Here is a 56,740-nt window from a genome sequence, read left to right as displayed (position 1 = left end):
TCATCGTGCCGCCGCAGCGACTGCGCGAAGCCGTGATGGCCTCGGTACGTTCGGGCGGGTGGACTGCATCGGGATTTGCGTTTGCGGCTGCGCAGCGGATGATGGGCGACGGCACCATTGCGGAGCTGACAAGACTGAAGCGTCTCGATGCGCGGGCGCGTCAGAAACTAGCGGTTGATCGCCTTTCGGGCTTCGAAATCCAGACTAACGGAAAATGCTATCATCTGTGGTTGACGTTGCCGGCGCACTGGCGCTCGCAGACCTTCGTCACTGCCGCAGCGAGGCGCGACATCGCGTTGACGCCCTCGACGACTTTCGCCGTCACGCCCGGCCACGCGCCGAACGCCGTGAGGCTGGCGCTGGCGGCTCCGACCATGGACCAACTCGATAGCGGACTGCGCACATTGGCCGCAATGCTGAACGCTAGGGAAGAGGATTTCGATGCGACCGAATGAGCGTCGCTGTCGCAATGCTGCTCCATATCCAGGGCTGGTGAGCATAGCCGGCTGACCGATGCAAGGTCCTGCTTTCTGGCGGATCTTATCGCGACGAACGCCCCCGCTGTTTCAGCTTGGCGGAAACCTCGGCCTGGGCTTTCCACAATTTGGAAGGGCTCCTTCCGCCATGCGCGCCTGTTGACGCATGGTCCTCGCCCCATCTTCTGGTCGAGACGCCGCCTGAGCGCGGCACATTACACCAGGAGGCGAAGATGGGTGAAGTTATCCGGTTCATTTCGAAGGCCGAGCGCGACCGGCTCCGCCTGATCCGAGAAGCTCGTGCGAGCTACGACGGCGTTTTCCCGCCGTCTGAATCGATCAGTGAGGAGGGAGGCAAGGCGCCAATAATTCGTGGTGCTAACGGCCCCAATACTCAGCACCCCAACAACATTCTGTCGTGATTACCAGCGCCGCCATGCTCGGCGACCGCTACACGTTTGTCGCAACCAAAGGAGAGCGCCATGTCAATCCGCAACATGCTTATCGCAACCGCATTCGCTTTTGCTTCTCTGACCACCGCGCATGCTGATGGCCTGCGTCCGATTGAGGCCAAGAGTATCGACCTTGGAGATGTATCGGGCGTCGCTTACTACACAGCCGAGCGTGATGGGTTTCATGTCGTCACAACCCTCGCGCAAGGTGAGGCCGGAACGTCGATCCGCGTCGTGTCGGTTCTTGCACCGGGCCAGCGTGTGGTTCTCTCAACGGCCAACCAGGCGAGCAGGCTGGAAATCAGCCGGCAAGGTGACAGCGTCCTCGTCCGAATGGCCAAAGCGGCCTTGGACTGAACCTTGGTCAATCAGTGCAGCTACGGAATAAGGAAGCCACGCATGTCGAAGATCCGCCTCCATCGAACGACCACTTTGACGCCCCAGCAGTACATTGCCGGACTCATCGACTTCAGGCCTGGACGCTCGAAGCTCTTCGGTAATAGCGCCGACGAGTATCTCGAGATGCATCACAGCGGCGCGTCGCACGCCGACGTCACCGAAGGTTCATCCGGTACTTGGGAACGTTTACACTACGATTGGTCCGATCCCAACCACGTTGTACTCACGACGACCGACTCTAATGTATGGGGAGGCGCATCAGGTCACACGTACACTTTCACGCGCCGTCCCGACGGCACTACCGACATTGACGTCGTCGTGGTGCGCGATGGCAAGAATTTCAAGGGTCGGTTACTCGGCTTGGTACTAGGCACCGTCGGCCGGCGCGTGTTGGAGAGCGCGTTTGAAAAATCGATAAAAGCAATCGAGGCCCGAAACAGTTCTACGGTCAAGCGCGTTCAGCCAGGCGACCAGGCGTCTTTAGTTCCGCGAGAACCCGCTTTAGCCGTGGCGCCGCGAAATCGAGAAAGGCGCGCACCTTGATCGGCAAAAACCGATCGGCTGTGTACACCAGATTGACCGGCAGTGTGGGCGGTTGGAACTCATCCAGCAGAGTTATCAATGACCCGCACCTCAGTGCCGCGTGGAAGTGGTGCGAGAGGGCGATTGTAATTCCGATGCCCGCACACGCCGCGTCACAGGCGGCCTCGGCGTTACTAACAACGAGCCGAGGATGCACGGGCACAGCGACGGGCGTCTTGCCGACCACCAATGTCCAAACATCGGGCGATGCAAGAGCCGGATAGCTGATGCAGTCGTGGCCGGCCAGATCATCTGGCGTGCGTGGTGTTCCGCGAGCCGCGAGGTAAGCGGGACTGGCGCAGACCACAGGCCGTGTCGTTCCCACCCTCACCGCTATCAGGCTGCTGTCCGGCAGCGTGCCGATGCGTAAGCCAACATCAACCTGCTCTTGAAATAGGCTCAGCACAACATCAGTCAGGATCAAATTGGTTTTGATATCAGGGTAGATTTTGAAAAAGTCCGCCAGGATGGGGATGAGGTGAGTCCGCCCAAGGCTAACCGGTGCCGTCACCGTCAGCTCGCCGGTTGGCGCGGTATACTCGCCGGACGCCATACGCTCGGCCTCGGTTACGTCCGCGAGGATGCGTTTGCAGGCTGACAGATAAGAGCTACCTGCATCCGTGAGGGCCAGCTGGCGGCTCGACCGGTTGAACAGCTTGATCCGCAGATGCGACTCAAGCTCTGAAACCTTGCGGCTGACTGTTGTGAGCGGCGTCCTCATTTGACGCGCCGCAGCCGACAGGCTGCCGGCCTCCACTACAGCCAAGAAGGTCGACATCGCTTCCAGCCGATCCATCGATCCCTCTTCCAAATCCGGAAGGAAAGAGCGGGACATTGCCACGTCGCTGCAAATTTTGGAAGATGTCCGCTTCAGAGAATTCCTACATACGCCGTTGAATTTGGGCGGCGAACGGCCTGATGGACGTCACGGGCGACGGGAATGCGCCCCGGGAGGCTGGATGAGATTGGCGATCTCTCGATCCCGTGGATTTTTACTTGCTGCAAGCGCGGCTATCACGCCGACACGGTCACCCTCAGGACGGTTTTGACCCATCTTGCGCTTGCCTCAAAACCGCGCGACCGGGATCTGCACCCAGACGATACTTCGCAGTTGCGCGGCGATGAAATCGGCCGGGGTGTCAGCAACGACGGTTGCGAACGACGTTTTGTGCGCGGCGGCGTGCTGGCCGTCAGTCTCAGTAACCGCCGGCATCATCGACATCGCTTCGAAACGATCCATGTCTGTTTCCGTTTTTTGGAAGGATACATCTCGGGTTTGTCAGATACCGAACAGCTGAGGAGAGCCTATCTCCAGGACCGACAAGGTAGTCGATCAACGCACAGGAGACGGACATGGATACGACTGAGACCAAGGGCATTGCGCTCATTACCGGTGCATCGAGTGGTATCGGGGCGGTCTACGCCGACCGGCTGGCGAAGCGCGGCCATGACCTCATTTTGGTCGCCCGCAATATGGATAGGCTTGCATCACTGGCGCGTGATCTCACGAGAGATACCGGCCGGAATGTGCAGACAGTCCAAGCTGATCTCACCTCTTCGGCGGACCTGCGGCGCGTAGAGGACATTCTGCGGACCAATGCCGGGATTTCCATGTTGGTCAATAACGCCGGCCTCGGTGCCGTTAAGCCGCTGCTTGCCTCCGATGTAGACAAGATGGAAAAAATGATCCGCCTGAATGTCACTGCGCCGACTCGCCTGACCTATGCGGCGGTCCCGGGATTTGCGAGCCGCGGCGGCGGTACGATCATCAATATCTCCTCGATCGTCGCGATCGCACCGGAGCGATTGAACGGCATCTACGGGGGCACCAAGGCATTCGTGCTGGCGCTTACTCATTCTCTCGTTCACGAACTCGCTGACAAGGGCATTCGCGCTCAAGCGGTCCTTCCCGGCGCTACGGCGACTGAATTTTGGGATATTTCCGGCAAACCGATTCACCAGCTGCCCGCGGAGATCGTGATGTCAGCTGACGACATGGTTGACGCCGCCCTGGCGGGCTTCGATCTCGGCGAGACCGTGACTATTCCCTCACTTCCCAACCAAGCGGAATGGGATCGCTACGAGGCGGCGCGCCGTGCCATGTCGCCCAAGCTCTCCAGCGCTGTTCCAGCTCCCCGCTACCTGCACCAACATAAGCAGCTCAGTGCTTAGCCGGCGCATCCAAGATCTCCGTCAATAGTGGAACTAAAATCAAGGTGAGCATCATGAATACTACCATTACCGAAGTGATCGACCAGGATCGTCGCGGGCTTTTGGGGATAGCTGCGATGGGTATCGTAGTCGCCGGTGCCGCAAGTTTGCTGCCTTCGCCCTTGGCCGCCGCGCCCACCAGTGACGCAATCCGTCCGTTCCGCGTCGATATACCAGAAGAGCAGCTTGCCGATCTGCGACGACGCGTGTTGTCGACGCGATGGCCGGATCGGGAGACAGTCAGCGACGCCTCACAAGGCGTTCAGCTTGCGACTACAGAAAAGCTCGCGCGCTATTGGGCAACCGAATATGACTGGCGCAAGGTCGAGGCGCGGATCAACGCCCTGCCACAGTTTGTCACCGAGATCGACGGCCTTGATATTCATTTCATTCACGTTCGCTCGAAGCATCACGACGCGCTGCCGCTTGTCATCTCGCATGGCTGGCCGGGCTCGATCATCGAGCAGTTGAAGATCATCGAACCGCTGACTAATCCCACCGCTCATGGCGGTAGCGCCTCCGACGCCTTCCACGTCGTGATTCCGTCGTTGCCCGGCCATGGCTTCTCGGGCAAGCCGAAGGTGCCGGGCTGGACTCCCGTCACCATCGCCCGTGCTTGGGCGACGCTGATGCAGCGCCTCGGTTACGCGAAGTATGTCGCACAGGGCGGCGACTGGGGGAACGCTGTGTCGGAGGTGATGGCCCTGCAACGGCCAGCAGGACTGCTTGGCATCCACACCAATATGGCAGCCACGGTTCCGGCTGATGTCTCAAAGGCGCTTGCGTATCACGAGGCGCCGCCCACCGATCTCACCACGGAGGAACGCAAAGCGTGGGATCAACTGGCCGATTTCTACGGAAAAGGGCTTGCATACGCCCTGGAGATGTCAAACCGCCCGCAAACCCTGTACGGCATCGCGGATTCGCCGGTTGGGCTCGCCGCGTGGATGATCGATCACGATATCCGCAGCTACAAGCTCATCGCGCGTGTCTTCGACGGAGAAACCGAGGGGCTCACGCGTGATGACATCCTCGACAACGTCACGCTCTACTGGCTGACGAACACCGCGGTGTCATCGGCGCGCCTTTATTGGGACACAACGCAGATCTCGACCGGTGGAGGCTTCTTCGATGTCCGGGGCGTCAAGATCCCTGTCGCGGTAAGCGCTTTTCCCGACGAGATTTATCAAGCTCCGTGGAGCTGGGCAGAGCGCGCCTATCCGAACCTGATCCACTACAACAAGCTCGAAAAAGGCGGCCACTTTGCGGCGTGGGAACAGCCGGGCCTCTTTGTCGCAGAAATGCGGGCGGCCTTCCGCACGCTTCGAAACGCCTCTTAGAGTTTATGGCCGTGCACGAAATGCGCGCACCTCCACTTTTTTTCGGCTACGCCATGAAACAGATACCATCATTCTTGTCTCGACACACCGCTTCAATCTTTGCGCTGAGGACGTTTGCAGCAGCCATGCTGGCGTTCTCAATTGCGCTCTGGCTAGATATGCCGCGTCCCTACTGGGCGATGGCGTCGGTCTACATCACCTCCAATCCGTTGACCGGGGCAACACGATCGAAGGCGCTCTATCGCGTGTCGGGAACGCTGATCGGCGCAACGGGAACGATTGTGTTAGTCCCCAATCTCGTCGATGCCCCCGAATTGTTGAGCCTCGCCATCGCGCTGTGGGTCGGCGTTTGTCTATATTTTTCGCTTATTGATGGCACCCCGCGTAGCTACGTGTTCTTATTATCCGGCTACACCGTGGCCCTGCTCGGTTTTCCCATCCTTTCGGCACCCGAATTGACGTTCGACATCGTCTCCTCGCGCGTGCAGGAAATACTGCTTGGTATCGTCGTTGCGAGCGTCGCCTCGACACTGGTGATGCCACGGAGCGTCGCGTCCGCAATTGCAGCCAAAGCGGACGCCTGGCTTGCCGAAGCCCGCCGACTTGGGTTGGATGTCGTGACCGGCAGCGGCAGCGGACAAGAGCGTGACAACGAACGCATGCGGCTTGCCGCGGCGGCCACCGAGATCGACCAGCTCAGCCGGCATCTCGACTATGAGGCCGCTACTTCCGCTAACATGGTGCGAGGGCTGCGGCGGTTGCGGCAGCACATGCTGGCGCTGCTCCCATTGCTGGGATCGATCGAGGACCTCAGAATCGCGCTCGACTCGGACGAAGAGGGCTCGGCACGCATTGCCGTAATCTGCGCAAGGATCGCGCGATGGCTCGAAGCGGGCGGTCGTGATGGTGAGGAGGCCGACGCGTTGCTCGCGGCGCTGGACGAAATCCGACCGACGCTGGATGCCGATGCCGGCTGGGTCGACCTCACGGTCGCCGGCCTCGCACTCCGGCTTCGCGATCTTGTGGATGTCGTGCAGGATTGCTGGCTGCTGCGCGAGGCAATCGCCGATGGCCGCAGCCCGGACCAGCTCAAACTCGCGTTCAAATCCGGCACGCTGACGGTCGCCGTCCCGCACCGCGATCATGGGCTTGCGGTTTGGGCCGGCGTGGCGACGGCGCTTTCGGTCATTGCCTGCTGTGCATTTTGGATCTTGACTGGCTGGGCCGATGGCGCATCCGCCGCACTGTTCGCCGCTCTGGCCGGATCGTTTCTCTCCAGCCTGGACGATCCCCGCCCGGCATTCCGCACCTTCTGCGTGGTGATTCTCGCCGTTGTCGCGATCACCGGAATCTACACTTTCGGTGTGTTGCCGCGGCTCACGACGATCGAGATGTTGATCGCCGCGCTCGCGCCGGCCTTCGTGTTGTTCGGCTGGATGGCGGCGCGGCCCGCGACCGCCCTTCTTGGTAGCTGGTTTAGCATCTTCACGTCCGTACAACTGGCGCTGCAATCGTCCTACGAGGGCAGCTTTGCTTCTTTCGCCAATGCCAGTGTTGCTCTGGTGGTCGGCGTTGCGCTCACGGCCGTCACCTGCGGCATCGTTCGTTTCCTCGGAAGCGCCTGGATCGCGAACCGATTGCTGCGAAGCAATTGGCGGACGCTCGCCGCGGTCGCCGACCGCCAGGCGCCCGGAGATCGCGCCGCGATCGCCAGTCTCATGCAGCATCGGCTGGCCCTGCTTGCCGCGCGCATTGCCGTGGTTCCCGCCGAGACGAGGCGCGACGCTGCGAATCTGCGCCAGCTTCGAACCGCGCTGAATATCATTGATCTCCGGCAGGCTGGCCTTGTCTTGTCACGCGCGTCAAACGACCCGGTCGGGACCCTTCTCGGGCATCTTGCCGCGATCGGCCGGTCTCATGTGGTTGGCCCGCTGCCGGACGAACTGCTCGGTCAGCTCGACAACACGATTGCCGCTGCCTTGCAGGAGCCGGTAGGCGCGGCACGGAATGATGCCCTTTTCGGGCTTGTCGGCATTCGCGCCGGGCTGTTTCCGCAAGAGGCGCCATATCAGCCGCACCAGGACGAGCAAAGAAGGGTGGCCGCATGAAATACCAACTCGATCTGTTTGGTGTGATCGTTCCGAGCTTTTTGCTTTGGGCCGTTGTTGCCTACGCGCTCGCGAGATCCGTGAGCAAGGCCATCACGTGGGCCGGCCTTTATCGCCATGTCTGGCATCCTGCACTGCTCGATTTCGCGATTTATGTCTGCCTGCTCACCAGCCTCGTCTTCGCTTCCAAGGAGTTTTTCTCATGAACGCCTCTGTTTCGCTTCCGAAAGCCTTATGGCGCGGATTCACGATGAAGTGCCCGAACTGCGATCAGGGCCGTCTGTTCGGCCGCTTTCTGAAAGTGGTCGACAGCTGCGAGGTTTGTGGCGAGGATTACACGCCACAACGCGCAGACGACCTTCCAGCCTATCTTGTGATCGCCGTCGTTGGTCACCTTGTCGTGCCGGCGCTGCTTGCCGTCGAGATGGCCTATTCACCCCCCGTTTGGCTTCAATTGTTGATCTGGGTACCCGTTACCGCGCTTGCCGCACTCTTTTTACTGCAGCCCGTGAAGGGAACAATTGTCGGCCTGCAATGGCAGACCGGCATGCACGACTTCGAAGCCGCCGAGCGCCGCCGGGATCAAGAAGCCCGCGACGGTGTCGCGCCCCTGCCGAACCTTGCTTCCAAGGAGTTGCTGTCATGAAAGCCTTTCTGAATTCGTTGGGTCGGCTCTCGCTGACCGGCCTCGTGGTTCTGGTCGCGCTATGGGCTGGCTACAAGCTCTGGGATTATTACATGAACGAGCCATGGACGCGCGACGGCCACGTCAGGGCCGACGTGGTTCCGGTAGCGCCCGACGTCTCCGGCTTCGTCACCGACGTGCTCGTCACGGATAACCAAAAAGTCAATCGCGGAGATGTGCTATTTCGGATCGATCGGTCGCGCTATGAGATTGCGCTCAAGCAGGCCGAGGCGTTGCTGCTTGGCAAACGCGCCATGCTCGAGGAGGCCAATGCCGACCTGAAGCGCTACAGCGCGCTGACGCCGGGCATCGTCGTCTCGACGCAGAGGATGGACCAGGTCACTGCCACCCAGGGCTCGGCTCAGGCCGCGTATGACCAGGCGGTCGCCGACCTCGGGCTCGCGAAACTCAACCTCGAACGCAGCGAAGTGCGCGCCGCCGTCAACGGTGTCGTCACCAACATGGAGCTGCGTCCGGGGACCTACCTCACGACCGGCAAGGGCGTGATGGCGCTGCTCGACTCGGACACGTTGCGTGTCGAGGGCTATTTCGAGGAGACCAAGCTGCCACGTATACATCTCGGCGAAGCTGTCAGCGTGCGGCTGCTGGGCAGTGACCACACGTTGCAAGGACGAGTGGAAAGCGTCGCGTCCGGTATCGAAGATCGTGATCGCAGCGCTGGTGCAACCCTACTTGCCAACGTCAATCCGACCTTCAATTGGGTGCGGTTGGCCCAGCGAGTTCCGGTCCGGATAGCGCTTGATCACAGTGAGCGCAGCGAACTCGTCGCCGGAGCAACGGCGACTGTCGAAGTGCTCGACTCGACGCCGCATGTCGGCGCTCAACGTCGGCCAGGCGCCCCGGAGCGGCTGGCACGCCGGGCGGTGCAGGTCGAATCCTCCCGATCAAGCGACTAAGACCGCGGTCGATAGCGCCGTTGGGAGGCGGCAATCGATTACACGTACCGAGTACGATGTTTTTATTGTACCGAACTATGGAGTGGGCCCCTCGGGGCGGACAGGTTGGCTTTCAGTAATTGACCGGACGGCCGGGCTTTCAGAGGATGAAGGCCATGGCAAAGCACCGAACCCACAGCGTCGAGTTCAAACGGCAGGTGTCGCAGGAGTATCTGGGCGGCGAGACGCTGCACGGGCTCGCGAAGCGGCACAATGTCTCCCGTAACCTGATCCGCATCTGGGTCGAAAAGTATCAGGCAGGCGCGCTCGATGAGGACGTCGCTTCAGCCGGTCTGCTTGAGACCTACGAAGCGCGCATTGCCGCACTCGAGCGCCTGGTTGGCAAGCAGGCTCTCGAACTGGAGTTTCTAAAGGGGGCTCTTCGGCCACGACCTCGGCCGAGAAGCGAAACCACATCCGCTATTGTAGGCCCCGCGGCATCAGCGTTGCCGAGGGATGCAGCCTGATGGGAATGGCCCGCTCCACTTTCTACGACGAACCGATCCGTGCGGCCGACGATACAGCCATCGTCGCGGCGATGGCTGGGATCTGCGACGAGTTCGAGCACTATGGCTGGCGCCGGGTCCAAGCCGCCCTCAGGCAGCAAGGCGTGGTCGTCAATCACAAGAAGGTCCGCCGTCTCATGCGCGAGCATGACCTCCAACCCAGAATGCGACGCCGCTTCACGACAACGACGGATAGCGACCACGACCAACCGATCTTTCCCAACCTTGCCAAAACCGTGGCGCTTGACGGACCCGACCAGCTTTGGGTCGCCGATATCACCTACGTCACCATCGTCGGTGGCTTCGTTTATGTCGCCGTCATTCTGGATGCCTGGTCCCGGCGCGTCGTTGGTTATGCCATCAGCCGCTCCATCGACGCGCGATTGGCACTCGCTGCCCTGTCCGTCGCGATCGAGAAGCGACAGCCGCCGCCTGGCTGCGTCCATCATTCCGATCGCGGATCCCAATACGCTGCCAAGATCTACCGCGACTACCTTGCCGAGCACTGCATCAAAGGATCCATGGGTCGGCGAGGAAATCCGTACGACAACGCCAAGGCCGAAAGCTTCATGAAGACGCTGAAGATTGAGGGCGTTTATCCAATGGCATTCGAGACCCTCGCCGATGTTGCCGAGAATCTTCCCAAATTCATTTGACTACGTCTACAACACCCGAAGGCTACACTCAGCTCTCGGCTATATCAGCCCCGCACAATTTGAGAAGCAACACGCCCGGCAGACGGTCAATCCAGCGGCCTGAACCTGTCCGCCCCGGGGGGCCCACTCCACACCCGACACCAAATGAATGTGAAACAGGCTCCTACGCGGGGGCAGTAAACTCGTGGCTTTGAATAATGAACCAAAATCGAGACGACTGCCTGCAAAACCCCGCCCTAGCCGGCGGGTTTTTCATTTAGGGCACATGATGCCTCGACCGGCTCGCCTGCTGACCAAGCGGCCGAGCAAATCGCAGAACTTGTCGAGAAATGCGGTAATGGCTCATCTGAGCAGTTCCCCGCGTCATACTCAGTTTGCCTGAGAAGAAACTTCATAGTTCGAGCGATCGGCGGAACAGGATTTCAAATTTTCCGATCCGTCGCATCAACGTTTCTTCGCGCGGCCCTGACAGACCAGAATGATGCAGCGCCGTGAGTCGCCGTGTGTGTCGCGTGAAATCTCACTGGGTCAGAAGAATCCCGGAGTCCGGTCTGCACCAGGAGTAGAAGTCAGTTCAACTCAACACGCCTGCGGATCGGACACGTTCCGCGAACACTCCGCATGAACCGTCTCCAGAAACAAACGAGGTCGCCTCCTGGAGGGAAAGGCGACCTCGCGGAAAGCGCGAATGCCCTCGCGGCGATCCATGTGCTCTGGGGAAGAGCCCCATATTTGATCACGCCGGGCGCCCCGGCGTATGACGACGACATGACACAGCATGTGACAGGTGATCGCATCGGCAGAGCATCTGCTTGGTCGCCCGACCAGATTCCTTCACCATCGACACGTTATTCTCTTTGATCGCAATGCATCGTCCGGATCGTGAACCTCCCCGCTAGGCATGACGTGCGTATTGCTCGGTGCTTGCGCAGATTATCAAGCGACCTGACACTCCCCTGTTCAGATCTTCCACGTCGACTGCACGGCGCGCCAAAACGGCGCGTTGGTTGACATAGCCCTTGTCGGTAATCTCGCCGCTATCGACAGATAACGGCTCTGCCAGCAAAAGCGCGCAAGTTGCATAGGTGGAAGACCCTCCACCTGCCGCCGTCAGTTTGCCGAGCCCTTTCTCGATGGACGAACGTACATTTTCACAGCCAAGCACAGCATCGATGCTCGCTGACTCCGGCAAGCCGGACACCGTGCGGCAGGCAGCCAGGTTGGGAACGAGCAGGAAGCGCACATCCTCGCCGCCGTGGCCGGCCACGACAATATCCTGAACCAGCGGCGCCAATGCGGAAATTCCTGCCACGCGCAGCGTTCCGACATTGACCCATGTGCCCGATGTCAGCTTGAAGTCCTCGGCGATGCGCCCGTCGAACAGCAGGCCCTGCTCGGGATGAGCCGGGTCCGCAAATGCAACGGCATCGCCGATCAGATAGAAACCGTCCGCGTCAAAAGCCTTCGCGGTGAGGTCCGGCGCCTTCCAGTAGCCCGGCGTTACATTGGGCCCCCGCACCCGCACCTCCAACTTGCCGTCCGAGGGCACGAGCTTGAGCTCCGTCCCGGGAATCGGCACGCCGATATTGCCTGATCTCGGCGCCTGAAAATGACAATCGGTCGCGAGTGGCGATGTTTCCGTCGATCCCCAGGCGGAGACCATCGGCAACGGGTGCCCGATTGTCTCGATGGAAAGCGTCTCCAGCGCCAACCATGTGCTCTGCGGCAGAGCCGCACCGGCATAGAAGACGAACATCACCTCGTTGAAGAATCGCTCTCGCAACTCGTCGTCCTTCCGCAGGGCGGCGACAAGCATATCGAAGCCGCGCGGCACGTTGAAATAGACCGTCGGCATGATGCTGCGCAGATTGGCAATGGACGTCGCGAACAATCCGGGCGCGGGCTTGCCGCTGTCGATGTACAGCGTTCCGCCATTGCGCAGCACCATATTGAAATTGTGGTTTCCGCCGAAGGTATGACTCCAGGGCAGCCAGTCGAGAAGAACGAGCTCGTTCTGCGGAGCTTCGAGAAACGGCCAAGTCTGTGCCTTGGCCTGCTGGCTCGAGGTCAGCATGCGCTGGGTATTGATGACCGCCTTCGGCGCACCGGTCGATCCCGACGTGAACAGAAACTTGGCGATCGTATCGGCATCAATCGCTGCAAAGGCCCGATAGATGGCTGCGCTTACCGGTGTCGTGACCACATCAGCATATGACCACTCCTCTCCGCCGATCGCGTCACCGCCGATGATGGCGGCAGAGTGAAACGGGGCGATCGCAGCGAGGGCCGGACCGAACTGATGCAGGTTCGAGACGTAGATGGCACCCGGATCGAGAAGCTGGATCGCGCCACGCAGCTTTTCGAAATCTTTCGACATCAGCGAATAGGCCGGGGAAATCGCAGCGACGGGCACACCGGCGTGCATCGCCGCCAGGGCCAAAACCGCATGCTCGATGCCGTTGTCGGACAGCACAGCGAGGGGCCGCTGCGCACTCATCTCCTGCGCGAGAATCCAGCTGCCCGCGCCGCGTACCCGCCGAAGCGTCTCGGCATAGCTCAGCGTCACCCAGGGCAAATCCGGACTGGAGCGCTCCGCCAGAAAGATCCGCTCCGGTGCCTCCTGTGCCCAATGTTCGAGCCAGTCCCCGACACAACGCGCATAGGGACGCAGCGCCGTGCCGGATCGAAGCACGATCGTTCCGTCGGCATGCGGTTCAGCGGTTACGGAGGGTGTCAGGAAGAATACGCTGTGCGTGTCAGGTCCATCGCTGCCGTTCAAGGCCATCATTTGTCTCCCCCGTAACGCGCCCGCTCTTGTTTTTATTAGGGCTATTCAATCGATCCCGCCATTTCCGGCTCGGATCGGACACAACGTCGATCAGTAAGTCTCGACGTGATATCTTCCGCCGCCACGCATCGTCACTTTCAGATCCGACCAGTCCATCGACGCCGCACGGCAAATATCGGCGAAGGCCTCTTCAACGCCGCTTTCCATTCCTTTCAACCCACAGATATAGACGTGGGTCTGCGCGTCGCGTAGCAGCGAGGTGATTGCAGCAGCTTCGCTGCGGATACGATCCTGCACATAGATCCGCGGCTCGCCCGGCACGCGCGAATAGCAGAAGTGCTTGCCCAGCAACTCCTCCGGAACCTTTTGCAGCGGGCCGAAGTAGGGCAGCTCCTCGGGGCGGCGGGCACCGAAGAAGAGAAGCAATCGCCCGGGCGCGCCGGGCATCGCGCGCCGGCGGCGCTCCGTGAAGCCGCGGAATGGCGCAGAGCCTGTGCCGGTACAGACCATCAGAACATTCGCCGACGGATCGTTCGGCAGCAGGAAGGTGGCGCCGAACGGCCCGGTGACTTCGACCTTTGCGCCACGCGGCAGATCGCACAGGTAATTCGAGCACAGCCCACCGGGCTCACGTTTCACGGTCAGCGCGAGATTGTTGGCATTCGGCTTCTCGCCATCGCGCGAACTAGCGATCGAATAGAGTCGCACCTGATGCGGCTTGCCGTCCGCGCCCGAGCCCGGCACGACAATGCCGATGCTCTGACCTTCGAGGATAGGAAACGGCTGCTCGCCGAAATCCAGGATGATATGGCGCACGTCCGAGTCGGCCGTCGCGTGGGTAAGCCGGAAATTACCAGTCACCGTAGCCAGCGCAGGCTTGCCGCGGTTGTAAAGGTTGACCGACGCCTTGCTCGATGAGGGCGGCGCCACCGGCTTGCCGCCCATCCCCTTGCGCGCTTCTTCGAGCAACGCACCGATTTCATCTTCCAGCGCCTCGATGGCGCCCGCGCCGACGCTATTATCCGCGAGTTCCTCCTGCGCCGGCAGGTCGCTCCAGGAGAACTGCTCCTCGAGCGAATACGGCGCCGCGACCACGCGCCAGTTATCGATCGCGCCGGTCGGACACGGTGAAATGCAGTCCATGCAGTAGTTGCAGATATCCGCGTTGACGACATAGTTATTGTCGTCATGCGTCACCGCATCGACCGGGCAGCTCTCCTCACAGGTGTTACACCTGATGCAGATTTCCGGATCGATCAAATGCTGTTTGAAAGGAGCGTTCATGGCAAATCCCGCGCGTGCCATCGAGGACTGACAGCGGCGGAAGGAAGCTGGAAGTCCCTCCGCCGTGTGCGCTCGTTTCAGGCCGCAATCTTCACATATTCGAAATCGCCGGGCTTGTTGTCGATCCCGACCTTGGGTGCCGAGATCCAGCTGGCGAACTTGCCCGGCTCACTCACCGGCGTCATCAGCGATGCGATGAAATCACCATCTTCACCGGATGGCAGATAGTCGTTCCTGGCTTTCGCCCAGGCGGCATCGCTCATGATAATCCCCTTCGGCGAGGCGTTCACATCGCGGAACTCACCGATCTGGCGATGAAACGCGGTGTGAGGCAGATCGAAGCGGAAATTGACGCCGGCCTTCTCGATGATCTTGTTCCAGCGCTCAACGCCCTTGGCGCAATCCGCGGTGTAATCGTCGCGCAGACGCATGTTGAGCGCGGTCAGCGCCGGTTCGTCGACCAGCTTGATTTCGCCATCGACGAATTTCAGGACCTGATAGATGTCATTGGTGAGCTGGTGATCGTCCTCGATCTTGGTCTCCTGGAAGCGGCCCTTCAGACCGGAATTGTAGAAATTCGCGGCATTGGTCGAAACTTCCGAACCGAACAGGTCGAGCGACAGCGAATAATGCAGGTTGATCTTCTTCTGCATGGTCGGCAGATCGATCACGCCGAGCGCACGGATTTTCTCGATCGCGTTGGGATCCTCGATCCCCGCCGCCTTCATCGCTTCGCAGGTTCGCTGCAACACGCGGCCGACGCCGGTCTCGCCGACGAACATATGATGCGCCTCCTCCGTCAGCATGAAGCGGCAGGTGCGCGACAGCGGGTCGAAGCCGGATTGCGCCAGACTCTCCAACTGCATCTTGCCGTCGCGGTCGGTGAAGAAGGTAAACATGAAGAAGGACAGCCAGTCTGGCGTGGCTTCATTGAATGCACCGAGCATGCGCGGCGCATCGGCATCTCCCGAGCGGCGACGGAGAAGATCGTCGGCCTCCTCGCGGCCGTCGCGGCCGAAATATTTCTGCAGCAGATAGACCATCGCCCAGAGATGCCGGCCCTCTTCCACGTTGACCTGGAACAGGTTGCGCAAGTCGTAGAGCGACGGCGCGGTCTGGCCGAGATGGCGCTGCTGTTCGACCGACGCCGGCTCCGTGTCGCCCTGGATCACCACGAGACGGCGGAGCATCGCGCGATATTCGCCGGGGACTTCCTGCCAGGCGGGTTCGCCCATGTGTCGTCCGAAATTCACCTTGCGCTCGGTGTCCTGCGGCGCCAGCAGCACGCCCCAACGATATTCAGGCATCTTCACATAGTCGAACTTGGCCCAGCCTTTGGGATCGACGGATATCGCGGTGCGCAAATAGACGAGGGATTCCTGAAAACCTTCAGGCCCCATGTCGTTCCACCAATCGAGATAGCCGGGATGCCATCCCTCCAGCGCCTTGAGCACCTGGCGATCCTCGGCCAGATTCACGTTGTTCGGAATCTTGGTGCTGTAGTCGACATTCATAATGTTCATGACTGCGATCTCCCGCTGTATTTCTGATCGTTCGAATTGGGCAAGCAACCGACTTGCATTTATCCAAAGAGTGACACATGGCGCGCTGGTCCAGCTGCGGAGGCTTACACGCGCGTCATGTCGAACTCTGCCTTCTGGCCGGTGCCGTAACGTCCAAGCGCGCCGTTTTCGCCAACCGCATTGGGCCGCTGGAAGATCCAGTTCTGCCAGGCTGTGAGCCGCGAGAAGATTTTCGATTCCATCGTCTCAGGCCCGACAAAGCGCAGATTGGCTTCCATGCCTGTGAGGCTGTCGGGTGAGAAGCTGCAGCGTTCTTCGAAGAACACACGCACCTCGTCATCCCAGTCGATGTCATCGAGCGCGAAGGTGACGAGCCCGAGCTGCTCGGCGGTTTCCGCATCGAGCGGCTCGCCGATCCGCGCTTCCGCGCGGGTGACATCCTCCGGATCGGCCTGGAAACGCGACTGCAGCCGCGTCAGCCCGTGGCTCATCGGATAAGGCCCGAAATTCATCGCGCTCAGCACGATGGCGGGCGGCGCGCGGTTGTCACCCTGCTTCTGGCCGACCAGCATGTAGGAGCGGTCCGCGGCGAAGACGAGTTCGGCCAGCGTGCCGACAAAGCACGAGCCTGGCTCGACCAACGTCACCAGCGTGCGCGAGGTCACATCGATGCGCTTCAGCACCCGCTTCCAATATTGTCGGATCTCGTTGACCAGCCAATGCGCCTTGTGCGCTTCGAGAAAGGCGTCGTGGGTCAGCACATTGGCGCCGTCGCCATGCGATTTGAACACCAGCATGGCGGTCTCGAGTTCATTGATCCGCAGATGCAGGATCGCATCGTCCAGCTCGCGCGCTACCTGCAGCGGCCAGAAACTGTCGCCCTGCGCGATCATTCCATTGATATCTGACGGTGCCGGGCCTTCGGGAGCCTTGATCGAGATCGTGGCAATCCGCTCGGCGCGATTGATATCGACATTGACCAGACCATAGCGGATACCGCCATCGTCAAAGCGGCGTTTCAGCGGCGCCAGCTTGAGGCCTTCGCCGGTCCCGTTGCGCTTCGATGTCGTCAGGAATTCCTTGGCCCGCTCCGCGACCTTGGCTTCAAGCTTGCTGTTGGCAACGATGTCATCGATCAGCCGCCACGCCACTGCGCGCTTGCCCTTGATGCCTTCCTCGATGGTGCAGAAGTAATCTGCGTGATCGCGGCGCACCTTGCGCTTGTCGACCACGCGCGTCAGGCCGCCGGTGCCCGGCAGCACCGCCAGCAGCGGCACTTCCGGCAGCGCCACCGCCGCCGAGCCATCGTCCGCCATGATGATGTGATCGGTTGCCAGCGCCAGTTCGTAGCCACCGCCCGCAGCGGTACCGTTGATCACCGAAATGAAATGCTGGCCGGAGTTTTCGCTGGAGTCTTCGAAGCCATTGCGGGTTTCGTTGGTGAATTTGCAGAAGTTGACCTTGTGGGCGTGGGTCGCGCCGGCCAGCATGCGGATATTGGCGCCGGCGCAGAACACGCGGTTCTTGCCGGAGCGCAGCAGCACCACCTTGACCTCGGGATATTCGAAGCGAAGCCGCTGCACGGCATCAGCCAGTTCGATGTCGACGCCGAGATCGTAGGAATTCAGTTTGAGCTGATAGCCCTCGAACAGACCGCCATTCTCATCGACATCCATGGTGAGCGTCGCGACGGCCTTATCGACACTGAGCTTCCAGTGGCGGTAGCGCGACGGATCGGTCTGGAAGTCGATAAATTTGGCGCCGTTCGAGAGAACGCGTTGCTCTGCGGCCATGCTCCACCCTTTGACAGTCTTGATTGATGCGCTGAGCGCCTTGATTATATGCACAATAATTCATGATATCGAGGGCGTCCAGAGGAATCCGATGGAATCATGCACTTTTTTTCATGTTCCGGTGATCTTGATCGGACCCCGCCCGGCCTCGCCGATCGCCAGTCGATGCGCGAGCGCAGACGCCAGCGCCGCGGCCGGAAAACTCTCAGAAAAGCTCCCGGCGATACCCTTCGGGCGCCTGGCGAGTTCATCGAGTTCGGACAGTGCGTCCTGCAGCAATCGACGTGCCGCGTGCGGCCGCTGCAGGCTGAGTTTCAAATTGGCATTGGCAACCTGAATACAGGCGCGTAGCAGAATCCGGTCGCGCCCTCTTTGCGGCGCGACCTTCCAGACGGCCTCGAGAATTTCGTGAGCTTCCCAGAAGAAGCCGGCATCGTTCAGTGCGAGGCCATACCGCAACGCCGGATCATCTGCCGGGACGAAGCCGACATAACGTTCCCGCACCAATGCCTTGGCCTGCGCGAGCGTGTCGTGATCAGCCTCTGTGTCTTTGTCGAGCCGATAGGGCCAACGCGGCATCGCCAAGGGTGCAACGGTGACCACGATGCTGCCTGCTCAGGCGGCGCGCAGTTCACCCTCGCCGTGAAAACGCAACAGACGATTGGCGAACTCCGCCACGGCATCCAGCGTCACTTCGGGGGCTTCGCGATGCGGTGAATGCGCAGCGCCCGGAACGATGGTCACGTCCACCGGGCAATAGCATTCCGTCTCGGCGATCTCGATCTGTCTCATGGTGCCGTAGTGATCGTCCGCGCCCTGCACGATCTGTACGGGCACGCGCACATAAGCGAGATAGTCGGAAATATCCCAGTCGCGGAACTTGGGATCGAGCCAGGCGCCGTTCCAGCCATAGAACGCATTGTCGACGTCATCATGCCAGCGCGCGAGCTTGGCTTTCAGGTCGCCCTGTTCGTAGGCCGTCTTGATCTCGGCGATCGACGTGACGGAAATATCCTCGACGACGAAATGCGGCGCGATCATCGAGACGCCGCGAATGCGATGGTCCTGAATGCCGCCGGCATAGATCGCCGCGATGGATCCGCCATCGGAATGACCGACCAGCAAGCCGCGGCGAAAGCCGATGGCATCGAGCAGCTGCGGCAGTACCTCAAGTGCTTCGACATGCATGTAGTCCAGCGGACGCGGCAACGCGACCGGCGTCGACGCGCCATATCCGGCGCGCGAATAGACGAAGACGCCAGCCCCGGTCGCTGCCTGAAGCTTGTCCGGGAAGTCGCCCCACAGCGCGACCGAGCCCAGCCCTTCATGCAGCAGCACGATGGTCGGCGCCGCGTCCGGGTGCGGACCGATCATGCGGTATTCAAGTTCGGACGCACCGATGGTCAACCGTCCCGCAGATTGCAATGCGCTCATCTTGTCATCTATCTCTCGGTTTCAGACCGCAGTTCCATCGCGCAATTTGTAGCGCTGGATTTTTCCGGTGGCTGTTTTGGGAAGGGAATCGACAACCTCGATCCAGCGTGGATATTTCCACGGACCGATCCGTTGCTTGACGTGATCCTTCAAGGATTCGCGCAGGCCCTCGACCACGGCATTCGGCTTCAGCACCACGAAGGCCTTCGGCTTCAAAAGTCCCTCGGCGTCGGCCTCCGGCACGACTGCCGCTTCGGATACGGCGGGATGCGCGATCAGCGCGCTCTCGACTTCGAACGGGGACACCCAGATGCCGGATACCTTGAACATGTCATCGGCACGTCCGCAGAACGTATAGCGGCCGTCGGCGTCGCGCACATATTTGTCGCCGGTGCGCGTCCAATGACCTTCAAAGGTGCGACGACTCTTGCTGCGCTGATTCCAGTATCCCTCGCCGGCAGACGGCGCATCGACGAGCAACTCGCCGATTTCTCCATCGGCGATGTCGAGGCCAGCATCATCGACGAGCCGCACACGATAGCCTGGCACCGGCCGGCCGGACGTGCCGTATTTGATATCGCCGGGAGCGTTCGACAGAAAGATATGGAGCAGTTCGGTTGAGCCGACGCCATCGAGAATATCGACGCCGAAGCGGCTCTTCCAGCCGTTCCCCACCGCCTCCGGCAGTGCCTCGCCGGCCGAGGTGCAAATGCGCAGGCGCGGGAGGCGAACTTCCGTTTTGAACGCCTCATCGTTCAGCATCGCCGCGAACAATGTCGGCACCCCGAAAAAGATGCTCGGCTGATATCGGCGCATCAGGCCGAACATGGTGGCCGGCGTAGGTCGCTCCGGATTGAGCACCGTCGTGGCGCCAACCGACATGGGAAATGTCATGGCGTTGCCGAGGCCGTAGGCGAAGAACAATTTGGCCGCAGACAGTCCGACATCGTCCTCGCGGATGCCGAGAACCTGCTTGCCATAGGTGGTCGCCGTTGCTTCCAGACTGGCGTGCAGATGGCGAACGCCTTTCGGCATGCCCGTGGATCCGGACGAGTACAACCAGAAGGCAGGCTCGTCCGCATGGGTCGCGACCGTGGTGAAGCTTGTGCTCTCATTTCTGACTTCATCGGCCAGACTCTTGCGGCCATTGCCAGCGCCACCGACCACAATCACATGCTCAAGATCCGGCAGACGACCAAGCATGTCGTCGACTGCCGGCAAAAGCGCCGCGGAAATGAACAACACGCGTGCCCGGCAATCGGCCAGCACATAGGCATATTGCTCCGAAGTCAGCAGGGTATTGAGCGGCACCGGGACGATGCCGGCCCGGATCGCGCCGAGGAACACCACCGGAAAGTCGACGGTGTCGAGCATGATCATCGCGACGCGTTCTTCGCGCCGGACGCCGAGCCGCTTCAGCAGATTGGCCAGTTGGCAGCTTTTGGTCTGCAGGTCGCCATAGGTCAGTTCGGTCACGGTATCGGTGAAGGCAAGCTTGCTGCCGCGGCCCTCATCGATGTTGCGGTCGAGAAGCCAGGTCACCGCATTGTAAGAATTGGACGGCCCACTCATGATGCGTTTGCACCTTGGGCGATTCCACAACCGTTGTTCACGGTGCTCTCCCTATCGTCTTTTTGAATTATAATTCATATAAAGTCACCAACTCCGGTTGCTGTCAATCGTATCCGGAATTATCTTTCCTGAAATCCTCTACGAGCACGCACGCCACATGACCGACCAGGCCGATCCCGAAACCGCCTTTCTTGAACAGCTCGGCCAGCGCGTCCGCACCATGCGCGGCCTGCGCGGCATGTCGCGAAAGGTGCTGGCGAAAGTGTCCGGGATTTCGGAGCGCTACATCGCGCAGCTGGAAAGCGGCAAGGGCAACGTGTCTATCGTGCTGCTGCGCCGGGTGTCCGGCGCCATGGGTGCCCATCTCGAAGATCTGATTCCGGCGGACGAACCGACCACGGAGTGGCCGGTCATCCGCGATCTCGTTCGCAACGCAACACCGAGCCAGATCGCCCAGGCCAAGGATGTTCTCGCCGGACGCGGGCACAGTCCGATCCAGAATTATACGTCATTCAACGGCATCGCCCTGATCGGGCTGCGCGGCGCCGGAAAATCGACCCTTGGGAAATTGCTGGCGGACAAGATCGGCTGGAACTTCGTCGAACTCAACAAGGAGATCGAGCAGCACAACGGACTATCGGTCGCCGAGATTATCGCGCTCTATGGACAGGAAGGCTTTCGCCGCATGGAACAGGCCGCGCTGAACGGCTTGCTGGCACGCAAGGAGCCCATCGTCCTTGCCACCGGCGGCGGCATTGTCTCGGAACCCGTGACCTTCGATCGCGTATTGTCATCGTTCTACACAATCTGGCTCAAGGCCAAGCCCGAAGAACATATGGCGCGCGTCCGTCGCCAGGGTGACTTGCGCCCGATGGCGGATGACCGCTCTGCCATGCAGGAATTGCGCACGATCCTGCTGAGCCGCGAACCGCTCTATGCCCGCGCATCCGCCATTGTCGATACTGCCGGCCTCAGCAAGGACAAGGCTGCCGCGCAACTGGTCGGCGCGGTGTCGCGCGTGTTGAACACCAATGCCCAGGCCTTCGGGCTGAGAAGCGCGGCGTCGTGACACTCGGCGAGCTTCTGCGAGCACGCGGCTTCGATCCCGTCGGTGCGATGGCGATCCGCAATACCCTGCACCCCGAGGATATCTCAAACGATTTCCGCGATCTCGCCGATGTCATCAGCGCCAACGCGCTGCCGATGTATGACCGGATGCAGGACGGCCCACGCATCGTACATCAGGCAACCGTGCTCTCCTTTGCCGCAACCGATGGCGGGCAGGCACGCCTGACCAGCCTGCGAACCTTCCTGCTGCGCAAACCGGGAAGCGTTCCCGGCGATATCGTCTATGACTACGATGCCGCGCACCTGCTGCACAGCTTCATCGCGCGCGCAACGACGCCCTGTTTTTACGACGCCATTGAACGGGAAGAGCTCAACGATCTGTTCGGCCGTCTGGTGGTGCAATGGCCGCAGCCACTTTCCGACAATATTCTTGCGGCCAATGACGATGCCTTGACCGTCGTCGTGGCCTGATCAGTCAAACGCCGAGATGGCGCTCCAGCACGTCCGGTTGCGCAGCCAATGCCGCCGGCGTTCCGTCGAACACCACGCAGCCCTTCGACAGGATCACCATCCGGTCGGCAATTTTCGCCAGACTCCGGAAATCCTTGTCGACGACGATGGTCGCGATACCCTCGCCCCGAACGATCGCCAATGTTTTCCAGATCGACTGCGCCACCAGCGGCGCCAGACCTTCGGTGGCTTCGTCGATCATGATCATGTCGGGATTGGTCATCAGCGCACGACCGATGGTCAACATCTGCTGCTCGCCCCCCGACAACTGATGCCCGCCATTGTTGCGGCGTTCATGCAGACGCGGAAACAGCTCGAAGATTTTCGGCAGGGTCCAGGACTGACGGCCGTGATTGCCAGGTCGCGCGGCCATTACCAGATTTTCGGTGACCGACAGCGAGCCGAAAATGCCTCGGCCCTCCGGCACCAGTGCCATGCCGCATCGCGCGATCGTTTCGGGCGCTGCATTGCGGATATCACGGCCGTGGAAGCGCAAACTGCCGCGACAAAGCGGCATCAATCCCATCAGCGAACGCAGCAGCGTGGTCTTGCCCATGCCGTTGCGGCCGATCAGCGCCACCTGCTCGCCCGGCGTGAAGGTCAGATCGATGCCGTGCAGAATCTGGCTGGCGCCGTAAAACGCATCGAGCTGTTCCACCTCCAGCAAGGCCGTCATGCGATGCCTCCATCAGCACCGAGATAGGCGGCGCGCACGCCGGGATCCACGCGCACGTCCTGCGGCAAACCTGTGGCGATGACACGGCCGTCCTGCATCACCGTCAATCGGTCTGCCAGCTCGAACACCGCGTCCATATCGTGCTCCACCACCAGTAGCGCACGATCGGCCTTCAGCGACGCAATCAATCCGATGATGCCCCGCGCTTCCGATGGCCCCATGCCGGCCAATGGCTCGTCGAGCAAAATGACCTGCGGATTGGTCGCCAGCACCATCGCGATTTCGAGCTGACGCTGTTCGCCGTGACTCAATTTGTCGGCCATGATCTGCGACCGTGCGGATAACCCGACCCGGTCGATCGCATCGGTGACCAACTGGAGATATGGCCGGTCGCTGCGCGCGCCGCCAAACATCCGGAGCGGCGCCGTTGAACGGGCCTGCGCCGCAAGGCGCACATTCTCATGCACGCTGAATTGCGCAAACAACGTCGTCTTCTGATAGGCGCGGCCGAGACCGGCGCGCGCGCGGCGGTCCGGCGACAAGGAGGTGATATCCGCGCCATTCAGCAGGACTTCCCCCGAGGTTGGCAGAAGTTCGCCGGCCAGCAGATTAATCAGCGTGGACTTTCCGGCACCGTTGGGGCCGATCACCGCATGGATCTCGCCGGTGCGAATGTCGATCGACACATCGGAGACGGCCAGCAGGCCTCCGAAGCGCTTCTGCAATCCAGCGGCACGCAGCGCAATATCATGCATGACGGGCTTCCGTAGCTGCAGGCTTGATCTCGGCCGCGCGTTGCGGCGACGCCCCGAACACCATCGACCAGATTTGCCGAACACCATTGGGCAGCAGGATAACGATGCCGATGATGATCAAGCCTTCGACAAGCTTCCAGTTGTCGAGATGCGCCTTCAGCACTTCTTCCATGCCGATCAGAACCAGCGCACCGACCAGCGGCCCGGTAACCGAGCGCAGGCCGCCGATCAGCACCATGACCAGAATTGTCGCCGACTGGTGCCATCCGAGCATCTGCGGTGCGACGAAGCCGAACTGGGCTGCGGCCAGATAACCGGCAATGCCGGCCAGCGCGCCGGACAGGGTGAACGCCGTCAGGCGGAGGCGGAAGATCGGAAAGCCGAGCGACCGTGCCCGGCGCTCATTGTCCCTGGCTGCCGCCAGCGCCCGCCCGAACGGTGAGCGGACCACCATTGTGAGCAGAGCGATCACGCCCACCAGGAAACCCAGCACGACAAAGTAGAAAGTCACGGGCTTGTCGAGATCGAGCAATTGGCGGCCGGCAATGGCGATCTCGGGCCGGATATTGATGGAGATACCATCCGACCCGCCCGCGAATTTGGTATCGTGGAAGAAGAAGAACAGCATCTCGCCAAAGGCGAGCGTCACCATGATGAAATAGACGCCGCGGGTACGCAGCACCAGCGCACCGATCAGCAGGGCCGCCGCGCCGGAGCACAGGATCGCAATCGGAAGCGTCGTTAGCAGCGACGCCGCATCATAACGCGGCGACAACAGCGCCAGCACGTATCCGGCGAGCCCAAAAAAGGCGGCGTGGCAGAGGCTCACCAAACCGCCATGGCCGACCACGAGATTCAGTGACATGGCCAGCATGCCCATGATGAGCGCCTTGGCAAAGAACTGCGTGTAGTAGGTCGATACACAGAACGGCAGCGCAATCGCCATGGCCAGACAGGCGATGCCGAACAATCGGACCCGCAGATTGGGCATGCTCATATCAAGCATCCTGGCGTCCGAGAATTCCACTGGGCCGCCACAGCAACACGGCTGCCATCACCACATAGATCAGAATGCTGGACACGCTGGGAAAGAACACCTTTCCGAACGTATCCGTAAGACCAATCAGCAGTGCGCCGACCGCTGCGCCAGCGACCGAACCGATGCCGCCGAGCACGACCACGACAAAGGACAGGATCAGCATGCCATCCCCCATGCCGGGGAACACTGTCGAGATCGGTGCGATCAGGATGCCGCCGAGCGCCGCCAGCGCGATGCCGGCGGCGAAGACGTAGCGGTTGACCCGGTCGAACTTGATGCCGAGTACGCGCGCCATCTCGCGATTTTCCGAACCTGCCCGCACGATCATGCCGATTTTGGTGCGCGTGATCACGAAGAAGATGACGAGTGCCGCCATCAGGCAGAACACACAGATCGCCAGCCGGTAAACCGGATAGGACAGGTTATCGGTCAGCTGGATCGATCCCGACAACCATGCGGGCGGAGCCACCGCATGCACGTCCTTGCCGAACAGCAACTGCCTGATTTCGTCGATGACGAGAATGAGGCCAAAGCTGAGCAACACCTGCGCTAAGTGATCCCGGCCATAGAGAAGACGAACGAAGACGGTCTCGAGCAGAATGCCGATGATAAAGGCAACCAGCACACCGCCAAGCAGGGCGATGGCAAAACTACCGGTCATCAACGTGATCCAGTAAGCCAGATAGGCGCCGAGCATATAGAACGCACCATGGGCCAGATTGATGACCCCCAGGATGCCGAACACCAGCGTCAGGCCGCTCGCGACAAGGAACAGGACCGCGCCGTACTGAACGGCATTCAGCAACTGAACGCCTAGTGTGATGAGGTCCATCAGATCAATCCAACCACGGCAGGCTACCTTCAGTCGCCGGCACAATCAGGCATGAGGCCATACTCGGCTGCGCAGCGCGCGCCTCCTTCACGGAAGGCGTCACGCGCAACAGGCATCGACGATTCGATCTCGATCGACAGACCGCGCAACGGTGCTTCAGGTCAGCTTGCAGCCCCGCGCCGGATCATCGACAGCGGCCTGGGCGACCGAGATCATCTCGTTCCGCCCGTTGCGGACCTCGCGCAAATAGATGTTCTGGATCGGGTTATGCGCCTTGTTGAAGGACAGCGGCCCGCGCGGGCTGTCGATCTTCGCAGCTCCCATCGCCGCAATCATCTTGTCGCGCGCAGTGAAGTCGCCGCCGACGGCGGTCAGCCCGATATCCAGCAGCGCCGCGCCATCGTAACCCTGTACGGCATAGATATCGCCGTCCTTGCCCGTCTTGGCCTTGAAGGCTTTAAGGAAGGCGAGATTGGCGGGATTGTCGAGATTGTCTGCGTAATGCAGCGTCGTCCTGATGCCTTTGGCGGCTTCGCCCTGCGCTTCGATGGTACCGTCGGTCAGAAAGCCCGCACCATAAAGCGGAATGGTCTTGTTCAGGCCAGCCGCCGCATAGTCCTTGACGAACTTCACTGCGCCACCGCCGGCAAAGAAGCTGAACACGGCATCGGGCTTCAACTGGGCGATCTGCGTGATCAGCGCCTGAAATTCCACCTCCGGAAATGGCACCGTCAGGTCCGCGACGATCTTGCCGCCGTTCTTGGTGAAGTTTTCAGCGAAGGCACCGATCATCTCGGCACCGGCCGTATAACGCCATGTGATCGTGACCACGTTCTTGATACCGGCATCGGCCATCACCTTGCCCATCGGGTAGGTGCTCTGCCAGTTCGAGAACGACGTGCGGAAGATGTTCGGCGCGCAGGCCGGACCGGTCGCGTCATTGGCGCCGGCATTCGGAATGATCAGCAGCGTCTTGGTGTCGCGCGCGACCTTGACCATGGCCATGGCCACGCCGGAATGAACGGTGCCAACAACGACGTCAGCCTTCTCGCGGCCGACCAGCCGGTTCATGTTGTCGGTGGCTGCTTCCGGCTTCGATTCATCGTCCACCTGCACGAACGCAATGTCGCGCCCGCCGAGCTTGCCGCCCTTCTGTTCGACATAGAGGCGGAAGCCGTCATCGATGAACTGGCCAAGCTTCGCATAGGTCCCGGTGTAGGGAAGCATCATCCCCACTTTCAACGGCGCGTTCTGCGCGATGGCCGGGCTATGAAGCGGCGACGTCGCAATGAATGTTGCGGCGCCGGCCGTCCCGGACAGCACGGCGCGCCGCGTCAGCGGACGCAGAAACCCCTTGGTGGTCATCGACTCGTCTCCCCTCGAAATAATTGATGACCGGTTGACCCGGCCTAACAATGCAGACGGACGCCGGGTGGAGCCACTGCCTCACCCGCGCTCGCTCCCGTGCAGCATAATGCACGAAATTGAAAAAGATCAAGAATTATAATTCATATTCAGGGACGACAGGCAGCTCGCGATCGTCGATCCCGTCAGGAATGACGGAAAGCCTGGAAGGTCGGCGACCCCGTCAGTCGCTGTTGACCATCATGGAAGCCGCCGGCGTTGCCGGCGCATAGCTACGCAAGGCCGCAAGAATGGCGCGGGCTCCGCGCCGCGCGCCTTCGGTCTGCGTCCAGACCAGCGAAAGGATCAGTTCCAGCGCAGGGTCGACCGGCAAAGCCACGAGACGTTCGTCGAACGACACCAGTGCGCTTTCCGGCAGGACTGACACAAAGCCGAAGTCCAGCATCAGATTGGCGATGATCGGAATCGAGTCGATCTCCGTGACGGCCAACGCGTCCACCTCTGCCTGAGTGAGCAATTGAGCCAGCAATTTATGCGCGGCCTGGCCGAGCCCTGTGCGGCGGCTCGGCAGCGCAAGCGGCTGCTGCCGAAGCACACTCACAATGTCGGGACGATCACCGAGCAGACCGCGTGCGCCGACAATCACGAGCTTCGAGCGCACCAGGGCACGCGACGACACATCGGCGGGGATCGTATCGCTGTCGATCAATGCCACATCGCAGCGCTTGTCCTTCAGGCCGGTGAGCAGATCCTCTGCCGTACCATTGGTGACAAACAGTGGCTGCGTCGGCCGATCCCGCTGCCAGGCTGCGACCAGAAAGGCCAGCAGCCGCGCGACATTGCTTTCGTGACCGAGCGGCATCACCGCCCCGAGCCTGATCGTGGCATTGGTCGAACGGAAACGTTCGCGCGCGCGCCGCGACAGTCGCTGCATGGTTTTTTCAAGTTCGGCCAGCGACGTGATCAGCAACTGGCATACCGGCGTCGGCGTGACACCGATACGGGAGCGATGAAACAACACGCTGCCGAGTTCATCTTCGACGCGTGAAATCTGTCGCGCGAGTTGCGGCTGACCGAGACGGATGATGCGTGCGGCACGACGAACGCTACCGGTTTCCGCAACCAGTGCGACACGCTGCAGGGCCGTGAGACTGACATCACGCTCGGCGCAGAAAACTCGTGCTGCATCGCCTGCCCGGTCGGGCGCGATCATCCCCATCGCAATATTCGCCGCGGCTTCGATCTCATCCAGCATGCGCCGCGCCTCGAGCGTGAGAAAGCTCGCTGCACCCACGCGATTCAGCAGCGGCGCCGCGATGGAGCGTTCGAACCGTTTCACAGCTGCCGAGAGCGTACTGGGTGCGCGGCCAAGTTGACGCGCGGCTTCGCGCACATTGCCGCAGCGAAGCACCGCCGCTGTCATCACCAGGGTTGCGATGTCCATTCCATTATTGTCCGGGTCAGGAGGCGATTTTTCTGCGCTGCAGCGAGAGCGTATAGGATGTACATGAAATGGGATATCCCCCCATTGCACAATTGCGCTAGCCTTCATGACAGGGATCGCGGAGCCAGACGCCGAGCTGGTTTGGCCGCACCAATGGAGGTGTTGATGAAAGCAATGATCGTTGCCGCCGGGCTCCTGGCTTTGGCCAGCCCCGCATTCGCCCAAACCCAGGAACCGCTGAAGTCGGCAATCGACTCGACCTTCGCGCCTCACGCCATGCCCAAACTGTCGGGCGGCCTTGAAGGCTTCAACATCGACGTCGTCGACGAAATATCGAAGCGCATCAAGCGCCCGATCACGGTGGAAGGCGCGCAATTCGCCGGCCTCATTCCGGCCCTGCAGGCCGGCACCTACGACTTCCTCGCCGCCGTTGTCACTGTGACGCCCGAACGCGCGCAGCAGTTGCTGTTCATGGAAGGCTTCGTCGATGCCGACTATCGCTTCATGACGCTGGCTTCAGCCCCTCCCATCACCAAGCTCGAAGATCTCGCCGGCAAGACCATCGCCGTGCAGAAGGGCGCGATCTACGAGAAATGGGTCAACGACAACGCCGCCAAATATGGCTGGAAGTCGGAATCCTTCGCCACCAGCACCGACGCGGCGCAAGCCGTGCTCGCCGGCCGTGCCGATGCCAACATCTCGGCCGCCACTGTTGTCGCCTGGATCGTGAAGAACAATCCGCGGCTGAAGAATGCCTTTCTCTACAAGACGGGCCTCGTCTGGAGCATGCCGCTGCGCAACGGAAATACGGAACTGCGCAACAAGCTCGAAGACGCGCTGGTCTGCATGAAGCAGGACGGCACGCTGAAGAAGCTCTACGTGAAATGGTTCGGTGTCGAGCCGGAGGCCGGTTCGGCGACCACCACCATCTATCCCGGCTATGGCGCACCGGGCGTTGCCGGTTACGACCCGACCGAGCAGAAGCCAACCTGCTCATGAGTTCGACGGCAGCAACGCCTGCATCCCGCTATCTGCTGGAAGCGCGCGGCGTCCGGAAGAGCTTCGGCCCAACCGAAGTTCTGAAGGGCGTCGACCTCCTGGTTGAGCCAGGCAAACTGGTGTTCCTGATCGGGCCGTCCGGCTCGGGCAAGAGCACACTCCTGCGCTGCTGCAACCGCCTCGAGGAGCCGGATTCCGGCTCCATCATCATGGATGATGTGGACCTGCTGTCGCCGCGCACCGATATCAACGCCGCGCGGCGGCAGATCGGCATGGTGTTCCAGAGCTTCAATCTCTATCCGCACCTCACCGTGCAGAAAAACATCACCCTCGCTTTGCGCAAGGTCGTCGGCATGAGCACGGCCGACGCCAACGCCCGTGCCGCGGAGATGCTTGCGCTGGTGGGTCTGCCCGACAAGGCCGCGTCCTATCCCGCGCAACTCTCCGGCGGCCAGCAGCAACGCATTGGCATTGCGCGTTCGCTCGCGCTCGATCCCAAGATCATCCTGATGGACGAGCCGACCTCGGCGCTGGACCCGGAACTCGTCGGCAGCGTGCTCGCCGTCGTCAAGGACCTGCGCGACCGTGGCATCACCATGGTGATCGCCAGCCACGAGATGAATTTCGCGCGCGAGGCAGCCGACAAGGTGGTGTTTCTCGATGGCGGTCTCGTCATCGAGCAAGGCAGCGCCGAAGACATCTTCCTGCGTCCGCAGGAGGACCGCACCAGACGTTTTCTCGCGCAGATCAGGCACTAGGCCATGACCGCCACCGACGCGATGAGCAACTGGGATCGTTTCGTCTTCACGTTCTTCAACGCGGATATCGCGACGAAGTACGGCTGGGAGATCCTGCAGGGCGCCAGCGTGACGATTCTCGCGGGCCTCGCCGTCGTGATGACCGGCATCGTGGTCGGCTTCGGCCTCGCTGCGCTGCGCGCCATCGGCTGGAAGAGCCTCAATTTCCTGATCATCGTCTTCGTCGATATCTTCCGCTCACTGCCACCGCTGGCGATCATCCTCGTCCTGTTCTTCGGCTTTCCGGCGATCGGTATCGTGCTGCCGAGCCTGATCGTGCTGTGGCTGTCGCTCGGCGCGGTGCTTGCCGCCTTTGCCGAGGAGATCTTCTGGGCCGGCATCACCTCCGTTCCCAAAGGACAATGGCTGGCCGCCCGCTCTACCGGGCTCACTTTCGCGCAGACACTACGCTATGTGATCCTGCCGCAGGCGGTTCGCCTCGGCATTCCGCCGCTGACCAACCGCGCCATCTCCATCACCAAGAACCTCGCGCTCGGCAGCGCCATCGGCGTCAACGAGATTCTGGGCCGCGCCAATTCCGCGCTGTCGATGTCCGCCAACGCGACGCCGCTAACCATGGGCGCCCTGCTCTATGTGCTGGTATTCATCCCGCTGGTGATCGCCTCGCGCATGCTCGAACGCAACTATCGGTGGGGCGAGCACTGATGGAACAGTTCACGCACGAATTCCTCAATCTCGACGTGATGGCCAAGGTTGCGCCCTACCTGTTCCAGGGATTGCTGCAAACACTGCTGCTGTGCTCGTTCCTGATCCCGATCGGTCTCGTCGGCGGCCTGCTCGTGATGCTGCTGACGACAAGCCCGTATCGCGTGCTGCGCTGGCCGGCGATCGTCGCGGTCGATTTCTTTCGCGCCTTCCCGCCGCTTGTGCTGCTGGTGTTTGTCTATGCCGGCCTGCCCTTCATCGGACTGCGCGTGCCGGCGCTGCTGGCGGTCGCCGTCGCGTTCCTGATCAATTCGGCGAGCTATTACGGCGAGATCTATCGCGCCGGCATGGTCAGCGTGCCCAAGGGACAGCGCGAGGCCGCGCGCTCCACGGGCTTGAGCGCCACGCAGGCACTGCTCTACGTGACGCTGCCGCAGGCTGTGCGCAACGTGCTGCCGGACCTGCTGTCCAATACGGTCGAACTCATCAAACTCACGACCCTCGCCAGTGTCATCTCGGTGCCTGAGCTGCTGCATTCCGCCAATCTGGCACGCTCGCTCACCTACAATTCATCGCCGCTGATCCTCGCGGCCATCATCTATCTCATCTTGCTGCTGCCGGTGGTGCGCCTGATCGCACGGCTGGAGCACAAGCTCTAGGGAATGCGGCCCGACAGGGCCGTCACGACCAACGAGGCCGGGCAAACCGGCCGCAAGCGTGGAGTTGCACATGGATTTCGATCTGGTTCTGACCGGCAAGGTGATCGGTCACGACAGCATTCGCGACAACGGCTGGGTCGCTGTGCGCGATGGACGCGTAGCCGCCACCGGTGAAGGTTCGCCACCAGCCGCGCAGGAGCGACAGGATTTCAAGTCCGGCATGATCCTGCCTGGCGCCATCGACGCGCAGGTCCATTCGCTGTCGCAGCGCAACCAGGAAGACTTCGTCTGGTCGACGCGCTCCGCCGCAGCCGGCGGCGTGACCACCATCGTCGACATGCCATATGACGAAGGCGATCTCGTTTGCTCCGCTGCCGCGGTCGAGCGCAAGATCGCCCATGCCAGCCAGCAGGCGCGCGTTGACTTCGCACTCTACGGCACCATCGACCCCGAGGAGGGTCCGGCGCGCATCGTCGAACAGGCCAAGGCCGGGGTTGCTGCCTTCAAGTTTTCGACCTTCGGTACCGACTCCAAACGCTTCCCACGCATCCCGGCGCCGTTGCTCGCCGATTGCTTTGCCGCAATCGCACCGACCGGCCTCGCGGCCGGTGTTCACAACGAGGACGACGAGTTCATCCGCGATGCCATCGCCAAGGTGAAGGCCAAGGGCATCACCAACTGGCGGGCACACGCCATGTCGCGGCCGCCGCTCGCGGAAATTCTGGCGATGCTGCAGATCTATGAGACCGGCGCCGAGACCGGTTGTCCCGCCCACGTGGTGCATTGCTCTGTCGCACGCGGTTACGACATCGCCGCGTGGTACCGCTCGGAAGGTCATCACGCCACTGTCGAGTGCTGTATCCACTATCTCGTCCTCGACGAGGAAAATGACGTCTCCCGACTCGGCGGCAAGGCCAAGATCAATCCGCCGGTGCGCCCGCGCGCCGATGTGGAAGCGCTGTGGGCGGAGCTTGCAGCGGGACGGGTCTCACTGGTCTCCACCGATCACGTCAGCTGGTCGGAAGATCGCAAGGTCAATCCCGACATGCTCGCCAACGCCTCCGGCGTCCCCGGCTTAGAGGCCATGGTGCCGTTGCTGGTGAAGAGCCTCGTCGAACGCAAGCTGTCGCTGACCCATGCCGCGAAGCTGATGTCGTTCAATCCGGCGCGGCACTTCCGCATCGACGATCGCAAGGGCGCGCTGGCCCCCGGCCTCGACGCCGACATCACCGTGCTGGTGGACAAGCCCATCGTCTATGACGGCGCCGCAAGCGGCAACAATGTCGTCGGCTGGTCGCCCTATAACGGCATCACGCTGCCATGGACTGTCGCAGCAACCTATGTGCGCGGCCAGCTCGCTTTCGATGGCAGCAAGGTTCTCGCCGAGCCCGGCAGCGGACAATTCGTGCGCCCGCCGCTGGTTCTCTCCGAGCGACTGCCGGTGGCCTGACGCTCGCCGTTCCGATCACCGAACACGTATCGAACACAAGAACATCTGCCGAGGAGACATTCCGATGGGACGTATTCTGACCGAACGCGATATTGAAGCCGCCGTGCGCGGCGGCGGTGTCTACGCTGCCGGCGGCGGCGGCTGGGCGGATCACGGGCGCATGCTCGGCCGCGCCGCGATTCTCGTCGGCAAGCCCGAACTCGTGTCGATCGACGAACTCGACGATAACGACTGGGTGGCCACAGCCGCCGCGATCGGCGCGCCGGCGTCGACCACCGCCTGGGAGATGCAAGGCAAGGATTACGTCCGCGCGGTACAATTGCTGCAGGACGCGCTGGGTGAAGCGCTGAAAGGTCTCATCATCGGCCAGAACGGCAAGTCCTCCACCATGAATGCCTGGCTGCCTTCGGCTTTGCTCGGCACCAAGGTGGTGGATGCCGTGGGCGATATGCGCGCGCATCCGACTGGCGACATGGGATCGATCGGTCTCGCCGGCTCGCCCGAGCCGATGATCCAGACCGCAGCCGGCGGCAACCGCGCCGAGAACCGCTATATCGAACTCACCGTGCGCGGCGCCACCGCCAAGGTGTCGCCGATCCTGCGTACCGCCGGCGACATGTCCGGCGGCTTCATTGCCTCCTGCCGCAATCCGGTGCGCGCGTCCTATGTGCGCGACAACGCCGCGCTCGGTGGAATCTCGCTGGCACTCCGTCTGGGTGAAGCCATTCTCGCGGCCGAGCCGAAAGGCCCCTCTGCCGTGATCGACGCGATCTGCAAGGACACCGGCGGCACCATCCTCGGCAGCGGCAGGATCACCGCGAAGAACGTCGTCTATACGCCGGAAGCCTTCGACATCGGCACGCTGACCATCGGCGAAGGCGACAAGGCCATCACACTGCATGTGATGAACGAATATATGGCCATCGTCGATGCCTCGGGTAAACGTCTCGCGACCTTCCCGGACATCATCGCCACACTGTCCGACGAGGCTGAACCGATGAGCGTCGGCCATCTCAAGGTCGGCATGAACGTGCATCTGTTCCACGTGCCGAAGACGATCATTCCGCTTGCCTCCAGCGTCAAGGACCCGGCGGTCTATCCCTCCGTCGAGCGCGCCATGGGCATCGACATCGCACGCTACGCGCTGGCGTGAGACATGACAGGAGTCCGCCATGACATCCGCGAATCCACGGCACCCCGATTTTCCGATTCCTGGCGGCCCAAAGCTGCGCGCCAAGGGCTGGCGGCAGGAAGGTCTGCTGCGGCTTCTGGAAAACGTGCTCGCGGTCGGCGAGGATCCGTCGAACCTCGTGGTCTATGCGGCGCTGGGGCGCGCCGCCCGTAACTGGGCTGCACACAAGGCGATCGTGCAGGCGCTGACGACCATGGAGGAAGACCAGACTCTGGTCATTCAGTCCGGCAAACCGGTCGGCCTGCTGCGCACCCATAACAAGGCGCCACTCGTCATCATGGCGAACTGCAACATCGTGGGCCAATGGGCCAAGGCCGAAATCTTCTACGAGCTCGAGCGCAAGGGCCTGATCTGCTGGGGCGGCCTCACGGCCGGTGCCTGGCAATATATCGGCTCCCAGGGCGTCATTCAGGGCACCTACGAGATCTTCATGCGCATTGCCGAGCGGCGCTTCGGCGGCACCCTCGCCGGCCGCTTCATATTGACGGCCGGGCTCGGCGGCATGGGCGGCTCGCAGCCGCTCGCAGGCCGCATGGCCGGCGCCGCGATCCTCACCGTTGACGTCGATCCGGACCGGGCGCGCAAGCGCAAGGAGATCGGCTATCTCGAAGCGATCGCGCCCGATCTCGACTCCGCACTGGAGATGATCGCCGCCGCGAAGGCCGAGCGTCGCGCGCTGTCGGTCGGTCTTGTGGGCAATGCCGCCGACATCTATCCGGAAATCGCCTGGCGCGGCGTCATCCCCGACGTGGTGACCGACCAGACCGCAGCCCACGATCTGGTGTTCGGCTATGTACCCCGGACCCGATCGCTCGAGGAAGCGCGCGCCATGCGCAAGACGGCGCCGGCACAGCTGATGGAGGAGAGCCGCGCGTCGATTGTCGACCATGTGCGCGCCATGCTGACCTTCCAGGCGCGCGGCGCGGAAGTGTTCGACAACGGCAATCTGATCCGCACCCACGCCAGAGAAGGCGGCGTCGCCAATGCCTTCGATATCCCCATATTTACGGAAGCCTATCTGCGTCCGCTCTTCGCGCGCGCCATCGGTCCGTTCCGCTGGATGGCGCTGTCGGGCGATCCCGACGACATCCGCGCCATCGACGATCTCGTGCTGCGCCTGTTCGGCGACAACCAGATCGTCTCGAACTGGATCAAGCTCGCGCGCCAATACGTGCCTTTCGAAGGCCTGCCGGCGCGCATCGCCTGGCTCGGTCATGGCGAACGCAGCGAACTGGCGCTGGGCGTCAATGAACTCGTCGCCAATGGCACGCTCAAGGGACCGGTCGCCTTCTCGCGCGATCATCTCGACGCCGCCGGCATGGCGCACCCGAACATCATGACCGAAAACATGCGCGACGGCTCCGACGCCATCGCCGACTGGCCGCTGCTCGACGCCATGGCATTATGTTCGTCCCAGGCCGATCTCGTCGCCGTCCATTCCGGCGGCGGAGGCTATGCCGGCTATATGACAAGCGCCGGAGTCACCCTGATCGCCGACGGCACGGCCGCCGCCGCAGAACGCCTCGCCATGAGCCTCGACAACGACACCGGCCTCGGCGTCATCCGCTACGCGGATGCCGGATATAGCGAGGCCCTCGACGAGGTCTCGCTCAAGCGCGTCCCGCATATACAGATCTAGACCGGTCGTTTCGACCGCCCTGTCTGGCGCGCAGGCGGGAGCCCGCACCCTGCGGACAGGCTTCAGGAATCGCTTTGCGCCAGCTCACGGTCAATATCGCCCATTATGCGAACGCGAAAATCGGGAAATACAAAAACCCGGGAGCCCGCGCACGCCGGCAGAAGCCGATCCCCCAATTGCACAACAGTCAGTCGCATCCGGAAGCGGGGAACACTGCTGGTAGGTGGTTGAAATTGCGGAATTCTCTCTATAGACCGGCGGAGCCAAAGCGATCCGCGGGCCCGCCCCGCCTGTTGTCGCCTCGGCCGTTGGGGCGTAGCCAAGCGGTAAGGCAGGGGATTTTGATTCCCCCATTCGGAGGTTCGATCCCTCCCGCCCCAGCCAAGCAGTCCGTAAGGCGCTGAAAACGCTTGCATATCGTTCCAAGCTGGGGCGCTGGTTCACAGCGCTGCGACACATGACTGCTTCACAGTGGGGCAAACGTGTCAGCTGCAACTCACCTCCTTCGCAGAAAAGCCATGTACTACTGGCGGCGCCGGCTTCCGCGCCCGCTAAAGAGCTGGTTTCATAAACGGCACCTATTCCTAGGTTTGGGGACTGCGGACACGGTCTTTGCCCGGCGTCTTGCTGTCCTTCTCGATGCGAAGCTGGAGGAGATCGTGACGGCGTTCGAGCAGGCAGACTTGCATCTCACCTCGCAGCAGGTTGACGGATTGCTCCGCGACGTCGTGAGGACGCATCTGGACAAGCTGGAACGCTTGGCTGCGGCCGGAAAATCTTGTTCTAGCTTCGATGCCGACCAGGCAAAGCGCGACGATCGCCGCGCCGCGTGGACCTATCGTTTGCTGCATTCGCAGGGTTCGGCGGCAATCGTGGGTTCGCTAGATGAGCGCCAGATGTCTGCCGAAGGTATGACCGTTCAGGACATCGCGGCAATTCGCAACCACTTGTCACTGCTTCGTAAGAACAATCTGGTGCCGACGCGGCCTGATATTCTGCAAGATCTGGTCGGCGCCCATGGCGCGCCAGCCACCGCGATGAATATGGCAACAGCGCAAGATATCTATTTTCGCGGCATGTGGATGGCGCTCGCTCAGTCCGATCGTCGGTACGACGGAAATATCGTCGAGGCGAACGATTTCGTTGCGCAGATATTTCGTGATCGAGTCCAACCAGTTCAGCGCGTCCAAGACGAGCATCAGATGTCTGGCCCCGCCGCAATGGCGGAATTTGAACAGCACCAGCGGTTCGAAAATGTTGCCGAGCAAAACCAGCCTGATGACGTCGATGATCGCTTCAAATCGATTGCAGATATTCTGGTCAAGAAACGACTGAAGGCGAGACGCTGGACTATAAAAAGCAAAAAACAGGCGGAGCAAATTTTCTCCCTGATGGAGAAGTTTATGCGGGAAGAGCGCTTGGTCGAGAAAATCAGCCTAGTGCGTCAAAAGGATTTAGCCGCATTTACGAGCTTTCTAGAAGGCGAAATTTACAAGCACCACGGAAAAAGCAGCAAGGACGAATTTCGGTCTATCGCTGAGATGAAAGTCATCGCGATGTCGAAGCCGGAAAATATGCGCGGTGTCGAAGCTGGCACTTTAAACCGCCATTTGACTTTCATCGACCAACTCTTCGATTGCGCCGTTGCCGAGGGGGTCGAGATGGATCCCAGGCTCAGTTTGTCGAAACTTCGTGCTATCGACAGCTCCGAGACACGCGCTCGGGAAGAGCGGAAAAAGTTTTCACTCGGGCAAATCGAAAAGCTTTTTGAACAGGCGCCTTTTGTGAACTGCGCCCGCTGGGACAAACTTTCCCAATTTGGGGACGATGGACACTCTCTTGTCTATCATGGTGCTCTGTATTTTATTCCGATGTTGATATTCTATGGTGGGGGACGGCTGGAAGAATACTGCGGTTTGATGATGGATGACGTCATAGAGACCAACGGCGCGCATCCTTATCTTCATATCGCGAAGAATAAGTATCGGCGAATTAAGAACGCGGCATCCAAACGTAATATCGTGGTTCACCCTGAGCTAATTCGACTTGGATTTCTACGTTATGTCGCTCTAATCAGATCGCTTGAATATGAACTCGTCTTTCCGGACCTGTTTTCACCAACGACGAAGTCCTTACTGGGAAGTAGATTCTACAAATTGTTCAAACCCGTTCTACTATCGGCAGGCATCACCGAAGAGGGCTTAGGGTCTCACGCAATCAGGCATGCGTTTGGAGCCATCTTGAAAAAACGGAATGTTCGAGATGAACTTCGGGCCGATCTGTTAGGACATCGCGGGAAAACGGAAACGTCCGAGCGGTACTGCGAGGCAACCGAAATATTTACCATGTACGAATTGGTCTGCAAAATGCCCGTGGTGACTGAAAAGTTAGTCGCACATCCGATCAATATCTTCCAATGGGTCCGTGAAAAGCAGGCGCCACCATTCTCACACCCTAATCGAGCCAAGCGATAGAGAGCGGCACAGTAAGTCCCGATGAGCCGGAGACCTAGGATGATTGGGAGATCGCCTGCGATGTGGGTGCGTACGGATATTAAGGCCCCAAACAGGAACGATTCATTCAGGAAGACCGGCTCTTCGCAGGCCGTCTAGAAAACGGTCGCTATCAACGGGACGGCGGACAAGTCGTATCAGCCGTTGATCCTTTGTCGTGAGACCCTGCATCAAGCTTGCGAATTCGCTCCCTACCCGCACCTCAGGCAGCAAGCCGAGATGCGCCAATGCGACAAGGCCTTAAATATGTGCCATGCGCATCATAGAAGGCAATTGCATTCCATTGCTCGCCGTGCATGTGTCCGCGTTCGCGAAATTGTCTACGGTTAAGTATTTTATATAAATCCAGTCAGCCTTTCGTCTGTAGGCCTGAGCACCGGCGATTTCCTATAATTGACTTCTAAAAAACGAGCCACCTCACTCGAACCTGAAACCGAACAAGCCCCCGGTTTCTGTTTCGTCTGATAGCCGAGTCTTGAGAACAGTCTTGCTGCGATCAAACTCCGGCGGAAGCGGCAGCCTGTCAAAGATATCGGAATTCATTGTGACCATGTATTGCCCGGAACCGGCGGCGCGCTGACCAAGAATCAAGGCACGCGCGACTTGACGCTCATCCACGCCATCAAAAAGATGGCTGTCATGGATAAGAAAGCCGGTACCTCCGAAACGTTGCGACGCGATTTTGAAAAGGGTCAGATCAAAACAGAAAATTTCCATGTTGGAGATTCCACCGCCCCTGTCGCCTTCTATCGAAATCTTGAAATCGGGCCCGTTTTCTGTAGCCTCCACAACAAAGCGTCCGGATCTGTCGTCATAAAGCTCTGTGATCGTCTCAGCAATTATGAGAATTGCCCGGTCAAGAATGAGCTTTCTGTCGTGAAAATCCTGTTGTAGCCTGCGCTTGAGATTACCCCTATCAATGTCGAGCTGCGTTGACTGGCCTTCGAGCAATTCTGCGGCTTTGAACCGCTCGCGCAAGGCGGCTGCTTGAGCCTCAAGTGTAGCAAGATTAGTTTGTAGGCGAACAAAATCCTCCAATGCGCCTCTGCCTTCCAAAGTCGCAATGATCTCGCGCCGCTCGGCGTCGACCGTTTGCATCCGAGTTTCGCCCGAAGCGATTTCGCCTTCGATCTGCGTAATCTGCGATTGGAGATGGCTCCTGCGATTTTCAACCACCGAGCTGTAGAACTGGTTCACCTCCTCAAAACGCCTAAGAGCGATATTAGGCAGTTCGATGCCCGCGGCTTCATACATGCGCTGTAAATCGGTTCGCTCGGGCGGATGCTCCAGCGAGAGCGCGCTTTGCAGATGTTGAAGCGTTTCTTTTAGCGAGACTGCTTCCCGGCCCAGTGCCTGCATATCTGTCCGTGCTCGCGCGGCTCTGTCGGACAGATCCTTGTATGAATCGAGCACTTCAAAGTTGGCAAGCTGCTTTTTGAGTTTCTGCGCATCGGCTTCTGCTATAGTTACCTGCGGGCGGAGCACCGCAACTGTGCCGATAACGTTGCCAAGCGCACCGGCCTGCGAAGCCTTCTTCAGTTCTTCAAGGTTTTTCTCTCGATCTCGCACTTTTTGAAATTCGACTGAAATTTCCCAGTCGAGCCCGAGAATATAAGAAAGGCTAGTTTGCCAGTCGGCGCGCTGCTGCATTTGCGCCTGCTGAACCGGCTTCAAGAATGCTCCGGCTTCGCGGCGGCGTGCAAAATACGCAAACAGGGACCGGAAGCTGAGCGTGCCGCTCTGCTCGTCATCCGTTTCTTGCGCAATCTCGGGAAGCAAAAACATCTTATGACCGAGATAGGACTTCCAGTTCTCGTTTGATACGTAGGGGCGTCCCGTCGTTTTTTCGACTTTTACTAAGAGTCCAGGCGCTGATTCGCTTCCTGCCAGCAAGAATATTTTGGATGGAGCACTTCCGCTACGCTGAACTGTCATGGATAATCCGCCGACAACGAATATTCCGGTGAACGAGTGCTCAATAAGAGCATTTGTTCTGAACAGTGAGTCCTTGGCGCATTTTGATCCCAGCAGAAAGTGGATGATCTCCACCAGGCTGGTTTTGCCTGCGCTATTGCGCGTTTGTTTGTCGGTTGCTCCTGGCTGTGTATCTGCAAGCAGAATATTCAGCCCCGCATGAAACCGAACTGATTTGAAGGTAGATATCGAACTATCGATCGAGATGATCATTGCTTCGCTTTCGCGAAAATGAGGCCGTCGCTTATATCAATCGCCGCTATTGCAAAAAGAAAACTGAGCGACAAGATAAACCAGTCGAAACTAATCGGAGAAGAATTCGGGGTACGGCTCTGCCTCGTGCGCGCCCATAACTCTGAGACGGTTTTCGGCTCGTGAAGCTGCGCCAGCACTTCACCTCCGACCCCAAGGAGTGCCCTGTCAGCGCGTAAATGCTTTCCAGGTAGGATCATTGAGCTGCGACTTTCAGGTCGTGACTTTCGAAAATATCGCAGCTTTCAAACAGATAAGCCAAAAGAGCCTGCGCTGCCACCTGACGTGCTGCAGGGACTGAACCCGCACCAACTGTATCCTCGTAAAGAAACGACATGATAGCCCCCGAGGGCAGCCCTTGAAGTTTGAGATACTGATATCGTGCATTAAACGCCTGAGCGATGATTTCGCCTGTCATGGGCTCATGGTGACGGTCGAAATACTCTTGAACAAAGTGGGCATTCTGCCAGCCACCCGCTATCAATGATTGCCAGTGGCCCGGCAGATTATTAAAGCTAAGCTTATCTACGGGCACGGGACGAATTTCAGTGACATCTACTGGGTTTGCATCTGATGCGGCAATGACGGCTGCGACGAGCGCGCTGAGTTCGGTCGTCCGAAAGTTCTGCTGGTCCTGTGCGGTTGCCGCCAGCCCTAACAATCCCTCGATTTGAATGGGTTTCAGGGAGAAGATGAGGTTTTCAAAGCCCTCCAGCCCAAAGAACCCGAATTCACGCTCGGCGTCTGCCGATTTGAGCTCGTCCAATTTTAGGATGGCTTCAATGGGCAGACCTCCGACGAGATTGTGAACCATGTGCCACGCCTTCATAATTTTCGGAAGCGCGGCAACAGCTTTTCCGTAATCATCTCCCATCTTGCCGATGAGATAAGCGACCTTGCCGCCATCGCCGTTTAGAGCTCCGTAGCAAGCATACACGGCCCCTGTTGACTGGAGATAGCCATCACAGCCTTTGTCACCTAACTGGCCATATGGCCGGACCCTGACAAAGTCCGAACCGTGGGCTTCGGCCATAGTGACTGAGAAAAACTCCTGAAAGGCGTCGCCACTGCTTTTGCGCAGCTTTAGCTCCAGAGAGATCTTCCACCATGATCTTTGTTCCGAGGTCATTCGTCGCCGTTATTTTCTCGGTTGGGAAGACAACAATATATCCAGCTGGCAACATGTATACCCATTTTAACGCAACGAATGCGAGCATATTGTCAGTTTCAGGGTCAAGGTTGTCGATAGCTTGAGGTGGGCTCGGCCCGAGCTTGCTACCATCCCGCGGCTCTCGGTCTCGTCGCTGGTTGTCGCCGAAGCAGACGGGATGTGGCAGCCTTTCCGGCTTATGCGGTGCGAGGCACTGTGTCGTCTGTTTAGCCCGCTCGCGTTCACCAAGACGTTCTCGATGGCAGCTGCAGCCATCCTTTCCCTGACGCTAGTCCCGGCGCTGATGATCCTCTTCGTCTGAGAAAAGTTATCCCAGAACACAGAAACCTGATCAATTGCTTCCTGATCTGTATCTATCGACCCGTCATCAGGCGCGTTATGCGCGAGAAACGCTGGTTGTCCCGCTTGCGCTTGGGGGCACGCGGTTAGCGTCTGGCCGGTCGGCAGGCTCGGCACCGAGTCAACGCCGAGTCTGAACGAAGGCATGTTGGTGTACTTGCCGACGACATTGCCCGGGATATCCGTAACCAAGGGGGGCGAGCTACTGCAGATGCAGATCCGGATCATCCGCTCTTTTCCGGAAGTGACGTCGGTCTATGGCAGAGCCGGGCGCGCCGCGACCGCAACTGATCCAGAGCCTTCCGAGATGTTCGAGAATGATCGTCAACCTCAAATCCAATGAGGAATGGCAGGCGGACTCACCATCGACGGATTGAAAGCTGTTTTCGGCTCCTGGTAGCGCTCGGTCATGTCGCTTCACTCAGGCGCAATCGATCCGCGAGATTTCCTGCAGTCTCCTTCCGTTCACTGTATCTGTCGGTAAGATGCGCCGAGACGCCTCGCGTAAGCAGCGTGAACTTCACCAACTCCTCGGCGACGTCGACGATGCGGTCGTAGTAGGGAGACGGCTTCATCCGCCCGTTGTCGTCGAACTCGTCGTAGGCCTTCGCGACGGACGACTGGTTGGGGATCGTGATCATCCGCATCCAGCGCCCCAGCACGCGAAGCTGGTTCACGGCGTTGAAGGACTGCGAGCCGCCGCTGACCTGCATCACCGCCAGCGTCTTGCCCTGCGTTGGACGGACGGCACCGATAGAGAGCGGGATCCAGTCGATTTGAGCCTTCATGATGCCGGTCATGGCTCCATGGCGTTCGGGACTGCACCAGACCTGTCCCTCGGACCAGGCGGACAAGTCGCGCAGTGCCACCACCTTTGGATGCGTCGCCGGCGCGTCGTCGGGAAGCGGCAAACCGGAAGGGTCGAAGATCCTGGTCTCGGCACCGAAAGCTTCCAACAGGCGGGCCGTCTCTTCGACGGCGAAACGAGAGAACGACCGCTCCCGCAGCGACCCGTACAGCAACAGGATGCGGGGCCGGTGATCGACGGCAGAGCCCTGTTGCAGGCGGGAGCTATCCGGAAGCTGGAACGCGGCAGGATCGATGTTCGGGAGGTCAGGCTGCATCGATAATCTCGCCGTCTTCTTTCACGTATCGGCCGATATGCGGATTCGGCAGTATTGTCCGTCGTCAGATAATTTGAGACTGATTGAGCGTTTCTCTAAGAGAGGCTCTGGCTCATCAGGGTTAGAGTTTAAGCGGCGTGCAGTCGGTGCTGCAAGCGACGGTTTGTGATGGTGGCAAGTTTGATGCGTTTGCGTTCTGCGAGGATCGTCTGCGCTCTGCCAAAGTAAACGTCAGCAGGTGTTACGTTTTCGATGCTCTCATGATAGCGGACGTGATTGTAGTGCTCGACAAAGGCTCCAATCTGTCGATCGAGATCTCGGGGTAGATAGTAGTTTTCCAGCAGGATGCGGTTCTTCAAGGTCTGATGCCAACGCTCGATCTTGCCCTGGGTTTGCGGGTGATATGGTGCTCCCCGAACGTGCTGCATGCCCTTGTCTTGAAGCCAGTCGGCAAGGTCGCCTGCAACATACGATGCGCCATTGTCGCTGAGCAACCTCGGCCGATGCACAACGGTGGCGCTGTCGAGGCCCGATGTTGCCAGTGCCTGGTCGAGTGTAGCGGTGACGTCGGAAGCACACATGGTGGGACCAAGCCTCCAGGCCACGATGTAGCGCGAGAAGTCATCCAACACCGTCGATAGGTAGTACCAGCCCCAGCCAGTGATCTTGAGGTAGGTGAAGTCTGTCTGCCAGAGCTGGTTGATGGCGGTGGTTTTGTCCTTGAACTCGTTCGCCGCCTTGATCACCACATAGGCCGGGCTGGTGATCAGGTCATGCGCCTTCAGCAACCGATAGACCGATGCCTCGGAGACGAAGTACTTGTTCTCGTCAGTGAAGCGCACGGCCAGCTCCCTCGGCGACAGCTCGGGGACTTGCAGCGCCAAGTCGATAATCTGTCCGCGGACGTCGTCCGGAATGCGATTCCAGACGCGGTTCGGCCGTGAGCGATGGTCGGCCAACGCCTCAGGCCCTCCAGCCTGATAGCGGTCGTACCAGCGATAGAAAGTGGCGCGTGGGATGCCGAGCTTGTCCAGCGTGCGCTTGGCCGGCAGATGCGATTGCTCGACCAGCTCAATGATATCGGCCTTCTCGGATGCAGGATATCTCATGCCTCGTCCTCCCCATCCCCGTTCATGCTTTTTTTAAGCAGACGGTTCTCCAGGGTGAGGTCAGCCACGACCTCCTTCAATGCGGTGGCCTCACGACGAAGATCCTTCACTTCGCCAGGGGTAGCGGCTCGCGCCGTGTCGCCCGCCAGCCGACGCTTGCCAGCTTCCAGGAACTCCTTGGACCACCCGTAATACATCGAGGCGGCGATGCCTTCCCGGCGGCACAGCTCGGAGATGTTCTCCTCACCGCGCAGCCCTTCCAGCACGATGCGGATCTTCTCTTCGGCCGAGTATTGCCGACGCGTCTGGCGCCGGATGTCCTTCAGCACTTGTTCTGCGGGCGCTTTGCCCGGTACGGATTTCTGCTTCATCTTCGCTCCTTACGGCTACGATGAACCAGAAATCCTCCCTTCGTGAAGTCCCTCAATTGGTCTCAAGGGTGCTGACGGCGAACATTCGCCGGTCAAAGCGTCCTGGTCGTCGGCGGCGGCAACAGCGGAGCCCAGATCCTCGCCGAGGTCTCGCAGGTGGCCAAGACGATCTGGGTCACACTCCGAGAGCCTACCTTCCTTGCGGACGACGTGGATGGACGGGTTCTCTTCGAGCGGGCGACCGCCAAATGGGAGGCATCTCAAAGCAACGGGCCGGCGGCAGCTCCGGCCGGCGGCCTTGGCGATATCGTCATGATCGCGGCCGTGAAGGAGGCCAGGGCAAGGGGCGTCCTGACCTCGGTAAGGCCGTTCGTCCGCTTCACCTCGTCGGGCGTGGTCTGGAGCGACGGTACTGAAAGCCACGTCGATGCCGTGATCTGGTGCACGGGCTTTGCGCCGGCGCTCGGGCACCTCCATCCCCTGAACGTCGTCGGAAGCGACGGCAAGGTGGCAGTGAATGGGACGCGATCGGTCTCCGAGCCGCGCCTGTGGCTCGTCGGCTACGGGGAGTGGACCGGTTTTGCCTCGGCCACGCTCATCGGGGTTATGCGCGGTGCGCGGCAGACCGCACGGGAAATCGAAGACGAGCTCGGTTCGCCGTAACTAACTGACTTTCGTTGCGTGTGCCCCTAGGTCGTCATGGCGAAACCGCCGCTCTCTGGTTTGACAGGGAGCTACGATCGTCATGGCAACTGAGCCAACCCGCGCGTTGCAATGGGACCCGTGAAGGCTAGCCGGTGAAGCTTAGCTGATGCATTCCAAGTTCTCCGGCTGATAAGCCACGTCCCGCTTTGAACAACCACCACGTTCTGTGCCCGAATGCAAAGTCATCCGCCTGTCATCTCTGGCTGCTAGTTCGGCTTAAGCGATCACAAGGCGCGATTGTTCGGATTTTTCGATCACGCGCCCGACGCTCAATTAAGCCGGCGCACGGGAACAGTCCATGCTCAGTCTCGACAATGTTACGGTTCGCTACGCCAACCGCGTGACAGCGCTGCAGAGTGTCAAGACCGAATTCGTTGCGAACGACTTCACCGTCCTGCTCGGGCCATCAGGTGCCGGGAAGTCGACCCTATTGAGATGTTTGAATGGTCTGGTGCATCCGAGCGAGGGCGCCATCCGGGATGGAGGCGGGAATTCGATCTTTGGCAGTAATAAAACTCTTCGTAGACATCGCCAGGCAACGGGGATGGTATTTCAGCAGCACCATCTGATCGGCCGCCTGACAGCTTTGCAAAATGTTCTTACCGGCCGACTTTCGTATCACAGTTCGCTGCGCACGCTGGTCGGCATGCCCGCGCAGGACAAATCGATTGCCCTGCAATGTCTCGAGCAGGTCGGGCTGCTGGACCGGGCGCTGCACCGCGCAGATCAGCTGTCCGGCGGCCAGCAACAGCGCGTCGGGATCGCACGTGCGATGGCGCAGCAGCCGCGCATCATTCTTGCGGACGAACCGGTGGCTTCTCTCGATCCCGCAAGCGCCGATCAGGTGATGGGCCTGTTGCGCGGCATCGCGAGGCAACATGGCCTGACCGTGATCGTCAGTCTCCACCAGGTCGAACTCGCCCGCCGTTACGCCGACCGGATCGTCGGCGTGTCGGCCGGGCGGATCGTGTTCGACGGCAAGTCCGCAACGCTCCTGCCCGCAGATCTCGACAGGATTTACGGCACCACCGGGGCCGCCACACAACCGAAAATCACCGAAGCAGCTTGAAGGAATAACCGATGCTACGCAGAACAGTTCTGACCGGAATGCTCTCGGCCGCGATCGCAGCCATACTGCTGCCCGACACCTCGCTTGCCAAAAATCCCGAGACGCTGCGCGTGGCGCTGCTGCCCGACGAGAATGCCGCGACCATCATCCAGAATGCCCAGCCTCTCAAGGAGTACCTCGAAAAGACGCTCGGCAAGAAGGTCGAAGTCATCGTCACCACAGACTATTCGTCGATGATCGAAGCGATGCGCTTCGGTCGGATCGAGGTCGCCTATTTCGGTCCGTTCTCCTACGTGCTCGCCAAATCCAAAGCCCCGAACATCGAGCCCTTCGCGGTCGGCGTGGAGAAGGGCAAGCCGTTTTACAACTCGATCCTGATCGCCAACGCCGAAGGACCGGTTAAGTCGATCGCCGACGTCAAGGGCAAGCCATTCGGCTTCGGTGACGCGGCCTCGACATCGAGCCATCTGGCGCCCCGCGCCCATCTGGCGAAGAGCGGACTGATCGGAGACAAGGACTACAAGGCGGTCCATCTCGGCACGCATGATGCGGTGGCCCGCGCCGTCCAGGCGGGGCAGGTGCCCGCCGGCGCGTTGTCGGAGCAGATCTACCGGACCCTGGTCGAGCGCAAGACGATCGATCCCGCCAAGATCGTTCAGATCGGCCTGTCGGATCCGATCCCGAACTATCCGCTGACGCTGCAGGGCGATCTTGATCCTGCGCTGAAGACCGCCATTCGGGCCGCGTTTCTCGACATCAAGGATCCGGGCATCCTGAAGTCGTTCCGCGTCGAAGGCTTCGCGCCGACCGACGACAAGGCCTATGACGTGCTTCGCGACATGGCGAAGATCCTGGAGCTCGACCTTGCCAAGGTGAAATAGCGCGTGACGATGCCAGCCGCCTACACCACCGTTCTGGCGAGTGAGCGACGCGCCAACCTGCGCCAGGCAGGTCTGCTGTCGCTCGTGGTCGCCGCGAGTATCGCGGCGTTCGCGGCGACCGGCTTCTTCGATGCACGCCGCTTTATCGAAGGCGGCCCGGCCATCGCGCAGTTGGCGTCCGAAATGTATCCGCCGGATTTCTCCCGGTGGCAGCGTTGGCTGAAGCCGCTGGCCGATACGCTGGCGATGTCGATCGCCGGTACGGCATTTGCGTTTGTGCTCTCATTGCCGCTGGCGGTTTGCGCGGCCCGCAATACCAGTCCTCATCCACTGGTCTACCACGTCACCAGAACCCTTCTCGCCGCTCTGCGCTCGGTGCCCGAACTCATTCTGGGCGTGCTGTTCGTGGCGGCGGTGGGCTTTGGCGCCTTGCCCGGCGTCCTGGCGCTTGGTTTCCATTCGATAGGCATGGTCGGCAAGTTCTTCGCCGAGGCGATCGAGCATGTCGACCCGAAACCGATAGAAGCGGCGCGGGCTTCCGGGGCCACGTCGTTCCAGGTCATCACCCACGCGGTCCTGCCGCAAGTGCTGCCGCAACTCGCTGACATCGCCATCTATCGCTGGGAGTATCACTTCAGGGCGTCCACGGTGCTCGGAATCGTCGGGGCAGGCGGCATCGGTTTCGAACTGATGGGTGCGTTGCGGCTGATCGCCTACGATCAGGTGTCCGCCATCCTGCTCTCGATCCTGGCCTGTGTAATCATCGTCGACGCCATCGGAGCGACGCTCCGCAAGGCCTTGAAGTAAGGATCCAATAACGTGCCTGAGAAGCCCAAGATCGTCGTGACAAACCGGATATTCCCGGAAACCCGCCAGCTTCTGGATCGATATGCCCACGTTGTACAGAATGAAGCGGAAGATCCGTGGTCGCAGGCCGAGGTGACGGAGCGGTGCCGCGATGCGTTCGGCGTGCTCACCTTCATGACGGACCTGATCGACCGTCGCTTCATCGAGGCTTGTCCCGATCTGAAAATCGTTGGCGCCGCGTTGAAGGGGTTCGATAACATCGATGTCGATGCCTGTACGGACGCGGGCGTGTGGGCGTCGATCGTACCTGATCTGCTGACGGTGCCGACGGCGGAGCTTGCGGTCGGCCTGATGCTTTCACTCGGCCGCAGTATCGCTGCGGCCGACAGCCAGATCCGTTCGTCAGGTTTTTCGGGATGGCGGCCCACCTTCTACGGCGCGGGCCTCGCCGGTTCGACGGTCGGCATTTTCGGTTTCGGATGCGTGGGCCGCGCGATTGCCGAACGCCTGGCCGGATTTCAATGTCGCGTCCTGGCGTGGGATGCGGCCGTCGCACGGCCGTCGGGATCGCTGGACGGTCATGTCGCGATGGCCAGTCGGGATCAGCTACTGGAGGAATCCGATTTTCTGGTGCTTGCTCTCCCGCTCAATGCCGAGACGCTTCACATGTTCGGTCGCGATACCATTGCGCGGGTCAAGCGCGGCGCGCGCATCGTCAATCCGGCCCGTGGTTCGCTCGTCGATGAAGCGGCCATCGCCGACGCCATCGAGGCGGGCCATCTCGCGGGTTACGCCGCCGACGTGTTCGAATGCGAGGATTGGGCTCGCGAACCCAGGCCCGGTGAAATCGAGCCACGGCTTCGCGGGGCGGGTGCGCCAACCGTGTTGACCCCGCATATTGGGTCTGCAGTCACCCGCGTGCGCCAGGAAATCGAACGGTCGGCGGCCGAGAGTATCATCGACGTCATCAGCGGCCGTGTGCCGCGTTACGCAGTCAACAACCTTACCGGCGCTCCCGATGCTCAATCTTTTGCACGCCAAAACCTTTCTCAAGGTTCTTGACGAGCGCGGCCTTCGGGCCGCTTCCCGTAGTCTCAATCTGGCGCCGTCCACGGTCCTCGACCATATCGCGCAGTTGGAGAAGGAACTGGCCGCCCGCCTGATCGTGCGAACGAATGGAAGCATCATCGCGACCGCCGAGGGGGAGGTCTTTCGGCCACTCGCGATGGCACTGGTCACAACTGCGGAAAAGGCCCGCCATCTCATTTCCACCGGGCCACTGCGGTTGGCGGCTTCGAGCAATATCGGCGTTTACCTGCTGCAGCCTTATCTCTCGTCATTCAGATCGGCAGACACGGCGGAAACTGAGCTCTGGATCGGGAGCAATCCAGACGTGCGCGAACGCCTCAAACGCGGGCAGGCCGACCTCGCCATTGTTGAACAATGGTTTGATATGGAAGGGTTTGAAGCACACTTTTGGCTTCCGGCGCCGCTCACGCTCATAGTTTCGCCGCAGCATCCTTGGGCGGGGCGAGTGAGCATTTCGCCACAGGAGTTGGTGCAGCAGAGGATCCTGGGAGGCGAAGAGGCCACCGGTACCGGAAAGCTATTGCGAGATCAGTTGGGAATCGTCGCGGACAGATTGACCGTTGTGGACGGCTTCGGGAGCACGGAGGCGGTCAAGCGCGCCGTCAGGGCAAACCTCGGGATTTCTATTGTCATGACCGCGTCTGTTTGCGACGAAGTAAAAAGCGGCTCGCTAATCTCATTGCAATTCGAAGGTGTTCGGATTGTCAAACAGACGAAGATCGTCATGCCGCGAGGCATGCCGCCGTCCGCACCATCGCGACGATTTTTGGCTCAGGCGACGAACAAGCCCGGTGCCCTGCGCAACGGCGCGCCGTTCGCTGAGATGCCGCCCGCGTTTCGATCCCTGCAGCAGCACTTGCTCAAGCGGCCAGGCGGTGACCGCGAGATGGTCGAGATTCTGTCCTTGGTCCTCCAGCACGATGAGCAGGTCGTGCTCACGGCCGTAGAGCTCGCCCTTCAGGCCGGCGTGCCGACCAAGACCCACATCATCAACCTGCTGCACCGGCTGATCGACGGTACGCCGCTGAGCACGCCAACGATCCCGGCTCCCCCCGCCCTCACGCTGACCACTGAGCCTCAGGCCAACGTCGAGCGCTATGACGCCCTGCGCCGAGCCAGGGAGGCGCGCCATGCGTCATAATCCAGCCAGTGGAGCCATCGTCATCATGCTGCGCAGCCTCAAGATGCATGGCATGGCCCAGGCCATCACGGAGCTAACGGAACAGGGATCACCGGCCTTCGAGACCGCCATGCCGATCCTCGCACAACTCTTGAAGGCCGAGACCGCCGAACGGGAGGTGCGATCGACCACCTACCAGCTCAAGACCGCGCGCTTCCCGGCCTATCGCGACCTCGCCGGCTTCGACTTCGCCAGTAGCGAGGTCAACGAGGCGCTCGTCCGCCAGCTCCATCGCTGCGAGTTCCTCGACGACGCACACAACGTCGTCCTGATCGGCGGTCCGGGTACCGGCAAAACCCACATCGCCACGGCTCTCGGAGTCCACGCCATCGAGCATCATCACAAGCGGGTCCGCTTCTTCTCCACCGTCGAGCTCGTCAACGCCCTCGAACAGGAAAAGGCCCAGGGCAAAGCTGGACAGATCGCCGGCCGCCTCGTCCACACCGATCTCGTCATCCTCGATGAACTCGGCTATCTGCCGTTCAGCGCCTCCGGCGGCGCCTTGCTCTTCCACCTGCTGAGCAAGCTCTATGAGCGCACCAGCGTCATCATCACCACCAATCTCAGCTTCTCCGAATGGGCCACGGTCTTCGGCGATGCCAAGATGACCACGGCCTTGCTCGACCGGCTCACGCACCACTGCCATATCCTGGAGACCGGAAACGACAGCTTCCGCTTCAGAGCCAGCTCGACCAAACCACCCAAACCCTCAAAGGAGAAGCCCCGAAACTTGACCGCAACCTGACCCAAGACCACCATCACCCCGGGTCACTTCTCAGTGGAAATCCAGGGTCACTTCTCGCCGGAAATCAACATCCGCGGGTTTCTCACCATCGCGCGGCCGAGGGCGACCCGCTGGCGCTGACCGCCCGACAATTGCGAAGGAAGGCGGTTCAGCAGGTTGCCGATCTGGAGGCTGTCGGCCACCCGCCCGACGTCGGCGCCGATTTGCCTTCGCACCTCTCTCGCAGTCCTGCTGATGCCGAAGCGTCCGGCCATCCGCTGCAACCGCGTGAGCCGCCGCATCGTTAGCGGCAGGCCGATATTCTGAGCGACAGTCAAATGCGGATAGAGCGCGTAGTTCTGGAAAACCATGGCAAGATTTCGGTCCTTGGCGTCCGTACCAAGGATCGAAATGTCATCCGCCAGCACATCGCCCTGATCGGGCGTTTCCAGCCCGGCGATAATGCGTAACAGCGTTGTCTTGCCACAGCCGGAGGGGCCGAGGAGGGTGATAAATTCCCCGCGCTCCACTCTCAAATCGACCGCATGCAGAACCTGTGTTGCGCCGAACGATTTCGTGAGTTGAACGATGTTGAGTTGCGACACGCCGTCACCTGATTGAGTTTTGGCGATGTTAGTCCGATGCGGTGACAGGCATGTGTATTGCTTGTTGCAGATATGCGACAATCGCGCCACCGTCACAAAAAACAGGTCAAATAGAATTGTGACGACACGATTGGCTTAGACCAGTTGCGTTTTCTTGCTAGCGTAATGAATGGGTCAGGCGCAAGCTGCGCCGATGGAGGCAAACTCCAAAGTGCTCGCAGGTAATTTCGATCCTTACCTGCGCGACGGGGCTAACCGACGGACGGGCTCAAACGCCATCGGAAACCAAGACCGGATCTGGATCCCCCAAACGAAGGGCCGCCCTGCGGTCTTTTTCCACGGTCGAATGGTGGTCCGGCATCCCGGAGTGCCCGGTCGTAGCAGTGTTCGATCGCAGGTCCGCGGAACCGTAAAGCGCGTCATACGCAGCCTCGTCCAAGCTCTGCGTCGGCGCATCGACGACAACGCGGCCACGCGCAAGACCGATGACGCGATCGGTGAATGTGCGAGCATAGCCGACCTGATGCAGGCTGCAGATCACGGCAACGCCTTCGTCCCGCGCGATGTCCTTGAGAAGTTGCATGACCCCGGCGGCCGAACTGGGGTCGAGACTTGCAACCGGCTCGTCGGCGACGATCAACCGTGGCTCCTGGGCGAGCGCGCGCGCGATCGCGACCCGCTGCTGCTGCCCGCCGGAGAGCGTGTCGGCGCGCTGGAGCGCGTGATCGAGCATGCCGACACGCTCCAGGCATTCGAACGCCCTGAGCTTGTCCGCGCGCTCGAAGCGGCGGAATACGCCGCGCCAGGTCGGTAAATAACCGAGCCGCCCGGCCAGCACGTTGTCGAGAGCCGTGAGCCGGCGCACCAGATTGAATTGCTGGAAGACGACCGCGATTTGTCGCAGCTCGCGGGGCGTCAGCCGCTCGATCTCGGTGCCGCCGAAGCGAATGCGCCCCGCGTCCGATTTGGCCGAACCGGTGATACAGCGAAACAGCGTGGTTTTACCGGCGCCGCTCGGTCCCAGAACCGCAACGAATTCATGCTCCATCAACGAAAAGCTCACATTCTCCACCGCCGACCGCGCCCCGAAGCTCTTCGAGAAGTCCTCGACGGTGAGCACCGGCGGCTTGCCGACAATGTCCGGCTGCGAGCCTAACGTGCGCCCATTGGCAGATGTCGTGTCCACGGCGTCACCCATTGGTCAAACAAGCCTCTTGCGCAGCCACCCCGACAGCCAGTCCAGCGCTGTCACGACAATGAGGATGACGGCTATGATTGTGAAAAGCCGGGAGAAGTCGAGAAGGTCCATGCTGTTCTTCAGCTCCTGGCCGATGCCGCCTGCGCCGACGACGCCCAACACAGTGGAGGCGCGGACGTTGAACTCCAGCCAGAACAGCGAGGTTGAGAGTAGAAGCGGCAGAATATCCGGCAGGAGCCCGTATGTGAGTGCGGTAAGTCGCCCCGCACCGGTTGCGCGGATCGCATTGTGAGGACCGAGGTCCGCGCTTTCGATCTGATCGGCGAAGAACTTGGCGGCCGTGCCGGCCGTGTGGAGGGTTATGCCGAGCACACCTGCGAACGGCCCGAGCCCGACCGCGGCCACGAACAACAGCGCAAACACGAAGGAATCGATTCCACGCAGCGCGTTCAGAAACCACCTCGTCGGGAAATACAGCAACGGAAAGGGCGTGATATTGCGGCTTGCCAGGATCGCAAAAGGCAACCCGATCAGCGTGGCGAGCGTTGTGCCAATCGCGGCCATGGCGACCGTTTCCGCCGTTCGCCAAAGGAACACCGGCAGTTCCTCGAACTTCGGCGGCCAGGCTCGCGACAGCCAATCCCAAAGTCTTGGGAGACCCGTGGCGAGCTTGCCGAGGTCCAGCTGCGCGAGTTCGGCGGCGACCAGATAGAAAGCAACGATAATCGCTACGAGCAACCAGCCTTTTACTCGCGCAACGCTGAATGTGCGTTGCGCAGCTTCGAGCTTGGCAAGGGCTTCTGCAGCGGATTTCATCCCGCCGTGACCAGCGATCGAGCCCTCGAGGAGACGTCTCGCTCCCGTAGCGTTCATCTCACACCTTTGCCTTGATCTTGCCGACGGAGATGCCGGCATTCTCGATCGACCTGTAGGAGGCATGGGTCGCCGCGACAAAGCCGGTGTACCGGTTCGGCAGCAGCAACTTTGCCTGCTCGACCGTGATCGCGGTCAGGATGGCCTGCACCTTGCTCGACATCTCGGCGGAAGCGTTGGCGGGTACCGCGATGGCATCGTTGGGCAGCGGGTCCGATGTCCAGATGATCTTGTTTGAGTCCTCCTTGACCCGGCCGGATGCGATCATGGCATTGCGGTTGCGGTCGAAGTCGGTAGCCATGTCCACCTGGCCAGACGAGACAGCGATCTCGTTGGCCCCGTGTGTGGCCCCGTCGCTGTACTTCCAGAAGGCCTTGGGATCGATTTTCCAGACTTCCTTTGCGTAGAAGGTCGGGATCAACCAGCCGGATGTGGAGCCGACGTCGGCAAAGGAAATCGATTTGTCCTTCGTATCGTCGGGGAATTTCGTCACCTTGAGATCGGGCCGCGCAATGATGATGGCCTGATAAGTCGGCTTTTCATCATATTTGGCGGTGGCGACCGCCTGACAACCGGTCGCGTTGTTGGCAATGATGTAGCCCCACGGCCCCATCCATGCCAGATCGAGCTGACCGCCGCCCATGGCAACTGCCATCCCGGCCCAATCGGTGGTCGCCGAGAGCTCGAAATCTGCACCGAACTCTTTTGCAATATGGGCAAATACCGGCCCGAACGCCTTCTTCGTGTCCTCGGGGTTGGGCAGAAGCGGTCCCACCGCGAATCGAAGTTTCTTGGTCTGCGCGATGGCTGGCCGAAAAACTGAAGTGGCCGCCGCCGCCGCCGCGGTGGTCGCCAGGAACTTGCGTCTGTTAATGCTCATAACGTCTCCACACATTGCTAGATCGAACAGGGACTGACTTAAGGGTCAGTAGATTGATGCCTTCGCTCGCGAACCCGATGTACAGCGCTCCGCCGCCGACCAGCGCCGCACGGACCGGGTTTCGTTCATCGATGCCGTTTCTGGAAACGGGGCGGACGCACACAGATCGGCCAGAATCAAACGTGCGCCGTCGCACCCAATGATCGCGAGCTCAATTCACCTCGGCGGGACGATCGTAAAGCAAGCGCCGCGCCCGCTTCTGGTTGTCGAACAGGCTGAACCGTTCTTGCGCTTCGGGCGGCATCGGAAAGGGCACGGGGCACGGCAGTGCGACCATCCTCGGGTTGCGGGTAGATCGTCCGCAAACCATGTCCGCTTCATACTGGTCCCAGTTCCTCACGCCCAACAGCGGCCACGCGTCAGCAGCGGCATATCCAATCAACAACAACCGGCGGGCCTGGGCGGACATGTTCGGTCCGGAGGCGTGCATGGTGCGGACATGGTGGAACGACACGGTCCCTGCGGGACCAACGCATTCCTCGGCGCCGGTGGCGTTCACGGGATCGGCATCCAGGTCGACCGCGCTGCAGAAGTACCCGGTATCGGGGTTGTGGTGATCGTAGATCTTGCCCTGGTGCGAGCCTGGCAGGCACAGCAGGGGCCCGTTAACACTGGTGATATCGTCCAGGAACACGCCTACCGTCAGGAACGCGTCGTTGGTGTGCGGATAAAAGCACCAATCCTGGTGCCACTCGACGGGCGAACCGATCCGGCCCGGCTTCAGGTTGATTTTGGAGTTGTGCACTCGAACGTCCGGGCCGATCAGCTTCTGCAGACTATCGATAAGGGCGGGATGTCGTACGAACTCCCTGAAGAAGTCGAAGTGCCTGTGTGGCATCTCGATGCGGCGAACGGCGGGTTGTTCCGGAGCGTGGGACGGCTCGAGCTCGAAGGTCGGCGTCGGGCTTGTCAGCGCTGACGCTTCGACGATCAACTCGTCAGTGACACGCCGCAGCTCGCCGATCTCCTGTTCGGTAAAGAGCCCCTCGGCGACGGCAAAACCTTTGGTCTGATATTCGGCGACGTGACGATCCGTCAGCATGCTCTGCTCTTTCCTGGTGACGGGCGCCGCAATCAGGGACGCCGCGCCGTTCGAAATCCCCTCCAGCGCTCGCTTGTCCACTCAAGCCGGCTGGCAACCCGCGCTGTTCTGATAGCTCTCCGCGGTGACAGGGGCGTGTATCGCGTGTGTCAGCGGTACGACATTCTGTTGATTTCCACTGAGAGTTGACCCGGCAGGCACGGATTTTTCCATCGAGAAGTGACCCATGTTTTCACCACGTCTCACGCGGCATCGCGGGGGACAGCGGAGTGATCGACATGGAGTTATTGAGCGTCATCCGACGCTGGCATTACCGGGATCACCTCTCGATCCGGGATATCTCCCGCCGCACCGGCCTTTCGAGGAACACCGTGCGCAAGTACCTGCGGGCGGACAGCGTCGAACCCCGGTTTCATCTTCCCGAGCGGTCGAGCAAACTCGATCCCTATGCCGATAAGCTCGCAGCGATGCTGCGGGTCGAGAGCGGCAAGTCGCGCAAGCACAAGCGTACGATCAAACAGCTGCACGCTGATCTGGTGACCCTCGGCTATGAGGGGTCGTACAATCGGGTCGCGGCCTTTGCCCGGGACTGGAAGGCTGCCCGGTTGCGTGAGCAACAGACCAGCGGCCGCGGTACTTTCGTGCCGCTGGCCTTTGTGCCGGGCGAGGCGTTCCAATTCGACTGGTCGGAGGATTGGGCGATCATTGCCGGCGAGCGCACCAAGCTCCAGGTCGCCCATGTCAAGCTGTCCTACAGTCGGGCCTTCACGCTTCGAGCCTACCTGCTCCAGACCCACGAGATGCTGTTTGATGCCCATAACCACGCCTTCCGGGTGTTGGGCTGTCAATCGGCCCTTTAATTGCGATCTGTTGTCAAGCGCCCTTTAACCCGCCCTCAGCAAAACTTTAGCGCTCGCC

The 56,740-nt window shown here is 60.6% G+C and carries 52 protein-coding genes, 1 tRNA gene and 4 pseudogenes (1 of these 57 cut by a window edge); 32 read left to right on the top strand and 25 right to left on the bottom strand.

Annotated elements, in window-relative coordinates; translation table 11 throughout:
- The 3 genes from AC1RLZ_RS28455 to AC1RLZ_RS28445 form a co-directional block, all read left to right on the top strand.
- A protein-coding gene (locus tag AC1RLZ_RS28455; RefSeq protein WP_493191377.1) for an aminotransferase-like domain-containing protein crosses the window boundary here: on the top strand, positions 1–455 show its final stretch. The gene continues 889 nt to the left of window position 1, outside the view; only the last 455 of its 1,344 coding nucleotides appear in the window; its start codon lies off the left edge, out of view; it ends in the stop codon at positions 453–455.
- Positions 456–709: 254 nt separating this feature from the next.
- Positions 710–898 carry a hypothetical protein gene (locus AC1RLZ_RS28450; RefSeq protein WP_493191376.1) on the top strand — a complete coding sequence of 63 codons (189 nt, stop codon included), beginning with the start codon at positions 710–712 and terminating at the stop codon, positions 896–898.
- A gap of 60 nt (positions 899–958) precedes the next feature.
- Entirely contained in the window at positions 959–1,285 is a 327-nt protein-coding gene (locus AC1RLZ_RS28445) for a hypothetical protein (protein WP_493191375.1), read from the top strand.
- 490 nt (positions 1,286–1,775) lie between these two features.
- Here the strand turns inward: AC1RLZ_RS28445 and AC1RLZ_RS28440 are convergent, their stop codons facing one another.
- Both AC1RLZ_RS28440 and AC1RLZ_RS28435 read right to left on the bottom strand, forming a co-directional pair.
- Entirely contained in the window at positions 1,776–2,705 is a 930-nt protein-coding gene (locus AC1RLZ_RS28440) for a LysR family transcriptional regulator (RefSeq protein ID WP_493191389.1), read from the bottom strand.
- Positions 2,706–2,975: 270 nt separating this feature from the next.
- Positions 2,976–3,149, bottom strand: coding sequence for a hypothetical protein (locus AC1RLZ_RS28435; RefSeq protein WP_493191374.1), 174 nt, complete (start codon positions 3,147–3,149; stop codon positions 2,976–2,978).
- A gap of 113 nt (positions 3,150–3,262) precedes the next feature.
- On the opposite strand from AC1RLZ_RS28435, the gene AC1RLZ_RS28430 reads away from it, so the two are divergent.
- The 8 genes from AC1RLZ_RS28430 (at position 3,263) to AC1RLZ_RS28395 (ending at position 10,371) form a co-directional block, all read left to right on the top strand.
- Positions 3,263–4,081, top strand: a complete 819-nt coding sequence (locus tag AC1RLZ_RS28430) for an SDR family NAD(P)-dependent oxidoreductase (protein WP_493191373.1) — start codon at positions 3,263–3,265, stop codon at positions 4,079–4,081.
- Between the two features lie 116 nt (positions 4,082–4,197).
- Positions 4,198–5,460 carry an epoxide hydrolase family protein gene (locus tag AC1RLZ_RS28425; protein ID WP_493191388.1) on the top strand — a complete coding sequence of 421 codons (1,263 nt, stop codon included), beginning with the start codon at positions 4,198–4,200 and terminating at the stop codon, positions 5,458–5,460.
- 5 nt (positions 5,461–5,465) lie between these two features.
- Complete coding sequence (locus tag AC1RLZ_RS28420; RefSeq protein WP_493191372.1) at positions 5,466–7,568, top strand: FUSC family protein; 2,103 nt, start codon at positions 5,466–5,468, stop codon at positions 7,566–7,568.
- Positions 7,565–7,774 (top strand): DUF1656 domain-containing protein, encoded by a 210-nt coding sequence (locus tag AC1RLZ_RS28415; RefSeq protein ID WP_493191371.1) that lies wholly within the window; start codon positions 7,565–7,567, stop codon positions 7,772–7,774. Before AC1RLZ_RS28420 ends, AC1RLZ_RS28415 begins: the two co-directional genes overlap by 4 nt.
- Entirely contained in the window at positions 7,771–8,214 is a 444-nt protein-coding gene (locus AC1RLZ_RS28410) for a DUF983 domain-containing protein (RefSeq protein ID WP_493191370.1), read from the top strand. Before AC1RLZ_RS28415 ends, AC1RLZ_RS28410 begins: the two co-directional genes overlap by 4 nt.
- Positions 8,211–9,170, top strand: coding sequence for an efflux RND transporter periplasmic adaptor subunit (locus tag AC1RLZ_RS28405; RefSeq protein WP_493191369.1), 960 nt, complete (start codon positions 8,211–8,213; stop codon positions 9,168–9,170). Before AC1RLZ_RS28410 ends, AC1RLZ_RS28405 begins: the two co-directional genes overlap by 4 nt.
- Positions 9,171–9,325: 155 nt before the next feature.
- Positions 9,326–9,676 (top strand): transposase, encoded by a 351-nt coding sequence (locus tag AC1RLZ_RS28400; RefSeq protein WP_493191368.1) that lies wholly within the window; start codon positions 9,326–9,328, stop codon positions 9,674–9,676.
- Entirely contained in the window at positions 9,625–10,371 is a 747-nt protein-coding gene (locus tag AC1RLZ_RS28395; protein ID WP_493191387.1) for an IS3 family transposase, read from the top strand. Before AC1RLZ_RS28400 ends, AC1RLZ_RS28395 begins: the two co-directional genes overlap by 52 nt.
- Positions 10,372–11,266: 895 nt before the next feature.
- Here AC1RLZ_RS28395 and AC1RLZ_RS28390 read toward each other — a convergent pair.
- The 7 genes from AC1RLZ_RS28390 to AC1RLZ_RS28360 form a co-directional block, all read right to left on the bottom strand.
- On the bottom strand, positions 11,267–13,156 hold the full coding sequence (locus AC1RLZ_RS28390) for a feruloyl-CoA synthase (RefSeq protein ID WP_493191367.1): 1,890 nt from the start codon (positions 13,154–13,156) through the stop codon (positions 11,267–11,269).
- Positions 13,157–13,249: 93 nt separating this feature from the next.
- Positions 13,250–14,443 (bottom strand): benzoyl-CoA 2,3-epoxidase subunit BoxA, encoded by a 1,194-nt coding sequence (gene boxA, locus AC1RLZ_RS28385; protein WP_493191366.1) that lies wholly within the window; start codon positions 14,441–14,443, stop codon positions 13,250–13,252.
- A gap of 77 nt (positions 14,444–14,520) precedes the next feature.
- The gene (gene boxB / locus AC1RLZ_RS28380) at positions 14,521–15,966 is read right to left on the bottom strand and encodes a benzoyl-CoA 2,3-epoxidase subunit BoxB (RefSeq protein WP_493191365.1); all 1,446 of its coding nucleotides are present in this window, start codon (positions 15,964–15,966) and stop codon (positions 14,521–14,523) included.
- A gap of 104 nt (positions 15,967–16,070) precedes the next feature.
- Positions 16,071–17,759: a 2,3-epoxybenzoyl-CoA dihydrolase gene (boxC, locus tag AC1RLZ_RS28375; RefSeq protein ID WP_493191364.1), complete on the bottom strand. Its 1,689-nt coding sequence runs from the start codon at positions 17,757–17,759 to the stop codon at positions 16,071–16,073.
- Between the two features lie 111 nt (positions 17,760–17,870).
- Positions 17,871–18,362, bottom strand: a complete 492-nt coding sequence (locus AC1RLZ_RS28370; protein ID WP_493191363.1) for a DUF309 domain-containing protein — start codon at positions 18,360–18,362, stop codon at positions 17,871–17,873.
- 12 nt (positions 18,363–18,374) lie between these two features.
- Positions 18,375–19,193, bottom strand: coding sequence for an alpha/beta fold hydrolase (locus AC1RLZ_RS28365; RefSeq protein ID WP_493191362.1), 819 nt, complete (start codon positions 19,191–19,193; stop codon positions 18,375–18,377).
- Between the two features lie 21 nt (positions 19,194–19,214).
- Positions 19,215–20,765: a benzoate-CoA ligase family protein gene (locus AC1RLZ_RS28360; RefSeq protein WP_493191361.1), complete on the bottom strand. Its 1,551-nt coding sequence runs from the start codon at positions 20,763–20,765 to the stop codon at positions 19,215–19,217.
- 157 nt (positions 20,766–20,922) lie between these two features.
- Here AC1RLZ_RS28360 and AC1RLZ_RS28355 point away from each other — a divergent pair, with 157 nt between their 5' ends.
- Positions 20,923–21,834 (top strand): helix-turn-helix transcriptional regulator, encoded by a 912-nt coding sequence (locus AC1RLZ_RS28355; RefSeq protein ID WP_493191360.1) that lies wholly within the window; start codon positions 20,923–20,925, stop codon positions 21,832–21,834.
- On the top strand, positions 21,831–22,304 hold the full coding sequence (locus AC1RLZ_RS28350; protein WP_493191359.1) for a hypothetical protein: 474 nt from the start codon (positions 21,831–21,833) through the stop codon (positions 22,302–22,304). The genes AC1RLZ_RS28355 and AC1RLZ_RS28350 overlap by 4 nt, the downstream gene beginning before the upstream one ends.
- 4 nt (positions 22,305–22,308) lie before the next feature.
- On the opposite strand, the gene AC1RLZ_RS28345 is transcribed toward AC1RLZ_RS28350, so the two are convergent.
- The 6 genes from AC1RLZ_RS28345 to AC1RLZ_RS28320 form a co-directional block, all read right to left on the bottom strand.
- Entirely contained in the window at positions 22,309–23,019 is a 711-nt protein-coding gene (locus tag AC1RLZ_RS28345) for an ABC transporter ATP-binding protein (RefSeq protein ID WP_493191358.1), read from the bottom strand.
- Entirely contained in the window at positions 23,016–23,774 is a 759-nt protein-coding gene (locus AC1RLZ_RS28340; RefSeq protein WP_493191357.1) for an ABC transporter ATP-binding protein, read from the bottom strand. The genes AC1RLZ_RS28345 and AC1RLZ_RS28340 overlap by 4 nt, the downstream gene beginning before the upstream one ends.
- Positions 23,767–24,771 (bottom strand): branched-chain amino acid ABC transporter permease, encoded by a 1,005-nt coding sequence (locus AC1RLZ_RS28335; RefSeq protein ID WP_493191356.1) that lies wholly within the window; start codon positions 24,769–24,771, stop codon positions 23,767–23,769. The genes AC1RLZ_RS28340 and AC1RLZ_RS28335 overlap by 8 nt, the downstream gene beginning before the upstream one ends.
- A 1-nt stretch (position 24,772) precedes the next feature.
- Positions 24,773–25,645 carry a branched-chain amino acid ABC transporter permease gene (locus tag AC1RLZ_RS28330; protein WP_493191355.1) on the bottom strand — a complete coding sequence of 291 codons (873 nt, stop codon included), beginning with the start codon at positions 25,643–25,645 and terminating at the stop codon, positions 24,773–24,775.
- Positions 25,646–25,801: 156 nt separating this feature from the next.
- Positions 25,802–27,010: an ABC transporter substrate-binding protein gene (locus AC1RLZ_RS28325; protein ID WP_493191354.1), complete on the bottom strand. Its 1,209-nt coding sequence runs from the start codon at positions 27,008–27,010 to the stop codon at positions 25,802–25,804.
- A gap of 223 nt (positions 27,011–27,233) precedes the next feature.
- Positions 27,234–28,454, bottom strand: a complete 1,221-nt coding sequence (locus AC1RLZ_RS28320) for a LysR family transcriptional regulator (protein WP_493191353.1) — start codon at positions 28,452–28,454, stop codon at positions 27,234–27,236.
- Positions 28,455–28,619: 165 nt separating this feature from the next.
- Here AC1RLZ_RS28320 and AC1RLZ_RS28315 point away from each other — a divergent pair, with 165 nt between their 5' ends.
- The 9 genes from AC1RLZ_RS28315 (at position 28,620) to AC1RLZ_RS28275 (ending at position 38,330) form a co-directional block, all read left to right on the top strand.
- Complete coding sequence (locus AC1RLZ_RS28315) at positions 28,620–29,453, top strand: transporter substrate-binding domain-containing protein (RefSeq protein WP_371422345.1); 834 nt, start codon at positions 28,620–28,622, stop codon at positions 29,451–29,453.
- Positions 29,450–30,211, top strand: a complete 762-nt coding sequence (locus AC1RLZ_RS28310) for an amino acid ABC transporter ATP-binding protein (RefSeq protein WP_493191352.1) — start codon at positions 29,450–29,452, stop codon at positions 30,209–30,211. Before AC1RLZ_RS28315 ends, AC1RLZ_RS28310 begins: the two co-directional genes overlap by 4 nt.
- A gap of 3 nt (positions 30,212–30,214) precedes the next feature.
- Positions 30,215–30,916: an amino acid ABC transporter permease gene (locus tag AC1RLZ_RS28305; RefSeq protein WP_493191351.1), complete on the top strand. Its 702-nt coding sequence runs from the start codon at positions 30,215–30,217 to the stop codon at positions 30,914–30,916.
- Positions 30,916–31,575, top strand: a complete 660-nt coding sequence (locus AC1RLZ_RS28300; RefSeq protein WP_493191350.1) for an amino acid ABC transporter permease — start codon at positions 30,916–30,918, stop codon at positions 31,573–31,575. The genes AC1RLZ_RS28305 and AC1RLZ_RS28300 overlap by 1 nt, the downstream gene beginning before the upstream one ends.
- Positions 31,576–31,645: 70 nt before the next feature.
- Positions 31,646–33,025: a hydantoin-5-propionate amidohydrolase gene (ertD, locus tag AC1RLZ_RS28295; protein WP_493191349.1), complete on the top strand. Its 1,380-nt coding sequence runs from the start codon at positions 31,646–31,648 to the stop codon at positions 33,023–33,025.
- A gap of 64 nt (positions 33,026–33,089) precedes the next feature.
- Positions 33,090–34,178: a thiohydantoin desulfurase gene (gene ertC / locus AC1RLZ_RS28290; protein WP_493191348.1), complete on the top strand. Its 1,089-nt coding sequence runs from the start codon at positions 33,090–33,092 to the stop codon at positions 34,176–34,178.
- A 19-nt stretch (positions 34,179–34,197) separates the two neighbouring features.
- Positions 34,198–35,856: a thiourocanate hydratase gene (gene ertB, locus AC1RLZ_RS28285; RefSeq protein WP_493191347.1), complete on the top strand. Its 1,659-nt coding sequence runs from the start codon at positions 34,198–34,200 to the stop codon at positions 35,854–35,856.
- Between the two features lie 309 nt (positions 35,857–36,165).
- A tRNA-Gln gene (locus AC1RLZ_RS28280) sits at positions 36,166–36,240 on the top strand.
- Positions 36,241–36,338: 98 nt separating this feature from the next.
- Positions 36,339–38,330, top strand: coding sequence for a DUF6538 domain-containing protein (locus tag AC1RLZ_RS28275; protein ID WP_493191346.1), 1,992 nt, complete (start codon positions 36,339–36,341; stop codon positions 38,328–38,330).
- A 456-nt stretch (positions 38,331–38,786) separates the two neighbouring features.
- On the opposite strand, the gene AC1RLZ_RS28270 is transcribed toward AC1RLZ_RS28275, so the two are convergent.
- Genes AC1RLZ_RS28270 through AC1RLZ_RS28260 form a run of 3 tightly spaced genes read right to left on the bottom strand, consistent with a single transcriptional unit; the run spans position 38,787 to position 41,724 of the window.
- Entirely contained in the window at positions 38,787–40,556 is a 1,770-nt protein-coding gene (locus AC1RLZ_RS28270) for an ABC-three component system protein (protein WP_493191345.1), read from the bottom strand.
- Positions 40,553–40,795, bottom strand: a complete 243-nt coding sequence (locus AC1RLZ_RS28265; protein WP_493191344.1) for an ABC-three component system middle component 6 — start codon at positions 40,793–40,795, stop codon at positions 40,553–40,555. The genes AC1RLZ_RS28270 and AC1RLZ_RS28265 overlap by 4 nt, the downstream gene beginning before the upstream one ends.
- Complete coding sequence (locus AC1RLZ_RS28260) at positions 40,792–41,724, bottom strand: ABC-three component system protein (RefSeq protein ID WP_493191343.1); 933 nt, start codon at positions 41,722–41,724, stop codon at positions 40,792–40,794. Before AC1RLZ_RS28260 ends, AC1RLZ_RS28265 begins: the two co-directional genes overlap by 4 nt.
- Positions 41,725–41,965: 241 nt before the next feature.
- Here AC1RLZ_RS28260 and AC1RLZ_RS28255 point away from each other — a divergent pair.
- Positions 41,966–42,487 (top strand): annotated as a pseudogene (locus tag AC1RLZ_RS28255) (efflux RND transporter permease subunit); the annotation flags it as partial.
- A gap of 25 nt (positions 42,488–42,512) precedes the next feature.
- Here AC1RLZ_RS28255 and arsH read toward each other — a convergent pair.
- Both arsH and AC1RLZ_RS28245 read right to left on the bottom strand, forming a co-directional pair.
- Positions 42,513–43,229: an arsenical resistance protein ArsH gene (gene arsH / locus AC1RLZ_RS28250; protein WP_493191342.1), complete on the bottom strand. Its 717-nt coding sequence runs from the start codon at positions 43,227–43,229 to the stop codon at positions 42,513–42,515.
- 128 nt (positions 43,230–43,357) lie between these two features.
- A protein-coding gene (locus AC1RLZ_RS28245; protein WP_493191341.1) for an IS3 family transposase occupies positions 43,358–44,709 on the bottom strand; the annotation gives its coding sequence in 2 pieces (ribosomal slippage) (positions 43,358–44,373 and positions 44,373–44,709; 1,353 coding nt in all).
- Between the two features lie 156 nt (positions 44,710–44,865).
- Between AC1RLZ_RS28245 and AC1RLZ_RS28240 the strand changes: the two genes are divergently transcribed.
- The 8 genes and pseudogenes from AC1RLZ_RS28240 (at position 44,866) to istB (ending at position 51,185) form a co-directional block, all read left to right on the top strand.
- On the top strand, positions 44,866–45,372 hold the full coding sequence (locus tag AC1RLZ_RS28240) for a hypothetical protein (RefSeq protein WP_493191340.1): 507 nt from the start codon (positions 44,866–44,868) through the stop codon (positions 45,370–45,372).
- A 340-nt stretch (positions 45,373–45,712) separates the two neighbouring features.
- A complete protein-coding gene (gene phnC / locus AC1RLZ_RS28235) occupies positions 45,713–46,483 on the top strand; it encodes a phosphonate ABC transporter ATP-binding protein (RefSeq protein WP_493191339.1) in 771 nt (256 codons plus the stop codon).
- A gap of 11 nt (positions 46,484–46,494) precedes the next feature.
- The gene (gene phnD / locus AC1RLZ_RS28230) at positions 46,495–47,364 is read left to right on the top strand and encodes a phosphate/phosphite/phosphonate ABC transporter substrate-binding protein (protein ID WP_493191338.1); all 870 of its coding nucleotides are present in this window, start codon (positions 46,495–46,497) and stop codon (positions 47,362–47,364) included.
- A 9-nt stretch (positions 47,365–47,373) separates the two neighbouring features.
- A complete protein-coding gene (phnE, locus tag AC1RLZ_RS28225) occupies positions 47,374–48,171 on the top strand; it encodes a phosphonate ABC transporter, permease protein PhnE (protein WP_493191386.1) in 798 nt (265 codons plus the stop codon).
- A 12-nt stretch (positions 48,172–48,183) separates the two neighbouring features.
- Positions 48,184–49,233: an NAD(P)-dependent oxidoreductase gene (locus tag AC1RLZ_RS28220; protein ID WP_493191337.1), complete on the top strand. Its 1,050-nt coding sequence runs from the start codon at positions 48,184–48,186 to the stop codon at positions 49,231–49,233.
- A pseudogene (locus AC1RLZ_RS28215) lies at positions 49,190–50,026 on the top strand (LysR family transcriptional regulator); the annotation flags it as partial. The gene AC1RLZ_RS28220 and the pseudogene AC1RLZ_RS28215, both read left to right, overlap by 44 nt.
- A pseudogene (locus AC1RLZ_RS28210) lies at positions 50,018–50,401 on the top strand (IS21 family transposase); the annotation flags it as partial. The pseudogenes AC1RLZ_RS28215 and AC1RLZ_RS28210, both read left to right, overlap by 9 nt.
- Positions 50,391–51,185 carry an IS21-like element helper ATPase IstB gene (gene istB, locus AC1RLZ_RS28205; protein WP_006023736.1) on the top strand — a complete coding sequence of 265 codons (795 nt, stop codon included), beginning with the start codon at positions 50,391–50,393 and terminating at the stop codon, positions 51,183–51,185. The pseudogene AC1RLZ_RS28210 and the gene istB, both read left to right, overlap by 11 nt.
- Before the next feature lie 47 nt (positions 51,186–51,232).
- Here istB and AC1RLZ_RS28200 read toward each other — a convergent pair whose 3' ends face one another.
- The 5 genes from AC1RLZ_RS28200 to AC1RLZ_RS28180 form a co-directional block, all read right to left on the bottom strand.
- Positions 51,233–51,769, bottom strand: a complete 537-nt coding sequence (locus AC1RLZ_RS28200; RefSeq protein ID WP_024922085.1) for an ABC transporter ATP-binding protein — start codon at positions 51,767–51,769, stop codon at positions 51,233–51,235.
- Between the two features lie 268 nt (positions 51,770–52,037).
- Positions 52,038–52,967, bottom strand: coding sequence for a phosphonate ABC transporter ATP-binding protein (phnC, locus tag AC1RLZ_RS28195; protein ID WP_244434546.1), 930 nt, complete (start codon positions 52,965–52,967; stop codon positions 52,038–52,040).
- A gap of 3 nt (positions 52,968–52,970) precedes the next feature.
- The gene (phnE, locus tag AC1RLZ_RS28190; protein ID WP_024922083.1) at positions 52,971–53,783 is read right to left on the bottom strand and encodes a phosphonate ABC transporter, permease protein PhnE; all 813 of its coding nucleotides are present in this window, start codon (positions 53,781–53,783) and stop codon (positions 52,971–52,973) included.
- A gap of 58 nt (positions 53,784–53,841) precedes the next feature.
- A complete protein-coding gene (locus AC1RLZ_RS28185; protein ID WP_493191336.1) occupies positions 53,842–54,720 on the bottom strand; it encodes a phosphate/phosphite/phosphonate ABC transporter substrate-binding protein in 879 nt (292 codons plus the stop codon).
- A 211-nt stretch (positions 54,721–54,931) separates the two neighbouring features.
- Positions 54,932–55,903, bottom strand: coding sequence for a phytanoyl-CoA dioxygenase family protein (locus tag AC1RLZ_RS28180; protein ID WP_051472558.1), 972 nt, complete (start codon positions 55,901–55,903; stop codon positions 54,932–54,934).
- Between the two features lie 197 nt (positions 55,904–56,100).
- Between AC1RLZ_RS28180 and istA the strand changes: the two are divergent.
- A pseudogene (gene istA, locus AC1RLZ_RS28175) lies at positions 56,101–56,664 on the top strand (IS21 family transposase); the annotation flags it as partial.
- Positions 56,665–56,740: the final 76 nt, after the last annotated feature.

This window comes from Tardiphaga sp. GW822-FHT04G09, assembly GCF_058800725.1.
This window is presented reverse-complemented; position numbering and strand designations above follow the sequence as displayed.

Coding starts and splice junctions, on each gene's coding strand:
- phnE (WP_024922083.1), bottom strand. CDS start 53,783: ATGAAATCCGCTGCAGAAGCCCTTGCCAAGCTCGAAGCTGCGCAACGC.
- AC1RLZ_RS28265 (WP_493191344.1), bottom strand. CDS start 40,795: ATGATCCTACCTGGAAAGCATTTACGCGCTGACAGGGCACTCCTTGGG.
- AC1RLZ_RS28405 (WP_493191369.1), top strand. CDS start 8,211: ATGAAAGCCTTTCTGAATTCGTTGGGTCGGCTCTCGCTGACCGGCCTC.
- AC1RLZ_RS28315 (WP_371422345.1), top strand. CDS start 28,620: ATGAAAGCAATGATCGTTGCCGCCGGGCTCCTGGCTTTGGCCAGCCCC.
- AC1RLZ_RS28260 (WP_493191343.1), bottom strand. CDS start 41,724: ATGACCTCGGAACAAAGATCATGGTGGAAGATCTCTCTGGAGCTAAAG.
- arsH (WP_493191342.1), bottom strand. CDS start 43,229: ATGCAGCCTGACCTCCCGAACATCGATCCTGCCGCGTTCCAGCTTCCG.
- boxA (WP_493191366.1), bottom strand. CDS start 14,443: ATGAACGCTCCTTTCAAACAGCATTTGATCGATCCGGAAATCTGCATC.
- AC1RLZ_RS28445 (WP_493191375.1), top strand. CDS start 959: ATGTCAATCCGCAACATGCTTATCGCAACCGCATTCGCTTTTGCTTCT.
- phnC (WP_244434546.1), bottom strand. CDS start 52,967: ATGGGTGACGCCGTGGACACGACATCTGCCAATGGGCGCACGTTAGGC.
- AC1RLZ_RS28435 (WP_493191374.1), bottom strand. CDS start 3,149: ATGGATCGTTTCGAAGCGATGTCGATGATGCCGGCGGTTACTGAGACT.
- AC1RLZ_RS28345 (WP_493191358.1), bottom strand. CDS start 23,019: ATGACGGCCTTGCTGGAGGTGGAACAGCTCGATGCGTTTTACGGCGCC.
- AC1RLZ_RS28430 (WP_493191373.1), top strand. CDS start 3,263: ATGGATACGACTGAGACCAAGGGCATTGCGCTCATTACCGGTGCATCG.
- AC1RLZ_RS28300 (WP_493191350.1), top strand. CDS start 30,916: ATGGAACAGTTCACGCACGAATTCCTCAATCTCGACGTGATGGCCAAG.
- AC1RLZ_RS28450 (WP_493191376.1), top strand. CDS start 710: ATGGGTGAAGTTATCCGGTTCATTTCGAAGGCCGAGCGCGACCGGCTC.
- AC1RLZ_RS28355 (WP_493191360.1), top strand. CDS start 20,923: ATGACCGACCAGGCCGATCCCGAAACCGCCTTTCTTGAACAGCTCGGC.
- AC1RLZ_RS28420 (WP_493191372.1), top strand. CDS start 5,466: ATGGCCGTGCACGAAATGCGCGCACCTCCACTTTTTTTCGGCTACGCC.
- boxC (WP_493191364.1), bottom strand. CDS start 17,759: ATGGCCGCAGAGCAACGCGTTCTCTCGAACGGCGCCAAATTTATCGAC.
- istB (WP_006023736.1), top strand. CDS start 50,391: ATGCGTCATAATCCAGCCAGTGGAGCCATCGTCATCATGCTGCGCAGC.
- phnC (WP_493191339.1), top strand. CDS start 45,713: ATGCTCAGTCTCGACAATGTTACGGTTCGCTACGCCAACCGCGTGACA.
- phnE (WP_493191386.1), top strand. CDS start 47,374: ATGCCAGCCGCCTACACCACCGTTCTGGCGAGTGAGCGACGCGCCAAC.
- ertC (WP_493191348.1), top strand. CDS start 33,090: ATGGGACGTATTCTGACCGAACGCGATATTGAAGCCGCCGTGCGCGGC.
- AC1RLZ_RS28335 (WP_493191356.1), bottom strand. CDS start 24,771: ATGAGCATGCCCAATCTGCGGGTCCGATTGTTCGGCATCGCCTGTCTG.
- AC1RLZ_RS28305 (WP_493191351.1), top strand. CDS start 30,215: ATGACCGCCACCGACGCGATGAGCAACTGGGATCGTTTCGTCTTCACG.
- ertD (WP_493191349.1), top strand. CDS start 31,646: ATGGATTTCGATCTGGTTCTGACCGGCAAGGTGATCGGTCACGACAGC.
- AC1RLZ_RS28425 (WP_493191388.1), top strand. CDS start 4,198: ATGGGTATCGTAGTCGCCGGTGCCGCAAGTTTGCTGCCTTCGCCCTTG.
- AC1RLZ_RS28400 (WP_493191368.1), top strand. CDS start 9,326: ATGGCAAAGCACCGAACCCACAGCGTCGAGTTCAAACGGCAGGTGTCG.
- AC1RLZ_RS28410 (WP_493191370.1), top strand. CDS start 7,771: ATGAACGCCTCTGTTTCGCTTCCGAAAGCCTTATGGCGCGGATTCACG.
- AC1RLZ_RS28365 (WP_493191362.1), bottom strand. CDS start 19,193: ATGAGCGCATTGCAATCTGCGGGACGGTTGACCATCGGTGCGTCCGAA.
- boxB (WP_493191365.1), bottom strand. CDS start 15,966: ATGAACATTATGAATGTCGACTACAGCACCAAGATTCCGAACAACGTG.
- AC1RLZ_RS28330 (WP_493191355.1), bottom strand. CDS start 25,645: ATGGACCTCATCACACTAGGCGTTCAGTTGCTGAATGCCGTTCAGTAC.
- AC1RLZ_RS28325 (WP_493191354.1), bottom strand. CDS start 27,010: ATGACCACCAAGGGGTTTCTGCGTCCGCTGACGCGGCGCGCCGTGCTG.
- AC1RLZ_RS28415 (WP_493191371.1), top strand. CDS start 7,565: ATGAAATACCAACTCGATCTGTTTGGTGTGATCGTTCCGAGCTTTTTG.
- AC1RLZ_RS28310 (WP_493191352.1), top strand. CDS start 29,450: ATGAGTTCGACGGCAGCAACGCCTGCATCCCGCTATCTGCTGGAAGCG.
- AC1RLZ_RS28390 (WP_493191367.1), bottom strand. CDS start 13,156: ATGGCCTTGAACGGCAGCGATGGACCTGACACGCACAGCGTATTCTTC.
- AC1RLZ_RS28440 (WP_493191389.1), bottom strand. CDS start 2,705: ATGGATCGGCTGGAAGCGATGTCGACCTTCTTGGCTGTAGTGGAGGCC.
- AC1RLZ_RS28185 (WP_493191336.1), bottom strand. CDS start 54,720: ATGAGCATTAACAGACGCAAGTTCCTGGCGACCACCGCGGCGGCGGCG.
- AC1RLZ_RS28360 (WP_493191361.1), bottom strand. CDS start 20,765: ATGAGTGGGCCGTCCAATTCTTACAATGCGGTGACCTGGCTTCTCGAC.
- ertB (WP_493191347.1), top strand. CDS start 34,198: ATGACATCCGCGAATCCACGGCACCCCGATTTTCCGATTCCTGGCGGC.
- AC1RLZ_RS28320 (WP_493191353.1), bottom strand. CDS start 28,454: ATGGACATCGCAACCCTGGTGATGACAGCGGCGGTGCTTCGCTGCGGC.
- phnD (WP_493191338.1), top strand. CDS start 46,495: ATGCTACGCAGAACAGTTCTGACCGGAATGCTCTCGGCCGCGATCGCA.
- AC1RLZ_RS28270 (WP_493191345.1), bottom strand. CDS start 40,556: ATGATCATCTCGATCGATAGTTCGATATCTACCTTCAAATCAGTTCGG.
- AC1RLZ_RS28340 (WP_493191357.1), bottom strand. CDS start 23,774: ATGCATGATATTGCGCTGCGTGCCGCTGGATTGCAGAAGCGCTTCGGA.